Origin of the sequence: Cryobacterium sp. TMT4-31 (genome assembly GCF_004403385.1) — a bacterium.
Taxonomy (GTDB): domain Bacteria; phylum Actinomycetota; class Actinomycetes; order Actinomycetales; family Microbacteriaceae; genus Cryobacterium; species Cryobacterium zongtaii.
In genome coordinates, this window is the sequence record NZ_SOGI01000053.1 from 1 (window position 1) to 56,366 (window position 56,366).

Below are 56,366 nucleotides of genomic sequence, written 5' to 3' on the forward strand. Positions count from 1 at the left end.
CCGACGACGAACCTCACGCGGAAACCCAACACGACCACCCATAACCAACACCTCAATCAATCAGGTGTTGCAACGACCCCCTGAACCCAAGGGGCGCACTTGTCCGTTTCGGCACCAGTTGCGGCGGGGCTCAGACGGCGCGGCGTCGGCGGATGACGATGTCGCTGAACAGCACCAGGGCCAGGGACAGCAGGATGATGGCCACGTACACGAACGGCACCGTGCCGAGCCCCACCCGGTCCAGCAGGAACGCTCCCACGAACGCGCCCAGGCCGATGCCGATGTTGAACGCCGTGGTGTACACGGCGCTGGCGGTGTCGCGGATGCGCACCGACGCGGTGTGCAGCAGCCGGGTCTGCAGCAGCGGCGGGAATGAGCCGAACGCCAGGCCCCAGACCAGGAACGCGATGATCGCCACGGGCAGCACCTCGGTGGACAGTGCCAGCACGCTCACGCTGACGGCGGTGACCGCCAGGCCGAGCACCAGGCCCAGCTGCGGGCGCTTGCTGAACACCACCCCGCTGATGAACAGGCCGATCGCCCCGGCGATGCCGTAGGCGAAGAGCAGGGGTGCCACGGCGTCGCTGCCCACGCCGAGGGTGTCGCTGAGGAACGGGGCGATGTAGGTGTAGAAGGTGTAGTGCCCGATCATGGTCAGCGCCGTGATCACGCAGACCAGCGCGACGGCGCCGATCGTGGCATCCCGCGGCAGCTTCGCGGGCAGCGTGACCGTGCCGGTGGCCGTCGTCACGGGCTGTGCCGGCTTGGCGTTGTAGTGGTCGACCTTGGGCAGGAACCTCCAGATCACCACGGCGCCCACGAGCATCAGCCCGGCGAGCACCACGAACGAGAGCCGCCAGCCGAGCAAGTGGCCGAGGAAGGTGCCCAGCGGCACCCCGAAGACGAACGCCAGTGTGCCGCCGGCGATGGTGATCGAAACCGCGCGGGCGATCTGGTCCCTGGGCACGAGGTGCGCGGAGTACGCGCCGACCACGCCCCAGAACAGGCCGTGCGCCAGCCCGCCGATCACCCGGGAGATCACCACGAAGGTGTAGTCGGGGGCGATCGCGGTGAGCACGTTGCTCAGCGCGAACACGACCAGGACCATCAGGATCAGCCCGTGCCTGGGCATCCGGCGGGTCAGCAACGCCAGCGGTGTGCTGGTGATCACGACGGTGAAGGCGAACCAGGACACGAGCAGCCCGACCTGGGACTGGCTCACGCCCAGCGAGCTGCTCATTTCCGGCAGCAGGCCGGTGGGCAGCATCTCCGAGGTGACCGAGAGGAACACAGCGGCGGAGAGGGCGATCAGGCCGATCCAGGGGAACGGTCCGGTGGGGGCTTTTTCGTTCGGACCGGGAACGCCGGTCGATGGCAGCGTGATGGGCGCGGTGAATGACATGGGTGCTGTGGCTCACAGACAGGATGCCGCTTGCCCGAGGCCAGCGGCTGTCACGGCTGGCTGCGCGGTTCTTCAAGCGGTGCGCGCCGACGTGCGCGCCCGGGGCCGGTGAGATTCCGCCGACCACGGACTAGCTTAGCCGAGTGAGCCCGCAAACGACAGGGTCGCCCGGCGCAACCGGCCGGCCGCTGATGCCGGTGTGCACCGGCAGTCCCGGTAATCTGGTTCGATGAACCCCAGTCTTCCGGCTCCCGTGCACCACCACCACCTGGTCGTCACCCTCGTCTGCCCCGACCAGCCCGGTATCGTGCACGCCGTCAGCGGCGCGATCGTTCAGGCCCGTGGCAACATCACCGAGAGCCAGCAGTTCTCCAGCGCCGACACCGGCCGGTTCTTCATCCGTCTGCAGGTGGAGTCCCCCGCGAACCGCGACGAACTGCAGGCCGCGCTCGCGCCGATCATCGAGCGGTACGCCATGGCATCCGTCATCGACGTTGTCGGGCGGCCGCTGCGCACCCTGGTGCTGGCCTCCACCGCCGGGCACTGCGTCAACGACCTGCTCTTCCGCCAGCGCGGTGGCCAGCTGGCCGTCGAGGTGCCGCTGGTGCTCAGCAACCACGGCACCCTGCGCGACCTGGTCGGGTTCTATGGCGTGCCGTTCGAATCGCTGCCGATCACGGATGCGGCCAGCAAGGCCGCGTTCGAGGCTCGCGTGGTCGACGCCGTCGAGGCGAACGACATCGAACTGGTGGTGCTGGCCCGGTATATGCAGATCCTCTCCCCCGAGCTGTGCGCGTATCTCGAGGGCCGCGCGATCAACATCCACCACTCGTTCCTGCCCGGCTTCAAGGGGGCCAACCCGTACAAGCAGGCCCACGCCCGCGGTGTGAAGCTCATCGGCGCCACGGCGCACTTCGTCACCAGCGACCTGGACGAGGGTCCGATCATCGAGCAGAACGTCGTGCGCGTGGATCACTCCCGCACCCCCGCCGAACTCGTCGCGATCGGTCAGGACGAGGAGAGCCGCACCCTCACCCAGGCGGTGAAGTGGTTCGCCGAGAACCGGGTGCTGCTCGACGGAGCACGCACCATCATCTTCAAGTAGCCCGGTCGGTAGGATTGGCGGGTGAACGACACCCGCCCCACCCCGACCATCGGCGCCAACGACATCCTGCGTTTTGTGCTTGAACTGTTCGCCTTCGTGAGCCTGGCGCTCTGGGGGTTCCTGGCCTGGCCGCTGCCGTGGCCGGGCATCCTGGTGGGCATCCTCGCGCCGGCCTTCGCGGTCCTGGTCTGGGCGCTGTTCCGCTCGCCCAAGGCCGTGTTCCGGCTCGACCCGTTCGGCAAGGCGATCGTGGAGATCTTCGTGTTCGGCGCCGCGGCGTTGGCCTGGTGGGACCTGGGCCAGCCGATTGTTGCCGGCGTCTTCGCGGTGGTGGCCACCGTCAGCGGTGTGCTCTCCGGCCGCAAGGAGCTCGGCGCCTGAGCGTTACTGCAGCAGACCGATGATGGCGCCCATCACGGTGAAGGACACCACGTTGTACGACCCGTTGATGGCGAACAGCACGAGGCTTCTCCGTTCGAACAGGTAGTTCACGCCGAAGGCTGCGGCCACGAATGTCGAGCCGGTGGCGAATCCGGCGAACGTGCCGAAGCCCGGCCCGTTCGAGCCGATGAACACGGCCAGGCTGATCGCCATGACGATCGCCAGGATCGCCGAACCGATGAAGACCCGCGCGGTGCCGTGCTTCAGCTGTTCGTCGGTGACGCCCGCAGCGCGCTGCCACGGGCGGGCGAACACCACCGAGTACCAGAGCCCGCCGATCACGAACGACGAGAGTGCGGCCAGCGCGACCGCCAGCCAGTTGAATGACACGTCCATGTCTACTCCCGGGATACCTGGTCCCGGCCACTCCGGGACACTGTCACGCTAACCATCAGGGCGCGGTGCGTCTTGTAGAAAATTCCGGCACCGTCGGCGACGGCACACCCTCCGGCTCATCCAGCGGCACGAAGGCGGCGTAGTCCACACCGAAGCGGGTGACGATGTCGAGGTACCGGCTGGGCGAGAAGCCCGTGAACGCCCGGAAGACCCTGATGAAATGGGGCTGGTCGTAGTACCCGGACGTGGCCACCAGATCGGCCCAGCTGGGCATCGGCCCCTGCAACGGCAGTGCCTGGATGAACTGGCGGAACCGGACGATGTCCGCGTAGGCCTTGGGGGTGACCCCGCACCAGGACTTGAAGTCGTCGATCAGGCGGTGGTGGCTGAGCCCGGCGGCCGCCGCGATCTCCGGCACCGGCGCATCCGGGTTCTGGTGGATGCCGGCCCAGGCCCGCAGCACCGCCGGCGGCGCCGAGCCTGGCCGTCGCCGGGCGCGCAGGTGGTCGATCAGCAGCGCCACCGCCACCGCCGGGTCGGGGGCCCGCCGCGCGGTCTGCCGCAGCGCGTCGGTGTCACCGAGCAACCCCTGGCTCTCCCGCACGGTGCCGGTCAGCTCGTCGGCGGGCAGATCGAGGAACCTGGCGGCGGCGAACGGCGCCAGCTCGGCGGCGACGTGCCGGATCGCCGACGGGCTCTGGGTCATCAGGAACCGTGGCTGCAGCCCGGACAGGAAGCCCGCCCCGAGCGTGCGCGCCGCGCCGGTCTCCAGGTCGAACACCCGATACGGGTCGGACAGGTTAAGGATCAGGTGCAGGGCGGGCTGCGGGAAGATGCGCTCGTAGCGTTGCTCCGCGGGCTGCTCGAGGTACCACAGCCGCAACACGTCCGGGGCCAGATCGGCCGGCACGGGCACCTCGAGGTAGGCCATGCCCCCACCGTAGGACCGACGGCTGCCGCTGGCTACTCGACCGGGCAGGGTCTGCAGGAGTTGTGCGGCTCAGCGGTCGACGGCGTCGGTGACCGGCGGCTCGGCGGCGGGGTGCGCGGGCAGGCCGGCGGGCATCCGCAGGGCGTAGAGGGAGGTGGCGACGAAGAGCAGCCCGCCGAGCAGGAACGCGGCCGGGTACGAGACGGTGTCGGCGAGCAGGCCCGCCACGAGGGGGCCGACGATGGCGCCGAAGTCGGAGAACATCGAGAAGATCGCCACCGGGCGGCCGCCCGCGGTGCCGGCCGCGTCGCCGACGGATGCCGCCGGCGCGGTGCCCATGAATGCCGCGGCGACGCCGTAGACACAGAGCAGCGCGGTGAGCAGCCAAATGTTCGGGGCGAATGGGATCGCCGTGATCGTCACGGCCGCCACCAGGAAAGCGCCGATGATGGCAGGTTTCCGTCCGACGGTGTCGACGAACCTGGACGCGGGCGCCAGAGCAAGGGTCTGCGCGACCGCGGCGACGGCGAACGCGATTCCGGTCCAGGCGCTCGGTCCCTTGAGTACCTCGACGACGAGCACCGGCACCAGGGCGCCGCGCACCCCGAACGACGACCAGCCCTGGGAGAAGTTGGCCAGGCAGGCGGCGCGGAACCGGGGGTCGCGGAGCACGCTGCGGAGCGGCATCATCGGTGTCGGAGCACCCGTCAAGCCGCCGCCGGCGCGCGTGGCCGGCTGCAGCAGAACCAGCCCGATCACCCCGGCCACGGCGAGGGTGCCGGCGTAGAAGAAGAACGGCGCGGTCAGCGAGATGGTGGCGAGCAGGCCGCCGAGCGCCGGCCCGGCCATTCCGCCGATGAGGAAGCCGCCCTGGTAGAAACCCACGGCGCGGCCGCGGATGCCCGGCGCGGTGGTGCGCAGCAGCAGGGTCATCGCCGCGACGGTGAACATCGCCGAGCCGATGCCGCCCACGCCCCGCAGCAGCAGCAGTTGCGGGTAGCTGCCGGCGATGCCGACCAGGCCGCTGGAGACCGCCACGATGCCGATGCCCACGGCGAGGATGGTGCGTTCGCCGGCCCAGTCGATGAGCTTGCCGCAGACCGGGCTGGCGACGAAGCGCATCAGGGCGAACGCCGACACCACCGCGCCGATCTCGAGGTTGCCCACGCCGAAGCTCTTCACGTACACCGGCAGTACCGGCACCACGACGCCGAAGCCCACCATGACGAAGAACGCGATCACACCGAGCACATAGACATCCCGGCCGAGGCGGGGTTCGTTAGCCGTTCGGCTGGTGGTGGGCCCGAACGGCAAACGGATGCGTCGCATCCCTCCAGATTAGGCGCTCGCGGGCCCCTGGAAGATCGCCAGAGTCAGCGGGTGGGCACCGGCTGTGTGGCCGCGGGAATTCGGGCGGCCACCCCGCGGGCGCGCACGTCGCGGCGCCCGCCGATGGCCCGCAGCGCGTTGAGGATGGTGGCCAGGTCCACCAGCTCCTGCAGCAACGCGCCCACGGTGGCGGGGATCAGCCCGAAGGCGGCGGCGATCATCAGGCCGATGCTGAGCGCGATGCCGAGCCAGATGCTCTGCAGGGCGATCCGCACGGTGTCCCGGCCGATTGCGACGGCCCGGGCGGCGCGGGACAGGTCGTCGAGCAGGATCACGGCATCCGCCGATTCGCTGGCCGCGGTGGACCCCTTGGCGCCCATCGCGATGCCCACGTCGGCCACGGCGAGCACGGGCGCGTCGTTGACGCCGTCGCCGACCATGATCACCGGCCGCTCCCGGATGGCCCGCACGGCGTCGACCTTGTCGGCCGGCAGGCAGTCCGCCCGCACCCTGGTGATGCCCACCAGCCGGGCAATGTGGTTCGCGGTCGGCCGGGTGTCGCCGGTGAGCATCACGGATTCGCGCACGCCCAGCCGCTCGAGCGCCGCGATGGTGGCGCGGGCGTTGTCGCGCACCTGGTCGCTGGCGACGATGCAGCCCGCGTACCGGCCGTCCACGGCCAGGTAGATGGCCAGTTCGCCGCCGGACAGGTCGGCCGGGTAGGCATCCGGGGCGTGCTCGGCCACAAACGACAGCTTTCCTACGACCACCTCCTGGTCGCCGAACCGGGCCGTGACGCCGTGCGCGGGCACCTCCACGGCCGACTCGGTGCGCTGCAGCGCGAGGCCGCGCGTTTCGGCGGCGGTGATGACGGATGCGGCGAGCACGTGCGACGAGTACTGCTCGGCCGACGCGGCCAGGCTGAGCAGCTCGTCCTCGCTGAACGGGTCCTCCGGGCAGACCCGGGCGATGGCCGGCGTGCCGTAGGTGAGGGTGCCGGTTTTGTCGAAGACCACAGTATTGGCGCGGGCGAGTTTCTCGAGCACTCCCCCGCCCTTGACGATGATGCCGTTCCGGGCCGCCCGGCTCATCCCGCCCATGAACGCCACCGGGGCGGCGAGCAGCAGCGGGCACGGGGTGGCGACCACGAGCACCTCGGCGAAACGCACCGGGTCACCGGAGACGAACCAGGCCAGGCCGGCGATCAGCAGCGCCCCCGCGGTGAACGGCACCGCGTACCTGTCGGCGAGGCGCACGACCGGGGCCTTGCTCGCGGCGGCCTCCGCCACCAGCGCCACGATCTGCTGGTACTGGCTGTCGGCGGCCAGGGCGGTGGCGCGCACTGTCGCTGCGGCCTGCCCGTTGATGGAACCGCTGAGCACAGGGTCGCCCGCGTGCCGCTCAACGGGCAGGCTCTCGCCGGTCAGCGAGGACTCGTCGAACGCGGCCGAGGCGGAGACCAGGTCGGCGTCCACGGGTACGATCTCGGCGGGCCGCACCAGCAGCAGGTCGCCGATCTGCACCAGGGTGGCCGGCACGTCGTCAACGTCGGAGGAGCCGCCCCGCAGCAGGTGCGCGATCTGCGGCACCCGGTCGAGCAGGGCGTTCAGCTCCCGCTGGGCCCGCCCCGCGGCGTAGTCCTCGAGCGCGGCGCCGCCGGAGAGCATCAGCACGATCAGCAGGGTGGCCACGTACTCGCCCACCAGGATGGTCGCGATGATGGCCATGATCGCCAGCAGGTCCACGCCGAACGAGCCCTGGCGCATCCGTTTGATCATGCCGACGCCCTGGATGCCGACAACGACCAGGCCGAGGGCGGAGAACAGCCACTGCACGGCGACCGTCAGCCCGGCGGCCCACAGCAGCAGTCCGAGCAGGCCGATGAGGATGGTTGCCGCCACAACCGGATACCGGCGGAATGCTCCCGTGAGCGTGGACATGGCTCCATTGTCACCTCGGATGCCCGTAGGCACCAGCAAGGAGAGCCTCCGCTTGTCGCCGTACCCGTCGGGCCAACTGTTCCCGGTGCGGACAATTGCGCCCGGCGTACCGGGCACAATTGTCCGTTTCGGCGACAGTTGGGCGCAGAAAAGGCCCCGCCGGATCGACGGGGCCTTTTCGGGTGCGGGCGGGCGGGTTAGGCCAGGCGGGTCTGCAGGTTCTCGGCGATCGCGGCCAGGAACTCCTCGGTGGTGAGGTAGCCCTGGTCCGGGCCGACCAACAGCGCGAGGTCCTTGGTCATCTTGCCGCTCTCGACGGTCTTCACGACCACATCCTCGAGGGTGTGCGCGAACTCGGCGAGCGCCGGGTTGCCGTCGAGCTTGGCGCGGTGCGACAAGCCGCGGGTCCAGGCGTAGATCGACGCGATCGGGTTGGTCGAGGTGGGCTTGCCCTGCTGGTGCTGGCGGTAGTGCCGGGTCACGGTGCCGTGCGCGGCCTCGGCCTCGACGACGCTGCCGTCGGGGGTGGAGAGCACGCTGGTCATCAGGCCGAGCGAGCCGAAGCCCTGCGCGACGGTGTCGGACTGCACGTCGCCGTCGTAGTTCTTGCAGGCCCAGACGTAACCGCCCTCCCACTTCATCGCCGATGCGACCATGTCGTCGATCAGGCGGTGCTCATAGGTGAGGCCGGCGGCCTCGAAGCGGTTCTTGAACTCGGTGTCGAAGATCTCCTGGAAGATGTCCTTGAACCGGCCGTCGTACGCCTTGAGGATGGTGTTCTTGGTCGACAGGTAGACCGGGTAGTTGCGCTCCAGGCCGTAGTTGAGCGAGGCGCGGGCGAAGTCGATGATCGACTTGTCGAGGTTGTACATGCCCATGGCCACACCGCTGCCCGGCGCCTGGAAGACCTCGAACTGCTGCGGGTCGCCGCCGTCCTTCGGGGTGAAGGTCATGGTGAGGGTGCCTTCGCCCTCGAAACGGAAGTTGGTGGCGCGGTACTGGTCGCCGAACGCGTGGCGGCCGATGATGATCGGCTTGTTCCAGCCCGGCACCAGGCGCGGGATGTTGGAGATGATGATCGGCTCACGGAAGATGGTGCCGCCGAGGATGTTGCGGATGGTGCCGTTGGGCGACGCCCACATCTTCTTCAGGCCGAATTCTTCGACCCGGGCCTCGTCCGGGGTGATGGTGGCGCACTTGACGCCGACGCCGTGCTTCTGGATGGCGTGAGCCGCGTCGACGGTGATCTGGTCGTCGGTCTCGTCACGCTTCTGGATCGAGAGGTCGTAGTACTCGAGGTCGATGTCGAGGTACGGGTGAATCAGGGAGTCCTTGATGGCCTGCCAGATGATGCGGGTCATCTCGTCCCCGTCAAGCTCGACGACAGTACCTGCAACCTTGATCTTCGACAATGGATTCTCCTCAGTGAGTCGGGGCGTGGTGGCCGTCAACAATCCTAGCCGAGGGCGGTAACTGTCTCGACATCGAGACAGTTGGCCGGCGTTTCGGTGACGGTCGCCGAGTCCCCCACAAACCCGACTACCTGCCGCCGTGGCCGGGCGATAGCCTTGGGTGTATGCCTGAACTCCGACTTGAAGAACTGTCCGCGCGCAACATCGTCGCGGCCAATAACCTGAGCCTCAAGCCCGGTCAGGAGCAATTCATCGCGCCGGTCTCGTATTCGGTCGCCGCATCCGTGATCAACCCGGCCACCGCCTGGCAGCGTGTCGTATTGCTCGACGGCGAGGTCGCCGGGTTCATCCACGGTAATTTCGACCCCGAATCCGCCCAGGAGGAATTCCGCGCCTGCATCTGGCGGATCAACGTCGACGCCGAGGCCCAGGGCATGGGTGTGGGCAAGTTCGCCGCCGATGCCCTCGCCGAAGAGGCCCGTCACCGCGGTTTCGACCGCATCACGGTGATCTGGGAGCCCGGCGAGGACGGCCCTGAGGCCTTCTTCCACCGCATCGGCTTCGTCGACATCGGCGAAACCGAGTTCGGTGAGGTCATCGGCGCGCTCACCCTCTAGCCGGTGCGCCTCAACCCGGCCAGCCCGTTCGTGGAGGCCGTGCTCGACGTCGTCGAGGCGATCCCACCCGGCCGGGTGATGACCTATGGCGACGTCGCCGCCGCCCTCGGCTCCCGCGCCGCCCGGGTGGTGGGCCAGACGATGGCGCAATTCGGGTCGGATGCGCCGTGGTGGCGGGTGATCCGCGCCGGTGGGCATCCGCCGATCGGCCACGAGAGCCGGGCGCTGGTGCACTACCGGGCCGAGCAGACACCGTTGCTGCCCGGTCCCGAGCCGGAGTCCGGCTACAGGGTGGACCTCAGCCGAGCGCGCTGGCGTCCCTGACAGGGCCGGCCGGCCCGGCAGTGTCAATGTGGGCGTCGGTGTCGGTGTCGGTGTCGGTGAGGCTCAGGCTGAGCTCGAGCAACCGGGTCCGCCACTCCTCGACCCGCCCGGGCTGGTCGATGCCCAGCACCGCCACCGGCGTCTCGCCACGGCGGTAGACGGCCAGCAGGTCGCCGGTGTCGACCCCGCCCGCCTCGATCGTCATCGACTCGCCACCGTGCACCCGGCCGGCGAACTGCACCAGGGCGCCGGCCTGCTCCGAGGTCAGCGTGGCGGGCGCCCCCGCCCCGCCCGGGTCGACCCCGAGCAGCGCGGCCATGGCGATCGACGGTCGGTTGCGGGTGTCGCTGAAGTGCGCGATGCGGCGGTGCGCCCCGGTTTCCGGGTCAAGCCAGGCCGCACAATCACCGACCGCGACGATCCCGGGCACGCCGGTGCCGCCGGCCGCGTCGGCGACCACCCCGCCGTGCAGGTCCCGGCCACCCGGGTCGAGTGCGGAGCCGCCGAGCCAGCCGACCAGCGGCACCGCGCCGATGTCCAGCAGCACCAGGTCGGCTCCGATCTCTTCCCCGCTGCTCAGCCGCACCCCGGACACCCAGCCGGGGCCGATCAGCTCGGTCACCCGCAGGTCGGTGCGCACGGTGATGCCCCGGCGCTCGTGCAGCCCGAACACGGCGCCGGCGACGGTGGCGCCGAAGGCCGTGTGGAGCGCATCCGTGCTACTGACGAGCACCGTCACCCGCAGACCCAGGTCACGGGCGGTCGACGCCACTTCGAGGCCGACGACCCCGGAGCCGACCACGACCAGGTGGGCGCCGGGCAGCAATTCTTCGCGGAGCGCCAGGGCGTCCTCCACGGTGCGCAGCGTGTGCACCCCGCGGGGCATGGTCGCCATGCGGCGGGCGGCGGAGCCGGTGGCGATCACCACGGCGTCGGAGTCGACGGTGCGGCCGTTGGCCAGCGTCACCCGGTGCGTGGCCGCGTCGAGCGCGACGGCCGCGACCCCCAGGCGCCAGTCGGCGTCGAGGTCGTCGTGAGGGGCCTCGAGCGCCAGTTCATCGATCGTGGTCTGCCCGGTGAGGAAGCCGCGGCCGAGCGGCGGCCGGTCGTAGGGCCGGTGGCGTTCGCTGCCGAGCACGGTGATGCGGCCGGTGTAGCCGTGGGCGCGGAGGGCGACGGCACTGGCGTGGCCCACCACCCCCGCACCCACGATGGTGACTGAGTCCATGCTGGGTGATCCCCCGATCAGACAGGCTGACACCTACGGATGACCGTGCGGCGCCGGCTCGGGAACGAGGCTGCTCGTTCACGGCGGTTGTGTTCTCTGGCACCAGATTCGCTGCCAGCCCAGGGAGTGTCAAGCGCGTCGGGCCGGTTCCCGGCAAGTGGTTCCCGACCCTCAACATCCCCGAAACACCCCCGACTCAAACCACCCGCGAACCGCGACCCAAGCACCGAAAGCCTCAAGTTTCGGGTACTTGGCTGACAGTTCGCGAGTGGTCAGACGAGGGACTCGCGCCAGGCGGCGTGCAGTCGGGAGAACCGGCCGGTTCCCGAGATGAGCATGTCGGGGGTGCCGTCCTCGACGATGACGCCGTTCTCCATCACCAGCACCCGGTCGGCGATCGCCACGGTCGACAGGCGGTGCGCGATGATCACCGCGGTGCGGTCGCTGAGCAGCGTCTGCAAAGCCTCCTGCACCAGCCGTTCGCTGGGGATGTCCAGCGAACTGGTGGCCTCGTCGAGGATCAGCACCGCCGGGTCGGCCAGGAACGCCCGCGCGAACGAGATCAGCTGACGCTGGCCGGCGGAAACCCTGCCGCCGCGCTTGTTCACGTCGGTGTCGTACCCGCCGGGCAGGCCCACGATGAAGTCGTGCGCGCCGACGGCCCGCGCGGCCGCCTCGATCTCCGACCGCGTCGCATCCGGTTTGCCGATCGCGATGTTGTCGGCGACGCTGCCACTGAACAGGTACGCCTCCTGGGTCACCATCACGATGGCCCGGCGCAGGTCCTTGGGGTGCAGGTCGCGCAGGTCGACGCCGTCCAACAGCACCCGGCCGTGCGACGGGTCATAGAACCTGGAGATCAGCTTCGCCAGGGTCGATTTGCCGGCGCCCGTCGAGCCGACCAGGGCGATGGTCTGCCCGGGTTCCAGGGTGAGGCTGAAGTGCGGCAGGATGACCCGGTCGGCCTGGTACTCGAACTGCACGTTGTCGAAGTGCACGGCACCCTTCGAGGTCCACAGGTCCACCGGCGTGACGGGGTCGGGCACACCGGGCTGCTCCTCGAGCACCCCGGAGATCTTCTCCAGCGCGGCTGCGGCCGACTGGTAGGAGTTGTAGAACATCGCCATCTCCTCCATCGGGTCGAAGAACCGGCGGGTGTACAGCAGCGCGGCGAGCAGCGCACCGATGGCCAGCTGCCCGTCGGCCACGCGGAAGCCGCCGACCAGCAGCACCGCAGCGACGGTGACGTTGCCGATCAGGATCAGCCCGGGATCGAACACGCCGAACAGTTGGATAACGCGGGCGTTGACCAGCCGGTACGACTCGACGAGCTTGCCGAAGACACCCTCGTTGCGCTTCTCGGTGCGGAACGCCTTGACCGCGCGGATGCCGGTCATGGTCTCGACGAACTGCACGATCAGGCTCGCGGACGCGGTGCGGGACTGGCGGAACAGGTGCTGCGAGCGCACCTGGAACCAGCGGGTCAGCGCGAGCAGTGGCACGAGTGCAACGAGCAGCACCAGCCCGCTGACCCCGTCGAGGGCGAAGAGGGCGATGCCGGTGAAGGCCATGTAGAGCAGGCCCTGCACGAGCTGGTTGATGCCGGAGTCCAGCAGCTCCCTGATCGCATCCAGGTCGCTGGTCTGCCGGGAAATGATGCGTCCGGAGGTGTACGACTCGTGGAATTCGAGGCTCAGCCGTTGGGTCTGCAGGAACACGCGCTTCCGCAGGTCGATGAGCACGGCCTGGCTGATCCGGGCGGAGAGCACGGTGTACCAGGCGATCAGTAGCGCCCCGGTGATGCCGGTGATCAGGTAGATCGCCCCGGTCGCCGCCAGCGGCACCCAGTCCTGTTCGAGCAGGGCGGGCAGGCCCTTGTCGATGCCGAACGCGATCAGGGCCGGGCCGGCGACCTGCGCGGCGGTGGACACGACGACGACGAGCATCGCCATGACCACCGACCAGCGCACCGGGAACAGCAGCGAGCCGAGCAGGCGCAACGACCGGCGCCGGATCTGCGCGCTTTCGGCCTTGGTGTAGTCGAGGCGCTCTTCGCCTTCGACACCGATGACACTCACAGTGCTTCTCCCGCTCGCTCGGACTCTCGTCGTTCTTCGTCCTCCAGGCTGGAGATGACGAACTTGTAGTGCGGGCTCGAGGCCAGCAGCTCGGAGTGCGTGCCGACGGCGGTGATCTTGCCCGCCTCGAGCAGCGCCACCCGGTCGGCGAGCATCACCGTGGACGGGCGATGCGCCACGATCAGGGCGGTCGTGGACGCGAGCACCCGGCGCAGGGCGGCCTCGACCAGCGACTCGGTGTTCACGTCCAGCGCGGAGAGCGGGTCGTCGAGCACCAGGACGGCGGGTGCCGCGGCCACGGCGCGGGCCAGCGCCACGCGCTGTCGCTGCCCGCCGGAAAGGCTCATGCCCTCTTCGCCGACGAGGGTGTCGACACCGTTGGGCAGGTCGTGCACAAACGCCGCCTGCGCGATCTGCAGCGCCTCGGCCAGGGCCGCGTCGGCCTCCGGGGTGCGCTCGGCGAACTCCGGGCGGCCCAGCAGCACGTTGTCACGCACGGATGCCGAGAACAGGGTGGCGTCCTCGAACGCCATGGCGATGTGCCGGCGCAGCTCGTCGCGGCGGAGGGCCCGCACATCGACCCCGTCGAGGGTCACCGAGCCATCCGTCACGTCGTACAGCCGGGTGGTGAGCGCCGTCAGGGTGGACTTGCCGGAGCCGGTGAGACCGACCAGCGCCATGGTCTCGCCGGGTTCGAGCACCAGGTTCACCCCGTCGAGCAGGTCGGGAAACCGTTCGGGTGAGTCCGCGTAGCGGAAGTGCACGTTCTCGAACGCGAGTCGGCCGCGCGGGCTGGTGATCGTGACCGGGCGGGGCGGGTCGGTGATGGTGTTTGGCGTGTCCAGGATGTCGAAGAACCTGTCGGTGGCGGTGCGGGTGTCAAAGGTCATCGACAGCAGGAAGCCGATCGACTCCACCGGGAAGCGCAGCACGGTGGCGGTGGCGAAGAACGCCACCAGCTCGCCGACGCTGAGCTGGCCCTGGCTGGTCAGCCAGACGCCGGAGACCAGGCAAAGCGCGAACGCGACGTCGGGCACCAGCAGCAGCCAGAGCCAGATCCCGGCGATGGCGCGGGCCTTCTCGATCTCGGTGCCGCGCAGCTCCTCCGCCTGGCTGGCGAAGCTCTTGAGCGCGAAGCTGCCACGGCCGAACGCCTTGAGCACCCGGATGCCGTGCACCGACTCCTCGACGGCGGTCGCCAGGTCGCCGGACTGGTCCTGGCTGCGCCTCGCGATCACGGAGTACTTCTCCTCGAACACGTAGCCGTAGATCCAGATCGGGATCGAGCAGACCAGGAAGATCACGCCGAGGATCCAGTTCATCGACAGGAGGATCACCACGCCGGCGATGATGGTGAGGAAGTTGACCACGAGCAGCACCAGACCGAACGAGATCCAACGGCGGATCATGTTGAGGTCGCTGACGGCGCGCGAGAGCAGCTGCCCGCTCGGCCAGCGGTCGTGGAAGGTCACGGGCAGGTCCTGCAGCCGGGCGTACAGGGCGTTGCGCATCCGGGATTCGATGTGGGTACCGGGAACGAGCACGAACCAGCGGCGCAGCGCGATCATGCCGGCCTCGAGCACGCCGAGGCCGAGCACGATGAGTACGGCGGGCCAGATCGGTGCAGTGTCTCCCTGGCTGAGGGCGCCGTCGACGAGTTGCTGCAGCACCTGCGGGATGGCCAGGGCCACCAGCGAGGCAAGCAGTGCCGCGAGCATGCCCAGGCCCAGCCTCGGCAGCGCGGGCTTGGCATAGGGATAGAGCCGCAGCAGGGTGCGGAAGGTGTTGGAGCGCGCAGCGGGCGTGGGCGCAGTGTGCGGCGGATGCTGTGGAGCAGTGGTGGTCATGAGAGAGGTTCCTGGCTGGGCCGGCTCCGGCGCTGAAGCGCCGGTGGGCTGGATGGTGCGGGGCTGGGTGGGTGCGGGACCCGCGACGAAGCCGTTGGTGCTGGCGGCGGTGCCGACGGTGCTCCTGGCGGCGTGCGGTGGTGCCCGGTGCCGGCGCGGAATGACCACGTCCGGAAGAGGAAGCGGGCGGTGACGCCCGCTGAAATGTGCGGCCCGCGCAGACGCGGGCGGTTGGGGTTCTCTGGCCGGGACCTTAGATTGAGGCGAGTCGGAGCGCCGGGACGAAGGCAGCGCCGGTCGCAATAGATGCGTACCTGGTGCGAGCTGTCTTGGTCATGTCGGCCTCCTGAGCGTTTCGTGTCATCGTCTTGTGCCCCCCTTGTTCAGGCAGCCTTTCAGGATAGGGCCACGGACGACTCCGGCGCAAGCAGAATTTTCGCTCAGCGAACGCGCACGCTCAGGCAGGTGACACAGCCCTCGAGCTTCTCGAACTCGGTGATGTCCACGGTCACGGCCCGATAGCCGAGCCCGGTGAGCAGCTCGGTGGTGCGCGGCGCGGCGGCCGACATCAGCAGGGTGTGCGCGTCGAGCACAACCACGGCGGTACCCTCCGCTTCGGGTACCGGCACGAACCTCTCGAACAGTCCCGGGTCGTCCACGAGCGGCGGGTAGCCGATGATGGTGCCGTCCGGCAGGGCGGTGATAGCGGTCTTGAGGTGCAGGGCTCGGGTCACCGGAACCGGGACCACGGTGTAGCCGAGGGGTTCGACGATGTCGGCAAGCTGCGCCGCACCCTCAGCGTTGGTGCGCAGGCTCTGCCCCACGTAAACGGTGGCGCCCACCTTGAGCACGTCACCGCCGTCAAGGGTGCCGGGCAGGTCGATCCGGCGCACCGTGAGTCCCAGGGCGCGCACGGCCGCCTCGGCACCGGCCGTCTCGCCGCGTCGGCTGGGCGCACCAGGGCTGGCGAGCACGGCGGTGTCGCCGAAGAGGATCACGGCATCCTCGATGAAGACGGAGTCCGGCTGGTCGGGTGCCGGATCCACCTCGGTGATGGCCCAGCCCTCCGACTGCAGCGCCGCCACGTAGCCGTCCCACTGCGCCCGGGCCAGCCCGAGGTCGATCGGCACACGATCGATGTGGGTGATCTCGCCCTCGGCGAGGATGTCGACGGGCCGGCGGACCAGCACGCGCCGAGCGGTGCCCGGCAGAGTCACATCGCCAGGGAGGGCCGAGTCGCCGGAGGTTGTCATGCGCTCAGCCTAATCGCAGACGAATTGTTCCCCGTGCGGACAACGCCACATCCGCCACTTGCCGCAAAGCAACCTCTCACACGCCCCGAAAGGGGAGGATGCGGCAAGTCGGCGAGCGAAGCTATTGGGCGGACAGGAACTCGAGGGTACGCGCGACGACGACCTCGGGTTGTTCCTCGGCGATGTAGTAGCCGGTGCCCGGAACGTGCTCGAGCGTGAAGTCGTCGGCGTCCCCTTCGTAGCCGCCGAGGATCTCCGGGTGCTCCCGGGTCGGGTCGTTGTTGCCGTAGAAGACGGTCCCGTAGAGCGACAGAGTCGGAGTGGTCAGACGTGTGCCGCGGTAGGCGCCGGTGCTGCTGCGTTTGGCCTCGCTCAGAATGAAGTGCCGGTACAGTGCCGATCCGGCATCCGCTCGCGCCGGGTCCTTTAGCCGGGACACAAAGGCGTCGATGTCTTCGGGTGCGAAGACCGACGGGTCGCTCGTGTCACCGGTCATCAGCCGGCGCGGCAGCCGTTGTCGTCCGGTGCGGAGGAGCCAGGGTCCCAGACCCGGTATTGCGATGGCGAACATCGACCAGATCCGCCAGACGTACAACAGCGCCCGGGGGTGGAATTCGGGGTACGGGTGCGGGGTGGCAAGTGCGACGAATCTCTCAACTCTCTCGGGATGAGCCAGGCACACCCGAAACCCGACGATGCCGCCCCAGTCGTAGCCGAGAATATTCACCTTGTCGAGGTGCAACGCGTCGAGCAGCGCAACGACATCCGCTACCAGCTGCTCGCTCGTGTATCCGTCGGGCGGGGCCTCGGTCCAGCCGGCACCGCGCAGGTCCGGGCAGATCACCCGGTAGTTCGCGGCGAGGGCCGGGATGACCTTGCGCCAGGCCCACCAGTGCTGCGGGAACCCGTGCAGCAGCACGAGCGGCGGGCCGCTACCGGCCTCGGCCACGTGCATCCGCAGCCCCGGAAGATCGAGGAACCGATGTCGGACCCCGGCCAACTCCGGCCACGAGCCCGTGCCATCGAGGCGGCTTGTTCCATGACTGAATTTGCCCGAGGGCTTCATCGCACTCATGCCGCCATTATACTACGGACATAGTGCCTCGTCCACTATGTCTATAGTGAAAGGATGACCCCGATTCGAGTGCGCGTCCTGGAAGCCGCGATCGACCTCCTCGCGACGGGCGGGTTGCGTGCGCTCACCCACGTTCGTATCGACGAACGCGCCGACCTGCCGAAGGGGTCCACCTCTAACTACTTCCGCACCCGGGCCGCCCTGCTGATCGGCGTCTCCGAGTGGATCGTGGAGCAGGAGCTTCGTCCAGTGCGAGTGGCGTTCTCGCCGCGTTCGCCGGCCGAGCTCATCGACGCGATGTGCACCCTGCTCGAGGTGACGACCCACGAGAACAGGGAGCTGACCACGGCGAGGCTCGTGCTGTTCATGGAAGCCAACCACAACGCCGAGCTTCGAGAGGCGCTGTCCCGGGGCCGGGCGGCCCTGGGCGAGGGCATCGTGTCCGCTCTCGCCGAGATGGGCGCCCGTGATCCGCAGGCCGCGACGGAGGCCATTGCCGCCTGTTTCGAGGGCCTCCTCCTGCACCGCATCGCCCGGCACGACAGCACCGATCCCCGGCCGATCTTCGAGACCGTCGTGATGGGCGCGCTCGCCTGACCCGCACCCTTGCCCGGCCTCGGTGCCGCCCCGCAACGCCGACGCGGCCGCTCCCGAGTTGCCGTAAAGTGCCCTTTCGTTCGGCGCGAAGGGGCCGGATGCCGCAAGTCGGCGAACGCCACCTCTGTCAGTTGCCACAAACCTCGCCTAAACGCGCCGCGACGAGGCAGGATGCCGCACGATGGCGGCCCGACGGAGGGCGCCAGACTAGCGCGGCGCGGGCAGGGTCTCGGGGGCGTCTTCCCAGTCCTGCACGGTGATGGACTCAGTGAAGTGCTGGGCGCGTTCCTTGCCACCCTCGTCGCCGGAGAACAGTCCCGGCGCCTCGATCACCGGGCGCGCGGGCTTGCGCGAGTGGCTCGACGGGCGCACCGGCGGGGTCTCCGGCTGCTGGCGCACCTCGACACGGTTCAGCGGCAGGGCATCGGGGTTCTCGGCGTTGACCCAGTCGATCAGGTTCTCCCGCACGAAGCAGCGCAGGTCGAACAGGGTGGGTGCGTCCTGCGCCGTCACGAGCACCCGCACGCGCACGAAGCCGCCCACGGCATCCGTCACCTGAAGAACGACAGCCCGGCCGTCCCACAGGTCGGTCTGGGCGACGACCCGGTTGAGCTCGTCGCGCATCGCGGCGGGGTTGACACGCCAGTCCAGGTCGAAGTCAATCTGGCCCAGCAGTTCGCTGTTGTGCCGGGTCCAGTTCTGGAACGGGGTGGTGGTGAAGTAGGTGGACGGCAGCACCATCCGCCGGTCGTCCCAGATGTGCACGACGATGTAAGTGAGGGTGATCTCCTCGATCTTGCCCCACTCGCCCTCGACGATCACGACGTCGTCGACCCGCAGCGCGTTGTTGAACGCCAGCTGCATACCGGCGAAGATGTTCGCCAGGGTGGACTGGGCGGCCAGGCCTGCCACGACACTGAGCAGGCCGGCGGAGGCGAACAGGCTCGCACCCACGGTCGCGGCGCCGGGAATGCTCAGCAACACCGTGCCGATGGCGCAGATGATGATGATCACAACGCCGATGCGGCGCAGCATCCGCAGCTGGGTGCGTACCCGGCGGGCCACCCGGTTGTCGCGCACGTCGATGCGGTACTTGTTGGCGGTGATTTCCTCGGCGTAATACAGCAGCGCGCACAGCAGCCAGGTGGCGCTGCCGATGAACAGGGCCCGGAAGACGAAGCCCACCGTGGCCTCCCAAGCTTCGGGCACATCGAGGTAGCCGGCGACAGCCAGCCACAGCGCGCCGATCAGCACGGTCATGCGGAACGGCACCCGGATCAGCTTCACGAGCACCCGCGCCCAGGATCTGCGCTTGCCGACCATGCGGAAGGAGAAGGCGGCGATCGCGGTGATCGCGAGGGCGAGAACGATCGCCGCGACAACGGCAACCGGGAAAGCGGGCAGGGACAGCCCGAAAACTTCGATCACAAGGGACCTTTCCGTGTCAGGTCTGAGGAGGACTGCAACGGCGGTGTCACGTGGACCTCCCATCATGTCAGCCCAGACTGAGAAGAGCCACACAACGACGAACGCCGGGGCGACATCCGAGAGATACGGATGCCGCGCCCGGCGTCAGGTCACTGCCTCACGGTCAGTGGAAGAAGTGGCGCTCCCCGGTGAAGTACATCGACACACCGGCGGCCGTCGCCGCGGCGATGACCTCCTCGTCGCGCACCGAACCGCCGGGCTGCACGACCGCGGTCACGCCGGCCTCCAGCAGCACCTCGAGACCGTCGGCGAACGGGAAGAACGCGTCGGACGCGGCCACGGCGCCTTCGGCCCGCTCCCCCGCCCGACTCACGGCCAGGTGGCACGAATCGACCCGGTTGACCTGGCCCATGCCCACACCCACGGATGCGCCGGCGTGCGCGAGCAGGATCGCGTTGGACTTCACCGCACGGCAGGCCTTCCAGGCGAACTCGAGGTCGGCGCGCGTGGCGTCGTCGACCTCGGGGCCCGACACCAGGCGCCACTCGGAGGTGTCCAGGGTGTCGAAGGTGTCGGTCTCCTGCACGAGCAGGCCGCCGGAGATCTGGCGCAGCTCCAGCGACGAACGACGGTAGTCGGCCGGCAGCTCGAGCAGACGGATGTTCTTTTTCGCGCTGAGCAGCTCGAACGCGGCCGGCTCGAAGCCGGGCGCAACGAGCACCTCGGTGAAAATCTGGCTGACCGTCTCGGCCATACCCAGCGTGACGACGCGGTTGGCCGCGATGACCCCGCCGAACGCGGAGACCGGGTCGCAGTCATGCGCACGGTGGTGCGCAGACGCGATGGCGTCGGGGGCCTTGGGGTTCGCCACGGCGATGCCGCACGGGTTGGCGTGCTTGATGATCGCCACGGCCGGTTCGCTGAAGTCGAACGCGGCGCGCACGGCGGCATCCGCGTCGACGTAGTTGTTGTAGGACATCTCCTTGCCGTGCAGCTGCACGGCCTGGGCGATGCCCTGGCCGCCCTCGCCGAGGTAGAGAGCTGCGGCCTGGTGCGAGTTCTCGCCGTATCGCAGCACGGCCCCGCGGCTGGCTTCGATCGCGAGGGTCTCCGGGAACAGCAGGTCGGTGGGGTCATCGCTGTCGGCGCCGACGATGGAGTCGAACGCCTCGAGGATCTCCTCGCCGAGCGACTCCGCGTCGTCCTGCCACTGGTCGTAGACGTTCTCGGTGAACCAGGCCGACACACTCAGGTCGTAGTTGGCGGTGTGTTCGAACGCGAGCGAGGCCAGCTTCTGCCGCAGCCGAAGGGTGCTGCCGCCGGCGCCGACGGCCGTGATGATCTCCGGGTAGTTCTCCGGGTCCACGACGATGGCCACGTTGGGGTGGTTCTTGGCGGAGGCACGCACCAGCGCCGGGCCGCCGATGTCGATCTGCTCGATCACGTCGGCGGGTTCCGCACCCGACTCGACGGTTTCGACGAACGGGTACAGGTTCACCACCACGAGCTGGAACGGGGCGATCGACAGGTCGGCGAGCTGGTTCTCGTGCGCCTCGAGGCGCAGGTCGGCGAGGATGCCGGCGTGCACGCTCGGGTGCAGGGTCTTCACCCGGCCGTCGAGCGACTCCGGGAACCCGGTGACGGCGGCGACATCCGTCACGTCGTGGCCGGCGTCACGGATGGTGGCGGCGGTGGAACCGGTGGAGACCATCTCGACCCCGGCGGCGGCCAGGGCGTTGGCCAGTTCGACCAGGCCGGTCTTGTCTGAAACCGAGATCAGCGCGCGCTGCACGGGAATGACGTCCCGGTCGCGGTAGAGGCTCCGGGCGTTGGTGTGACCGCTCATATGGGGGAATGCTCCTTGAGATCGACGTGTCCGTTGGCGATGTCGAGCACGGCCCGCACGAGCAGGCGGCGTTCGACGAGTTTGATGCGGTCGTGCAGCGAATCCTGGGTGTCGTCGGTCAACACCGGCACCCGTTCCTGGCTCACGATCGGTCCGTCGTCCACGCCGTTGTCGACAACAATGATGCTGGCGCCCGTCTGGGTCGCCCCGGCGGCGAGCGCGTCGCGCACCCCGTGGGCGCCGGGGAACTCGGGCAGGTAGGCGGGATGGGTGTTGATCAGGTGCGGCGACAGTGCGCCGACGACCCGCGGCGGCAGCAGCCGCATGAAGCCGCTGAGCACGGTGAGGTCGGGCTCCCAGTGCTGGATCTGCTCGAGCAGCGCGTCGCCCCACGCGTCACGGTCGGCGTAGGAGGCGAACGGCACCGTGAAGGTCGGGATGCCGAATTCCTCGCCGAGCGCGAGCCCCTCGGCGTCGCGGTCTGCACCGATGGCGATCACCCGGGCGGGGAACTCCGCATCGGCGGACGCCTCGAGAAGCGCGCGCAGGTTCGAGCCTCCGCCGGAGATCAATACGACCAGTGACAGCACCATCCGAGCCTACCGTTTCGTTGAGAGTTCCTCGGCACCGGAGTCCGTGCTCCGGGCCCGTCGGCCACCGACGAGCATACCGAGTGCGGCGGCGATGCCCACCTCCAGGGCGGTCAACGCCCCGACGAGCAGCGGGTTGGGACCGACTTCGGCGAGCCGCCCCGGTCCCATCGCCCCGGCCGACCACCAGGCGAGCAGGCCAAGCAGGATGCCGGCGACAACGCCCATCAGGGCACCGGTGCCGACCATCCGCGCCGTGCCGTGCAGGGCGTTGGCGCGCTTGTCGACGCTTTGCCGCACGAGCACCGCCACCACGAAGCCGATCAGCACCGGAACGAGCAGGCCCAGGAAACCGAACTCCAGGGTGCCGTTCGGCAGCGCGCCGAACAGCGGCAGGCCGGGCACGGAGCCGAGCGTCGTGCCGAGCGGGGAGACGCTGTTGCCGGTGCCGAGGGCGATCCCGGGGCCGACGAACCAGCTGGCCGCCCAGACGACGACGTTCGGGATGAAAGCGAGCTGCCCGATCGTGAGGGCGATGCCGCCCATCACCCCGGCCTGCAGAGTCTCGTAGAGCCCGATCACGGTGGCGAAATTGGCCAGCACCGACACGCACACGGCCACGGCGGAGACGACCATGATGCCGGCGACGACGGCGGTGCCACCGCGGAGCGCGGTGCCGAGCTGGCTGCGCAGTTCGGCGGGGATCCGGGCCAGCTGGTTGGCGACCGGTCGTCTCACCCGGTCCGGCAGCACCGTCCCGGCCGTGCGGTTCGCACCGGCCAGGCCGATCAGCACACCGGTGGCGAAGACCAGGGTGGGCAGCAGGATGCCCTGCACCGGCGCCGGTGTGACGACGGCGGTTCCGGCGGAGAAGGTGAGCAGCGCGGCGAGCATCCCATAACTGAGCACGGCCACACCTGCCGCGGTGAGACTGTACTCGGTGCCGGCGGCGCGGCGGCCGGTGCGCACACCCAACAGCACCGAGAGCAGGGCGAAACCGAGCAGCGCGATGCTCAGGGTGAACGGCAGTTCTGCGCCGGCCAGGCCCAGCGAGGCCGAGACGTCGACAGGCAGCTGCACCGCGAGGTCGACGCCGTTGCCGAGCAGCCAGACGTCCACGGCGGCACGCCAGAAGACGAACCAGTCGATGCCCAGACCGTAGTGGGTGCCCCACAGGATCGTGAGCGGCACCAGGGCGATGCCCACTCCGATGGCGACGACAATGAGCGCCTCGAGCGCGGCGAGCAGTGCAGTCGTTATACGGTTCATATCCGAGAGGGAGCTTATCCTGGCCCGGCTTCGGGTTCGTCGTACCCCGCCGGGCTCGGGCCGAATCCCCGGCGAATCCGCCTTAGATCCCGCCGTCCACCGACCGGATCACCGGCAGATCCTCGTCGGGCACCAGCACCGCGGTGTCCCGGTTGAGCGACTCGCCGCGGAAGAACGGCTTGGCGCCGGCGAAGAACGACCAGACGATCATCAGCAGCACCCCGAACAACAGCGACCCGACGCCGACCACGAAGACACCGCCGACGCCGAACAGCACCGTGTAGCCGTAGTCGGGATCGAGCATGTCCCACACCGAGAACCCGAACGCCGCGGTGAGCAGCAGCGACCCGAGCATCGGGAAGACGAAGCGCATCCAGGCGTTGCGCCAGCTGGTGAACAGGTCGTGCCGGAAGTACCAGACGCAGGCGTAGCCGGTGATGGCGTAGTAGAACGCGATCGCCAGGCCCAGGGAGAGGATGGTGTCGTTGAGGATGTTGGAGCTGACCAGGGTCATTCCCACGTAGAAGGCCACCGCGACGGTGCCCATGATCAGGGTGGAGAAGGACGGGGTGTGGAAGCGCGGGTGCACCTGGGCGAACCGGCTCGGCAGGGCCTTGTAGACGGCCATCGCGAGGGTTCCCCGGGCGGTGGGCAGGATGGTGGTCTGGGTCGACGAGATCGCCGAGATCATCACGGCGGCCACGAGCAGCCAGGCCCACGGCCCGAACACGGCGTCCTTGAGCGCAAAGAAGACGTCATCGGCGTTGCCCTCGTTGCCGAGGCCGAATCCCTCGGTGCCGAGGCCGGCGTAGGCCATGGCCGCGACGGCGACGCCCACGTAGGTGACCAGCAGGATGATCGTGGTCAGCACCGCCGCCTGGCCCGGGATCCGTTTGGGATCCTTGGTCTCCTCGTTCAGCGACAGGCAGGTGTCCCAGCCCCAGTAGATGAACAGGGCCAGCAGCACGCCCTCGACAAGGCCGGAGAACGAGGTGAGGGCGAACGGGTTGAACCACTCCGCCTGCGGGGTGGTCGAGCCGGCCGGGGCGGAGCCGTCGAACACCGCCCACAGGGTAAACACCGTGAAGAGGATCAGCGCCAGGTACTGGAAGCCCAGCAGCACGTTCTGCAGCTTTTCGCCGATCTCGATGCCCCGGTAGCTCACCCACACCATCAGAGCGATGAATACCACCCCGGTGAGGGTCACGAGAAGCGCGTTCTCGGCCAGGTCCGGCGCCACCAGCAGCCAGAAGTAGATTCCGCCGATCTGGGCGAGGTTGCCGAGCACCACGATGCCGGCCACCGCCACACCCCAGCCGCCCATCCAGCCCACCCACGGGCCGAACGCCTTGGTCGCCCAGGTGAACGTCGTGCCGCAGTCGGGGATGTCCCGGTTCAGCTCCCGGTAGGCGAACGCCACCAGCAGCATCGGGATGAACGCGATGACGAACACCACGGGGGCCTGCGCACCCACGGCGAGCACCACAAAACCCAGCGTGGCGGCCAGGGAGTACACCGGGGCCGTGGAAGCGAGCCCGATGACCGTGGAGCCGAATAGGCCCAGCGTTCCGGCGGCCAGGCCCTTGCCCGAGGCGGGGGCGGGCTCGGGCCGGACCGGGGCCGTAGCGTCGTTGCGGGACATGGTCCTCCGATCGAAGGCCGCGGCATCCGCTTGTGCGGGTACACGCGTGCGTGCATAGTACTCGCCGCCCCGCGCGCGACAAAGGGCCCGCCGGATCGGCGGGCCCTTCGTCGTTCGGTGCGGTCTACAGCGCGGCGAGGACCTCGCGCAGCAGGGTCGCGGTCTCGCTCGGCGTCTTGCCGACCTTGACCCCGGCGGCCTCGAGGGCCTCCTTCTTTCCCTGCGCGGTTCCTGCCCCGTCGGAGACGATGGCGCCGGCGTGGCCCATGGTCTTGCCCTCCGGTGCGGTGAAGCCGGCCACATAGCCCACGACAGGCTTGGTGACGTGTGCCTTGATGTACTCGGCGGCCTTCTCCTCGGCGTCGCCGCCGATCTCGCCGATCATGACGATCGCGAGGGTCTCCGGGTCGGCCTCGAACGCGGCGAGCGCGTCGATGTGGGTGGTGCCGATGATCGGGTCGCCGCCGATGCCGATGGCGGTGGAGAAGCCCAGGTCGCGCAGCTCGTACATCATCTGGTAGGTCAGGGTGCCCGACTTGGAGACCAGGCCGACCGGTCCCTTGCCGGTGATGTTCGCCGGCGTGATGCCCACGAGCGCCTCACCGGGCGTGATGATGCCGGGGCAGTTCGGCCCGATGATGCGGGTCTTGTTGCCCTTCTCCTGGGCGTAGGCCCAGAACTCGGCGGAGTCCTGCACGGGCACGCCCTCGGTGATGATCACGAGCAGGCCGATTTCGGCGTCGATCGCTTCGAGAACAGCGTCCTTGGTGAAGGCCGGCGGCACGAACGCGATGGAGACATCCGCGCCGGTCTTCTCCATGGCTTCGGCAACCGTGCCGAAGACGGGCAGTTCGACGTCGCCGTGGGTGACGGTGGTGCCGGCCTTGCGGGCGTTGACGCCGCCGACGATCTGGGTACCGGCCTTGAGCATCAGGGCGGTGTGCTTGGTGCCCTCGCCGCCGGTGATGCCCTGAACGATGACCTTGGAGTCCTTGTTGAGGAAGATTGACATTCTGTTCCCTTACTTCGCGGCGTTGGCGAGTTCGGCGGCCTTGGCGGCGCCCTCGTCCATGGTGGCGGCCAGGGTGACCAGCGGGTGGTTGGCCTCGTTGAGGATGCGGCGGCCTTCTTCGACGTTGTTGCCGTCGAGGCGCACCACGAGGGGCTTGTTCGCGGCGTCGCCGAGGGTGGCGAGCGCGCCGACGATGCCGTGGGCCACGGCGTCGCAGGCGGTGATGCCGCCGAAGACGTTGACGAAGACGCTCTTGACCTGCGGGTCGCCGAGAATCACGTCGAGGCCGGCGGCCATGACGGCAGCGGATGCTCCGCCGCCGATGTCGAGGAAGTTGGCCGGCTTGACGCCGCCGTGCTCCTCGCCGGCGTAGGCGACCACGTCGAGGGTGGACATGACCAGCCCGGCGCCGTTGCCGATGATGCCGACCTCGCCGTCGAGCTTCACGTAGTTGAGGTCGTTCTGCTTGGCCTTGGCCTCGAGCGGGTCGGCGGCGGCCTTGTCCTCGAGCGCGGCGTGGCCCGGGTGGCGGAAGCCGGCGTTCTCGTCGATGGTGACCTTGCCGTCCAGGGCGATGATGTCGCCCTCTTCGGTGAGCACCAGCGGGTTGACCTCGACGAGGGTGGCGTCTTCGCCGGCGAACACGCTGTACAGCTGCACGAAGACCGGGGCGACCTTGTCAACCAGCTCGGCCGGGAACTTCGCCTGGACGGCGATCTCCTTGGCCTTGGCCAGGTCGATGCCGGCGGTGGGGTCGATGGCCACGTAGGCGAGAGCCTCGGGCTTCTCCACCGCGAGGACCTCGATCTCCACGCCGCCCTCGTAGCTGGCGAGCGAGAGGTAGGAGCGGTTGGAACGGTCCAGCAGCACGGAGAAGTAGAACTCCTGCTTGATGCGGGCTCCCCCGGCGACCATCACCCGGTGCACGGTGTGCCCCTTGATGTCCAGGCCCAGAATGGCGCGCCCGGCGGCTTCGGCTTCATCCGGGGTCTTGGCGACCTTCACGCCGCCGGCCTTGCCGCGGCCGCCGACCTTGACCTGCGCCTTGACGACGACGACACCGCCGAGCTTCTCGGCTGCGGCGCGCACCTCCTCGGGCGTGTCTGCGATGATGCCCGGCAGAACCGGGACTCCATACTGCTCAAACAGGTCTCTGGCCTGGTATTCGTAAAGATCCACGCTGCTCTTCCAATCCGCGTCATAGCGTTCCGTGCATGGGGTAGGTGTGGTCTGGCTCCCGGCGCGAAACTAGCTCGACGTCGAGAGATACTGACCATCTCAAACTCTACCTTCTCAGATGAGCGGCCGTGCCCGCTGGTCGAGCGCCGGTATTCTGGGCCCATGCCGAATCGCAATGCCAGCCTCGCCATCGTTTCGCTTGCGGCAGGTCTGGATGCGGCCGTGCTGCTGCTCTTCGTGGTGATCGGTCGGGCCAGCCACGGTGAGGGCCTCTGGGGCGTGCTGGTCACCTGGTGGCCGTTCCTGGCCGGTCTGGTCGTTGCCTGGCTGGTTCTTACGGCCCGGCGCACACCGCTGCGGATCGTCTGGACCGGGGTGGGCGTGTGGCTGATCACCGTAGTCGTGGCGATGCTGCTACGAGTCGTCAGCGGTCAGGGCGTGCAGCTCAGCTTTGTGATTGTGACCTTCCTCGTCCTCGGGGTGTTCCTGCTCGGTTGGCGCGCCATCGCGCTGTTAGTGCAACGCCAGCGCCGCCGCGGCGCATCCGTAGAGGGCTCCCGCCTCGCTGGTTGAGCCTGCCCTCGCGGGTTGAGCTTGTCGAAACCCGGTGACGTGCCGGCGATACCCGGCCCGCTCGCGCGCCCCGACCCCGCCGATGCCCTGTGCCCGGCCGCCGGGCTGGGCCACAATATCTGCGAACGGTTCGCTCGCCCTGGCATCCCCGGGTGGCCCGACCCCGCAGGAGGATCACTCATGAGCACCCTGTCGATCGACCCGAAGACCCTGGCCGAGGAGGCCTACCTCTACCTGTACCCGCTGGTGCTGATGGAGGTCACCCGGCAGCAGAGCATCAACACGGCGCCGGGACGCATCTTCGGCCGGGGTCCCGAGAACACCTTCGTGCATACCCGCAGCTTCCCGGCGGCCGAGTTCCGCGACGTCGTGCGGCCCAACTTCGACACCCTCTATTCGATCGCCTGGCTCGAGCTCGGCGCGGGCCCTCTCGTGATCCACCTGCCCGACACAGCCGACCGCTACTACCTGTTGCCCCTGATCGACATGTGGACCGAGGTCTTCGCCAACCCGGGCAAGCGCACCACGGGGACCGCGGCGCTGGAGATCCTCGTGGTGCCGCCCGGCTGGTCGGGCGAGCCGCCGGACGGCCACGCCCTCATCCAGGCGCCCACCCCGCACGTCTGGGTCGTGGGCCGGTTCCAGACCAACGGTGTCGACGACTACCCGGTGGTGCGGGCGCTGCAAGACCAGCTGTCGCTCACCCTGCCGCCGGAATACGTGGAGTTTCCGCTCGACCCGACGGTGGACTCGACCACTCCGCCGTTGCGCACGGTGGCCCAGCTGAGCGGTGTGGAGTTCTTCCGCCGCGCCGCCTCGGCGTTGCGGACCGTGCCGGTGCACGGGACCGACTTCTCGGTCCTGGCCCGGATCCGGCACCTCGGCATCGTGCCGGGTCTGTCCTTCGACAGCGCGCGGCTGGATGCGGCGGACACCGCGTTGTTGGAGGACGGGGTGGCCGAGGCCAGGGCGACCATGCTGGCCACCCTGCCGCTGATGGGCCGGCGTGTGAACGGCTGGTTGCTCAACGTGGAGACCATGGGCAACTACGGCAACGACTACCTCAAGCGCGCCGTGGTCGCGCTGGTGGGCCTCGGCGCGAACCCGCCGGAGGACGCGGTCTACCCGATCCTCATGACGGATGCCGACGGCCGGCCCCTCGACGGAGGGAACCGCTATCGGCTGCATTTCGAGAGGCACGAGCTGCCGCCCGTCGACGCGTTCTGGTCCCTGACCATGTACGACGCGGACGGTTTCCCGGCCGCCAACCCGATCGACAGGTACGCGATCGGCGACACGGATGCACTGCACTACAACGCCGACGGGTCCCTCGACCTGGTCCTGCAGCACGAGCGGCCGGCGGATGACTTGATCGCCAACTGGCTGCCGGCGCCGCTGGGGCCGCTCGGGGTGACGATGCGCCTGTACGGCCCTCGCCGCGAGGTGCTCGACGGCGCCTGGGTGCCCCCGGCGGTCACCCGGCTGGAGGTAAGGAAAAAGTGACTTTACCAGGACGGGATCGGACGCAGCATCCCTTTTTTCGACCGATGTCCTGATAAACGGCCGTCAGCCGCACGAGGCCCCGCACGAGCAGTCGCCCAGGCGCGACGCTGCCGATCCGTCCCACCAGGGTCAGCGGTCGACGGACTCGTCATCGTCAGTGTCGTCGCCGAGGTCGACGAGCCGGTTGTCGGCGTCGTCGCCCCACTCGTCGGTGGTCTCCACGTCGGTCGGCGCGATGTCCTCGGCGTTGGGAAGCAGCTCTTCGTCCGCGGGGATCTCAAGGTCGTCGACGACGCGGTTATCGTCGAGCGCCTCGGGGTCGTGCGGCCACAGGCCGTCGGATTCCTGGGTCATGATCGAACCTCCTTCGGACGCGAGCCGACGCTGAACGGTGCGGGTATCGGGTGACCGGGACGGCTGCAGTGCGCGGGTCCCGGTGCAGGACACCGTACCGTCGTCGGTGGTCGGCGACAAGGCGTCGGTGGCCCACACGGCACGGGTCAGAGTGGGGTGCCGGCGCGCCGGGCCAGGCCCGCGCGGGTGGCGACCACGATCACCAGGGCGACGGCGCCGCCCAGAACCGTTTCCACGACCCTGTCGACCAGAAGGTCCGACACCGGCACCGGGCTGCCCAGGTGCGACACCGTCAGCGCCAGCGGTGTGATGAACAGCAGCGCGGCACCGTAGTGTTTGCCCACCAGGATCTCGGCGCCGAACTGGCCGATCGCGATCACCAGGATCAACACCCAGACGGGCGGGCCCGGCAACAGCACCAACCCCGTCACCAGGACCCCGAGCGCGGTGCCGAAAATACGGTGGAACGCGCGGGAGGTGGAGTGCCTGGCGCCGGGCGGCGGCAAGACTGCCACCACGCTCACCACCGCCCAGTACGGATGACCGATGCCCACGAGAATGGCCAGGCCGCCGGCGACCAGGCTGCCCACCACCATCTGCCCGATCGACAGCCAGACCCGGCCGTCACGGTACGCGGTCGGGTTAAGGCGGGGCTGCCTCGGCAGCTGCTTGAACAGCGGGGCCGACCGCTCCGGCGCGGCCCTGCGCAGCAGAGCGCCCGACATCGTCACCAGCCAAGCGAAGGCGGCACCGGCCACGCCCACGAGCAGCCGGGTCAGCACCTGGTCGGGCTCGGTGGGCACCTGGGCGCACACCGTGTAGGCGAACACGAAGAACAGCGGCGTGCCGGGGAACAGTCCCATCGTGTTGACCAGCAGCACTCCGAGAACCAACACCACGATCAGGCCCAGCGTCAGCAGGCCGAGCGGCGCCCCGAGCCCCGCCAACAGCAACCCGAAACCGATGCTGCAGACCATCCCCACGGCCGCCACGCTCACCGACCTGGCCCGCAGCCGGTACGGTTCGCTGCGTCCGAACAGGGCCGTCATGCCGCCGAACGAGGCGTACACGGCCCAGTCGATGCGCCCGGCAAGCACCAGCACGATGAGCGGAATCACCATAGCCAGCGTCGCCCGGGTGGCGACCTCCAGGTCGAGGGCGCGCAGGGACCGCGCCCACTGCCTCAGTGTCTCGGGCCGGGAGCGGGCATCCGCTGAATCGTCGTGGTGTGGCGCCGTCACTCGATCTTCTCGATCGGGGCGATCTTGATCAAGAGCTTCTTCGCCCCGCTGGTGTCGAACTGCACGTGCGCGATGCGTTTGGTGCCTTCGCCGGTGACCTGGTTGACCTTGCCGTCACCGAAGTCGACGTGACGGATGCGGTCTCCCGCGTTCAGGCTGAGGTCACCGTTGTCGCGCACCTGCGCGGTGACCCGGTTGGCCCACTCGGTCTTCGGCTTGGGTGCCGGCGGCAGCTGGCCCGGGGTGCCGCTGCGGCTGCCGAAGCCGCCGCCGTCGCGGCGCGCGTTGAGCGCCCGGGGCTGGGTGCCGCCGCGGGAATTGGCCATGCCGGGCGACTGTTTCCAGTCGATCAGCGTGGCCGGGATCTCCTGCAGGTAGCGGCTGGGCATGGCCACGTTGACCTCGCCGAACTGGGCGCGGGTCATCGCCAGCGACAGGTAGAGCCGCTGCCGGGCCCGGGTGATGCCCACGTAGAAGAGACGCCGTTCCTCGGCGGGCCCGCCGGGTTCACCGGCCGACATCTGGTGCGGCAGCAGCCCCTCCTCGACGCCGGTGAGGAACACGGCCTCGTATTCGAGGCCCTTGGCGGTGTGCAGCGTCATCAGCGACACGGTGCCGGAGGCGTCGTCGAGGTCGTCGGCGGCCGCGACGAGGGACACCTGGGTGAGGAAGTCGACCAGGCCGGCGTCGGGGTTCTCCCGGTTGAAGTCCTTGGTCTGGGCGACGAGCTCCTCGATGTTCTCCGCCCGCACCTCGTCCTGCGCGTCGCGGCTGGCGCGCAGCACCGCGAGCAGACCGCTGCCGTCGAGCAGGAAGGTGAGCAGGTCGCTGACGTTGGCGGCTCCGGCCGGGTTCTCCGGGTCCATCATGAGGGCGGCCGAATCGAGCAGGGTTGCCAGCTGCAGAATCGCGCCGGTCACCTTGGGCCCCAGGCCCAGCCCGCCGGAGTCGCGCATGGCCTGGCGGAAGGAGATGCCGTTGGTCTCGGCGAAGCTGGCCAGCTGGGTTTCGGTGGCCGGGCCGATGCCGCGCTTGGGGGTGTTCAGGATGCGGCGGAGCGCCAGTTCGTCCAGCGGGTTGGCGACGGCGACGAGGTAGGCCAGCGCATCCTTGATCTCGGCGCGTTCGTAGAACTTGGTGCCGCCGACGACGCGGTACGGCACCGCGGCGCGTACCAGGATTTCTTCCAGCGCACGGGTCTGCGCGTTGGTGCGGTAGAACACCGCCATGTCGCGGTAGGCCATACCAGCGCGGTGCAGCACCTCGATCTCGTCGGCCACGAATTGGGCCTCGTCGTGCCCGTTGTACGCGGTGTAGCCCACGATCTTCTCGCCGTCGCCGCCGGCGCTCCAGAGCCGCTTCTCGCGGCGGTCGAAGTTGTTGCCGATCACGGCGTTCGCGGCCGAGAGGATGTTCTGGGTGGAGCGGTAGTTCTGCTCGAGCAGGATCACCTTGGTGCCGGGGAAGTCCCGTTCGAACTCGGTGATGTTGCGGCTGGAGGCGCCGCGGAACGCGTAGATGGACTGGTCGGAGTCGCCGACGACGGTCAGCGACGCACCGGGGATCTGGCCGGAGGCATCCTGCAGGTTCTTGACGTGCAGGCCCGCATCCTCCATGTCGTCGGCCAGTTCTGCGTCGACAGGGCGGGTGAGCTCACGCACCAGCGCGTACTGGGCGTGGTTGGTGTCCTGGTATTCGTCGACCAGGATGTGGCGGAACCGGCGCCGGTACAGTGCCGCGACCTTGGGGAAGGCCCGGAACAGGAACACGGTCTCGCCGATCAGGTCGTCGAAGTCGAGGGCGCTGGCCGCGCGCAGCCGCCGCGTGTACTGGCGGAAGATCTCGACGAACATGACCTCCTGCGGGTCGCTCATGTTCGCGTTGCGGGCGTAGGAATCGACATCCGCCAGCTCGTTCTTGAGCTTGGAGATCTTGGACGCCACGTTGCCGGGTGTGAAGCCGAGGGTGTCGGCGTCGAGCTGTTTGATGATGCGTTTGATGGTGACCTTGGAGTCGGCCGAGTCGTAGATGCTGAAGTTCGCCGACAGTCCCGCGCTCTCGGCCTCGCGGCGCAGGATGCGCACGCACGAGGAGTGGAAGGTGCTGATCCACATGCCGTCGGATGCCTGACCGAGCAGGGCCTTCACTCGTTCGCGCATCTCGGCGGCGGCCTTGTTGGTGAACGTGATCGCCAGGATCTGGCTGGGCCACGCCTCGCGGGTCTCGATCAGGCCGGCGACCCGGCGGGTGAGCACGCTGGTCTTGCCCGAGCCGGCGCCGGCGACGATCAGCAGGGCCGGGCCGCGGTACTTGACGGCCTCGAGCTGCTGCGGGTTGAGGCCGTCGAAGAGCGGGCTCTGCTGCTCGGAACCGGCGTCGGGGCCCGCTCGTCCGTCGAGGATGATCGGGGTCGCGGACGCCCTGGTCGCGGGGGCGTTGGGCAGGTCTGGAGACAAAGTCATGGCCAGCCAATTCTAGGCGCAGCCGCCGACATCCGCCCCGCGGCGGGTAGGGGTCAGGCGGGTGAGAGCGGATGCGGCAGCCCGGCGGACAGCCCGTCGCGCACGTGTACCGCCAGGTCGGGCTGGTCGGCGAAGACCCCGTCGATGCCGGTGTCCATGATGGTGCGGAACTCGGCCTGCCAGTTGCCGAAGTCCGCCTTGCGGGTGCCGACCCTGAAGCTGGGGGCCAGGAACCGGTTCTCCGGTCGCAGCGTCCAGGTGTAGATCGCCAGGCCGGCGGCGTGGGCGGCGTCCACCAGGTCTGAGGCGCCGTCGATGTTGCCGTCGGCGCCGGTGTGCAGGATGAGGGATTTGGGCACGCTGATGCCGTCGAGCTGGTGGCCGAGCTGGTACAGCGCCAGGTCGGTGAGGTAATCCGCGTAGGTGGTGGCCCGGTCGCCGAACCTGGCAACGAGATCGGCGGGTGCTCCGCTGGCCTCGAGCAGGAACACCCGACGGCCGAAGACGCCGCGCGCCTGCACCTGGGCCAGCACCGTGCGTTCGAAGCTCTCGATGGTGAGCCGGCCCTCCCCGGTGTTCCAGCCGGCTTCGTCGACCTCGGCGGCGAACAGTTCGTCCAGCGGCAGCCCGATGGACTCGAAGTAGCTGGCGTGCTTGATCTCGGCGACAACGCCGAGCTCCCGATCCAACGGCGCCTCCACCCGATCGACCAGACGGAACACGTCGCGCAGCCGCAGGATCGGGAAGAGTCCGTCGAAGCTGGCGCTCAGGCCGCGCAGGGCGGGCAGCCGCTCGCGGGCGCGCAGGGTGCGCAGCTCCGCCCAGGTGAAGTCCTCGGTGAACCAGCCGGTCATGGCGACACCGTCGATCACCTTCTCCGTGCGGCGGCCGGCGAATTCGGGGTGGGAGGCCACATCCGTCGTGCCGGAGATCTCGTTCTCGTGCCGCACTACCAGCACGCCGTCCTTGGTGGCGACGATGTCGGGCTCGACGGCGTCGGCGCCCAGGGCGAACGCGAGCCTGTAGGCGGCTTCGGTGTGCTCCGGGCGGTAGCCGCTGGCACCGCGGTGAGCGATCACGAGGGGTGGCATGTCCCAAGGTTAGCCGCGGCCTGCCAGAATCTTGTGTTGTGACCACCTGGATCGACCCGACACCCCGCGTTCGCTGGGGTGACCCCCGATGGCGGTATGCGGTGGGCCTCCTGATGATCCTGCTCGGCGCGGCCCTGACCAACATGGTCAGCACCTACAGCCTGTGGTTCGTGGTGGTCGGGCCCTGCGCGCAGCTGCTCGGCTGGCTGATCCTGCCCGGTGCCCTCTGGCGCCGGCTGGTCGTGATCCTGCCGTGCCTGCTGGCCGCGCTCGTGCTCATCGCCGGCCCGGATTTCGCGGGAGCATTCGCGGTGTTGCTGGCCGGATGGCTGTTCGCCCGGCACCGGCCGGGGCGCAGCTATCTGGCCCTGATCCCGGTGATCGTCCTGAGCTTCGTGCTCAAGGGCGCCCTGAACGAGTACAGCCAGCACTGGATCGGGCTGCTGAGTGGTTCTCTGGCCAGTGTGGCCTGCGCCTGGTTGGGCTGGGCGCTGGCGCTCTGGCGTCAACGCGAGATGGCCGCCGGGCCCGCCGCAGCCACCGTTCACGACCCGGTCAAGGCTGAGTAGACTCTCAGCAAACTACGGGTTGATCCGGTAGATTTGTGGCACAGACTCGCGCGTCGGACACCGGCGCGCACCCCTCACCAGCTGATTGTTAGGCAGGAAACCATGGCTACCTCCAACCCCGCATTTAGAAACGCCGCGTTCGGCGCTCCCGGCGCCGTTGCCACGTCCAAGGTGCTCTCCGACAACGACCTGCAGGCGCTCTACAACTCGCCCTCCGCCGGTTCGCAGGACACCGACCGGATGACCTACGAGGACACCATCGGGAAGACCGTCCTGGCCTTCGCGATCCTGCTGGCCGCCGCGGCGACAGCGTGGGTGCTCACCCCGGTGATGCCGTTCCTGTTCATCGTCGGTGCAATCGGCGGGCTCGTGCTCGGCCTGGTCAACGCCTTCAAGAAGGAGCCGTCGCCGCCCCTGATCCTCGCCTACGCCGCGCTTGAGGGACTGTTCGTCGGTGGCATCTCCCGCTTCTTCGAGGAGATGTCCGGTGGTGGCGTCGTCGTGCAGGCCGTCATCGCCACCCTCGTGGTCGTCGGTGTCACCCTGGCGCTGTTCTCCAGCGGCAAGATCCGCGCCTCGAAGCGGGCCACCAAGGTGTTCCTCATCGCGATGGTCGGCTACGCGGTCTTCTCCCTGGTCAACTTCGGCATGATGATGTTCGGCGCCGTCGACGGTGCGTTCGGCATGCGCAGCGGCACCATCGCGATCGCCGGTTTCGAGATCAAGCTGGGACTGCTCATCGGGGTGCTGGCCGTGCTGATGGCGGCGTACTCCCTCGTGCTCGACTTCGACTTCATCCAGAAGGGCGTCAATAACCGCGCTCCCCGCAAGTACGGCTGGAGTGGCGCGTTCGGCATCATGGTCACGGTCGTCTGGCTCTACATCGAGCTGCTGCGCATCTTCATGATCGCCCGCGAGTAGCGCTCCCCCGCACACCCCGAAAGGGCCGGCCCACCTCGGGCCGGCCCTTTCGTCGTCTCGCAGGCGCCAGCGCCCAGTTTGGGCTAAGCGGGCAAGGCGCCGTTATGCGGGTGGCGCGCCACCCGCAGAGCGGCGCCTGACCCGCATACCGCGCCCGTGGCCCCCTAACGACGGAAGCACCCTCGCGCAAGGCGAGGGTGCCTCCGGCACAACTACGGGAGCGGCGGAACGCCTACTCCCATTCGATGGTCCCCGGCGGCTTCGACGTGACGTCGAGAACCACGCGGTTGACCCCGTCGACCTCGTTGGTGATGCGGTTGGAGATCTTCGCGAGCAGGTCGTACGGTAGGCGGGTCCAGTCGGCCGTCATGGCGTCCTCGGATGACACCGGGCGCAGCACGATCGGGTGGCCGTAGGTGCGGCCGTCGCCCTGCACGCCCACCGAGCGCACGTCGGCGAGCAGCACCACGGGGCACTGCCAGATCTCCCGGTCAAGGCCCGCGGCGGTCAGTTCGGCGCGCACGATCGCATCCGCCTGGCGCAGCAGGTCCAGACGCTCCTGGGTTACCTCGCCGACGATGCGGATGCCCAGGCCGGGTCCGGGGAACGGCTGGCGTTGCACGATCTCGGCGGGCAGGCCCAGCTCGGCGCCGATGGCCCGCACCTCGTCCTTGAACAGGGCGCGCAACGGCTCGACCAGCTCGAACTGCAGGTCCTCTGGCAGGCCGCCCACGTTGTGGTGACTTTTGATGTTGGCGGTGCCGCTGCCGCCGCCGGACTCGACGACGTCGGGGTACAGGGTGCCCTGCACGAGGAAGCGGATCGGGTCGCCGTCGATCTCCGCGGCCTCCTTGATGAGCTCGGCCTGAGCCTGCTCGAAGGTGCGGATGAACTCGCGGCCGATGATCTTGCGCTTGGTCTCCGGGTCGCTGACGCCGGCCAGCGCGTTGACGAACTGCTCGCGCACATCCACCGTGACCAGGCGGATGCCGGTGGCCTTGACGTAGTCTTCTTCGACCTGGCGGCGCTCATCCTCGCGCAGCAGGCCGTGGTCCACGAACACACAAACCAGCTGGTCGCCGATGGCCTTGTGCACCAGGGCGGCGGCGACGGCGGAATCGACCCCGCCGGAGAGACCGCAGATGACCTTGCCCGTGCCCACCTGGGCCTGAATCAGCGCGACCTGCTCCGCGATGACGTTGCCGCTGTTCCAGTCGGCGGGGATGCCGGCGGCGCGGTGCAGGAAGTTCTCCAGCACGTGCTGGCCGTGCGCGGAGTGCTTGACCTCGGGGTGCCACTGCACGCCGTAGAGCTGGCGTTCGTCATTGGCGAACGCGGCCACAGGGGTCGACACCGTGGAGGCGAGTACCGTGAAGCCGTCGGGGGCCTTGGACACCGAGTCGCCGTGGCTCATCCACACGGTCTGCTCGGCGGGCTGGTCGGCGAGCAGCGCGTTGGTGCTGTCGGAGACGACCACCGGGGTGGAACCATATTCGCGCTGGCCGGTGTGCGAGACCTCGCCGCCGAGGGCGGTGGCCATCACCTGGAAGCCGTAGCAGATGCCCAGCACCGGGATGCCGAGGTCGAAGATCGCCGGGTCGAAGGTGGGGGCACCCTCGGCGTAGACGCTGGACGGTCCGCCGGAGAGCACGATGCCGATCGGGTTCTTCTCGGCGACCTCCGCGGCGGTGATCGAGTGCGCCACGATCTCCGAGTACACGGATGCCTCGCGCACGCGCCGGGCGATCAACTGCGCGTACTGCGCGCCGAAGTCCACCACGAGCACCGGGCGGCTGATGCCGGAGGTGGCAACTGAAGCGGCGCCTTCCTCGGCTCCGATCAGGTTCTCCAGGCCCTCAGCGCCCTCGGCGCCGTCGGCGCCCACGACGTCCATCGGGTTCACGGCGCTCATGCGCGGACCCCGCTTTCGACGGCGGCGACGGGGTTCGCGGCGAGATATGCCTTGACCCGCTGGCCGACCTTAGCCTCGAGGAAGAAGGACAGGAATGGGATGATGCCTCCGAGTGCGATGAGTAGGAAGGTGGGGAAAGGCCAGCGCATGATGCTCCAGATGCGGAAATCGGCGAACAGATACAGAACGTAGAACCAGCCGTGCACCATCAGCAGTCCGGTGCTCAGATTGACGGCCGTCACGGTGCCATCCGGCACCAGGGCCAGGAAACCGTTCGGGCCGCCGGCTTCAAGCTCGGTGCCGAAGAGGTACTTGGCGATCACCTCGGCGCAGAGCAGTAGCAGCAGAACACCGGTGATGATCGACGAGACCTGGTACAGCCGAAGCGCACCGGGGATTCTGGGCAGGTCGGCGGGCTTGGGTTCAAGTGGCATGGGCTAATTCTACGGGGCGTTGGCGTGCGACCGGTCGGTGCCAGCGGCCGGGCCGGCTGCCTCGTCCGGCGTACCGGCGGCGTCCTCGGCCGCAGCGGCAGCGGCGACCTCGGCCTCCTCGGTTTCGCGCTCCCAGGCATCCCGCACCAGGCGGTACCAGAGGAACACGGCGAAGCCGGCGAAGACGACCCACTCGAGGGCGTAGAAGATGTTCAGCCAGTTCAACGGAACCTCGACTTCGGGCTCCGGGGAGTCGATGACCGTCAGACCGTCGGGGGCGACGGTGTCGACGATGTAGCCCTGGTAGACGGACTGGTCGGACCAGTTGGCCCAGAGGTTGATCAGCGCCGCGGTGGACACCGTGGTCATCGTGTGCGGGTCGGCGTCTTCGTCGGGCAGCGCGGGCGCCTCAGACGAGAGGAACCGGCCGGTGAGCGGCTGGAGGGACAGGATCGACATCTGTGTGGCGAGCCGTTCGCGGACCGCGGCCGCCTGGTCGGCGTCTGCGGTCCAGCCGCGGGCCACCGCGATGCTGGCACCCTCATCGGTGACGAAGTGGCTGACTACCCAGAAACCGGATTCGCCGCCGTTGTGTCGGCCGCTGATGATCTGCTCGTCACCGGCCACGAACGAGCCGATCGTCTCGATCATCTGGCCCTCAGCGACCTTCGCGGGCGGCCCATCCGGTGACACCGTGTCTTTGAGTGGTTGCACGGTCTCGGTGGTGCGCTCGATGACCTCGCCGGACGAGATGGCGCGGGCCAGCTGCCACTGGCCGAGGGCAGCGAAGGCGCCGGCGATGGCCAACGCCAGCAGCAGCGCGGCGATCCACCGGGGACGCACCATCATGCGCATCATGAGTAATCACCCGTCTGGTCGTCCTGGCCGGCCTGGTCGGTTTTTTTCTTCGGGGTCGGGTACGTGTCGGAGATGAAGTCCACCATCGGGTCGCCGGATTTCTGGTCATGGGTGACCGCCTCAACCAGAGCGATCTCTTCGGCGCGCATGGCGTCTCGCTCCGGGGTGCGGGTGGGCGGATGCGCCGCTCGGGAGCGCCGGCTGAGGGCAGCGCCGATCTTCTCCGAGTTGGCGGTGAACAGGGGGCCGAGGATCGCCATGGTCAGCACGTAGAGGCCCGCGAAGGGCTGCAGCCGCGGGTCAAGGCCGGCGCTGACCGACAGGGTTGCCAGGATCAGGGTGAACTCGCCGCGGTTGACGAAGATCGCGGCGGTGTTCAGTCCTTCGCGCAGCCCCATCTGGTGCATCCGGGCCAACAGCGCGCCCGAGGCCAGGCTGAGCGCGAAGGTCATCACGATGGCGATTCCCACCAGGACGATGACCGAGCCGAATTCGGCCACGTTCAGCGCCAGGCCGAAGTTGAGGAAGAAGAACGCCCCGAAGACGTCGCGCAGCGGCACCGCCACCCGTTCGATGCGGCCCCGGTAGGTGCTCGCGCCCAGGACCACGCCAATAAGGAATGCGCCGATGGCGTCGGTGACGCCGATGATCTCGCCGATGCCGGCGAAGAGCACGGCCAGGCCGAAGAACAGGATGGTGAAGAGTTCGTCGTCCTTGGTGCGCATCAGTCTGGACACGACCCGGCCGCCCCACCGGGCGACGGAGAACATCACCACGAGGAACAGGAACGCGATGCCCAGTTGCAGCACGATCGGCCAGATCTCGGTCTTGCCGCTGAGCACCACGGACACGATGGCCAGGTACACGGCGATGAAGATGTCACCGACGACGGTCACCCCGAGGATCATCGGGGTTTCCTTGTTGGCCAGCCGGCGCAGTTCGATGAGCAGTTTGGTGATGATCGCACTGGACGAGGTGCCGGTCATGCCCGCGATGACCAGGGCTTCCCTGGCGCCCCAGCCTGTCATCAGGCCGAACGCGAACCCGGCGCCCATGTTGATCAGGATCCAGGAGCCGCCGGAGATCAGCAGTTTTCCGGCGTCGCCGAAGAAGGCCTCCTGGTCGAACTCGAGCCCCAGGCTGAACAGGAGCAGGATGAGCCCGAAGACCGCGATCAGTTCGATGTCGGCCGAATTGAAGTCCAGCGGGAACCATCCGGTGTACGGGCTGGCCAGCAGGCCCACGATCATGTAGATCGGGATCGACGGCAGGCCGATCAGTTTGCCCAACCGGCCGAGCACGTAGGCCACCACGAGCAGGATGCCCAGGGTGAGGAGATCTTCACCGAGGTGCATCGGCTACCCTCCTGGCGGCGCGTCGACGGGCTTGGACGTGATCGCACCGGTGCGGAAGAAGGCGAAGGCCTTCGCCACCTTCTCGGGAGAGCCGGCCACGACGAGGGTGTCGCCGGGGAAGACCTTGAAGTCGGGCGCGGGCGCGGGGTTGGCGGATTCGCCGCGCACCACGGCCACCACCGTGAGCCCGGCGATGCCGCGCTCGGCGGGGTTGCCCAGCGGCTGGCCGGCGATGTGGTCTTCGTAGTCCACGGTGAACCAGTCGATGCTGAGCCCGGGGATCTGGTCGAGCGCGGTGAGCGACTCGGTGATCTGGGTGCCGCCGAGCAGTTCGGCGAGGGTGTGCGCCTCGTCCTCGCTCAGGCGCAGCGACACCTTGCTGGCGTCGGGGCCACCCTCGTCGTCGGCGAAGGTGATCAGATCGCTGTGACCGGAGCGGTGCGCGATGACACCGACCTTGCCGCCGTCGTCGGTGATGAAGGTGTGCAGTACACCCACACCGGGGAGCTTGACCCGTCGAACGTCAACCATGGTGCGACTCCTGAAGGCTTGAGGGCGGTCTAGTCATTCTACCGGAGCGTGTTCGCCGGTCGGGCGGGCCGCGGCACCGGCGCATCCGCTCGGCTCGCCCCGCCCCGTGATTGCCCCGGGACGGGTTCGGTGCGCCTCCTACGGGTGACGGCGCCCGCTATAGCGGGCGCGATCGGCCACACGAGGTGCAGTGACGGGCGGGTCGGGCGGGCGGGTTGGGCGGGCGGTCTGCGATCCACAGCCTGGGGACGGGCCGAGGAAGTGCACAGATACGTCCCGCCGCCGCCGGGCCCGACGATGCGCCAGCCTCGGGGCATGACCACCACATCATCAGGCAGCCTGGACGTCCTCGCCGCGTTGTCCGGCCACAGCGGGCTCATCCTGGCGAGCGACGCGGCGCGAGTCGGCCTCCACCACGAGCTCCGCCGAGAATACGAACGTCACACCGTCATCCGCCTCCGCCGCGGGGTTTACACACGCGCTGCCGAGTGGGATGCCCTGGGCGCGGATGCGCGTTACCTCCGTCGGATCCACGCACATGCCGCCACGGCGGAGGCACCGGCTGTGTACTCGCACGTCTCGGCGGCGGCGCTATGGGGATTGCCGATTGTTGGTGCCTGGCCGGCGGATATTCACCTTGCCACCACGACGGCGGCGGGCGGACGGTCCCGGCGCGGCGTGATCCGTCATCCGCAGGAGCACAGCCTCGACGTCGTGGAGCACGAGGGGCTTCGGGTGACCTCGGTCGCGGCGACCGCGGTGGCACTCGCCAGGGTGCTCAGGTTCGGCCAGGCGGTGGCGGTCGTGGACAAAGCCATCTACCAATCACGCGACGGTCACGCCCTGGCGACCCGAGCAGACCTCGACCGCGCGTTCGACCAGCTCGGGCGGGTTACCGGTCGCGCGGCCGCTGGGCGGGTCCTGGAGTTCGCTTCACCGCTCTCCGGGTCGGCCGGAGAATCGATCAGCCGGGCCGGAATCTTCTTGCTGGGTTTTCTCCTGCCCGAGTTACAGGTGCCACACTGGGATCACGCGGGCCTGATCGGGTTCACCGACTTCTTCTGGCGCTCCGTCGGCAGGGTCGGCGAATTCGATGGGCACGGTAAGTACCTGCGCGACGAGTTCACCGGCGGACGCTCCACTGCCGATATCGTCATGGCCGAAAAGATACGGGAAGACCGACTGCGCGCACTGGGGTTGGGCGTGTTCCGGTGGGACTGGTCGGTTGCCACATCCCTCCCTGCTCTGGGAGATCTCCTCACCCGCAACGGCATCCCCCGGGCTCGCTGAGAGCGCGACCTCACCCGCTGCGACCCGCGCCGCTCACTGCACCTCGTACGGGCGACCGCGCCCGCTATAGCGGGCGCGGTCGCCGACAGAAGGCGCAGTGACCCCGCGGGCTCAGCTCGTCACGATGTCCGGCGCCTCCAACCGCACCCGGTCGGCGGATTCGTCGTCGGGCTGGGTCTGCGAGGCCCGTTCGGCGGCGACCCGCTTGAGGTAGATCGACACCTCCCGCTCCTCACGCTCGGTGTCCCAGCCGAGCACCTCGGCCAACAGCCGGGCCGCGACGGGTGCCGCGGACACCCCGCGGTCCCAGGCCTCGATGGAGATGCGGGTGCGTCGGGCGAGCACGTCCTCGAGGTGCAGCGCGCCCATGTGGGTCGCGGCGTACACAACCTCGGCCTGGATGTAGTCGTCGGCGCCGGGCAACGGGTCGGCCAGCTCCGGCTTCTCCTTGATCAGGTCGAGCAACTCGTCGGTGAGGGTGCCGTAGCGGTTGAGCAGGTGCTCGATGCGCACGGTGTGCAGGTTGAACGCATGGGCGATCTTGCCGCGCTTGTTCCACGCCGCCCGGTAGCCCTCGGCGCCGAGCAACGGGATCTCCTTGGTCGTGGACGGCGGAACCAGCCCGTCGAGGGCATCCACCGCGGCGTCGATCGCGTCCTTGGCCATCACCCTGTAGGTGGTCCACTTGCCGCCGGCGATCACTACCAGGCCGGGCACCGAGTGCCCGACGAGGTGCTCGCGGGAGAGCTTGGAGGTCTGCTCGGACTCCCCCGCCAGCAGCGGGCGGAGGCCGGCGTAGACACCCTCCACGTCTTCCCGGGTCAGCGGCACCTGCAGCACGGCGTTGACGTGTTCGAGCAGGTAGTCGATGTCCGCGGCCGTGGCGGCCGGATGCGCCTTGTCCAGGTGCCAGTCGGTGTCGGTGGTGCCGATCAGCCAGTGCCGGCCCCACGGGATCACGAAGAGCACGCTCTTCTCGGTGCGCAGCAGCAGGCCCATCGACGACTGGAACCTGTCCCGCGGCACGACGAGGTGGATGCCCTTGGACGCGCGCACCTTGAAGGTGCCGCGTTCGCCGACCATCCGCTGGGTGTCGTCAGTCCAGACGCCGGTGGCGTTGACGACCTGCTTGGCCCGCACCTCGAAGCGCTCCCCTGTCTGCAGGTCGTGCGCCTGCACGCCGACGACCCGTTCGCCCACCTTGAGGAAACCCTCCACCCGCACCCGGCTGGCCACGTGGGCGCCGTAGGCCGATGCCGTGCGCGCCAGCGACGCCACGTAGAGTGCGTCGTCGACCTGAGCGTCGTAGTAGGTGATGCCGCCGACGAGGGCGTCGTGGCTGAGGCTGGGCACCAGCTTCGCCACCTGGCTGCGGCTGAGGTGCCGGTGGTGCGGCACGCCGGGCCGACCGCCGATATAGGAGAGCACGTCGTAGAGCAGCATCCCGGCGCCCACATAGCCGCGTTCGACGACCCGCTTCTGCAGCGGGTAGAGAAAGCGCACCGGCTTGACCAGGTGCGGGGCGATGCGCTTGAGCAGCAGACCGCGTTCGGTGAGGGCCTCCCGCACCAGCCGAAAGTCGAGCTGTTCCAGGTAGCGGATGCCGCCGTGCACGAGCTTCGACGAGCGGCTGGAGGTACCCGACGCCCAGTCTCTGGCCTCGAGCATGCCCACGCTCAGCCCGCGGGTGACGGCATCCAGCGCGCTGCCGGTGCCGACGATGCCGCCGCCGACCACGAGAATGTCGAGTTCCTTGGATTTGAGGCGTTCGATCGCCGCCGCGCGTTCCTCAGGTCCGAGCTTCGTGGACCTGGTAACCGAGTTATCGTGCGTCATCTGCAAACTCCCATCGCCATCGGTGGTGCTTGCTTCGACGCTAGTTCACTCAGTACGGCGCGACAACTACCTCAACCCGTTGAAATTCCTTGATTCCGCTGTAGCCGGTGGTCGCCATCGAGCGGCGCAGGGCGCCGACCAGGTTAGCGGTGCCGTCGGCGACCGGTGCCGGTCCGTAGAGGATCGCCTCGAGCGGGGCGACGGTGCCGACCTCCACGCGCTTGCCTCGGGGCAGCTGCGAGTGGTGGGCTTCGGCACCCCAGTGGAAACCGCCGCCGGGGGCGTCGGTGGCGCGGGCCAGGGCGGTACCGAGCATCACGGCATCCGCACCGCAGGCTATGGCCTTGACGATGTCGCCGGAGGTGCTCAGCCCGCCGTCGGCGATCACGTGCACGTAGCGGCCGCCGGATTCGTCCATGTAGTCGCGGCGAGCGCCGGCGACGTCGGCCACGGCGGTGGCCATGGGGGCGTGGATACCGAGGCTGGTGCGGGTGGTGGACGCCGCGCCGCCGCCGAAGCCGACGAGCACGCCGGCCGCGCCGGTGCGCATCAGGTGCAGCGCCGCGGTGTAGGTGGCGGCGCCGCCGACGATGACGGGAACGTCGAGGTCGTAGATGAACTTCTTGAGGTTCAGCGGCTCCTGGTTGCGCGAGACGTGCTCGGCACTGACCGTGGTGCCGCGGATGACGAAGAGGTCGACGCCGGCGGCGACGACGGTCTCGTAGAGCTCCTGGGTGCGCTGCGGCGACAGGGCGGCCGCGACGGTGACGCCGGCGGCGCGGATCTCAGCGAGACGCTCGGTGACCAGGGCCGGCTTGATCGGCTCGGCGTAGATTTCCTGCATGCGCGCCGTGGTCTTGTCGGCGGGCAGCTCACGGATCTCGGCCAGCAGCGGCTCCGGGTTCTCGTACCGGGTCCAGAGGCCCTCGAGGTCCAGGACACCGAGGCCGCCCAGCTGGCCCATCATGATCGCCGTCGTCGGGGAGACGACGGAGTCCATCGGGGCGGCAAGGAACGGGATGTCGAACTGGTAGGCGTCGATGGACCAGCCGACCGACACATCCTCGGGGTCACGGGTGCGCCGACTGGGCACCACCGCGATGTCGTCGAAGGCGTATACGCGGCGTGCGCGCTTGGACCGGCCGATTTCGATTTCCATACTCACCCGCTCAGTTTAGTCGCAGCCCGCACTCAGCCCCGCCCCCGACCCTTCTGTTGCCAAAACGGACATGTGCGCCCGGCGTACCGGGCGCACATGTCCGTTAGGGCAACAGTTGCGGGAAGTTAGCGGCGGTAGTTGGGCGCCTCGACCACGATCTGCACGTCGTGCGGGTGGCTCTCCTTCAGGCCCGCGGCGGTGATGCGCACGAACTTGCCCTTCTGCTTGAGCTCGTCGATGGTGCGCGCGCCCACGTAGAACATCGACTGGCGCAGCCCGCCGATGAGCTGGTACGCCACGTTCGACACCGGGCCACGGTAGGGCACCTGGCCCTCGATGCCCTCGGGGATGAGCTTGTCGTCGCTGGGCACATCCGACTGGAAGTAACGGTCCTTCGAGTAGGAGGTCTTGTTGCCCCGGGTCTGCAGCGCGCCCAGCGATCCCATGCCGCGGTAGGTCTTGAACTGCTTGCCGTTGACGAAGACGAGCTCGCCGGGGCTTTCGTCGCAGCCGGCCAGCAGGGAGCCGAGCATCACGGTGTCGGCGCCGGCGACGAGCGCCTTGGCGATGTCACCGGAGTACTGCAGTCCGCCGTCGGCGATGACCGGCACGCCGGTCTCCCGTGCGGCCAGGGAAGCCTGGTAGACCGCGGTGATCTGCGGCACGCCCACGCCGGCGACGATGCGGGTGGTGCAGATCGAGCCGGGGCCCACGCCCACCTTGATGGCATCCGCGCCCGCGTCGATGAGCGCCTGCGCGCCGGAGCGGGTGGCGACGTTGCCGCCGATGACGTCGACGTCGGAGAAGGCCGAGTCGGACTTCAGCTTGCGGATGATCTCGAGCACGCCGGCGCTGTCGCCGTTGGCGGTGTCGACCACGAGAACGTCAACGCCCGCCTCGAGCAGGGCGGATGCCCGGCGCCAGGCGTCACCGAAGAAGCCGATGGCCGCGCCGACGCGCAGGCGCCCGGCGTCGTCCTTGGTGGCGTTGGGGTATTCCTCGCTCTTGTCGAAGTCCTTGACGGTGATCAGGCCGGTCAACCGGCCGGCGTCGTCGACGAGCGGCAGCTTCTCGATCTTGTGGGTGGCGAAGATGGCCACGGCGTCCATGGGGGCCATGCCCACCTTGCCGGTGATCAGCGGCGACGTGGTCATGACCTCGCGCACCCGGGTGGTGTGCTTGGCCACGGCGGAGACGAAGCGCATGTCGCGGTTGGTGATGATCCCCACGAGCACACCGTCGTTGTCGACGACCGGCAGGCCGCTGATGCGGAACTGCCCGCAGAGGGCATCCACCTCGGCCACGGTGGCGTCGGGCGAAGTCGTTACCGGATTGGTAATCATGCCGGATTCGCTGCGCTTGACCAGGTCCACCTGCTCGGCCTGGTCGGCGATCGACAGGTTGCGGTGCAAGATGCCCAGGCCGCCTTCACGAGCCATGGCGATGGCCATGCGGGTCTCGGTGACGGTGTCCATCGCGCTGGACAACAGCGGCGTCGCGACGCTGATTCTGCGGGTTAGCCGGGACTTTGTCTCGGCCTCGCTCGGAATGACGTCGGTGTGACCCGGCAGGAGAAGGACGTCGTCGTAGGTGAGTCCGGTGAAACCGAACGGATCTGGCTGATCCATGAAACCCCTTTTGCATTCGCGGATATGGAAAAAAGTCCGGAAATCCCTGGGATGCAACCGGTACTCAATGTTAAGCGACGATGCGCTTGGCGCATTCCGCGATCCAAAATCGATTGCCCTGAATTCGGCGTACGAAACATATGCGACATAATCGGCACGTACTGTCAGCAAGGTCGCTGGCAGGCAAGTCCGTGCCAGTTCGAATACGCACCGACGGTGCCGCCATGGAGGTGCAGTGAGCAATACACACGCTGTCCGCAGATTCACGCCCAGGATGATGGTGCTGCTTTTCGGCCTACTCCTGACCGCCCTGACGTTTTCAACGTTCGCGGCGAGCGCGGCTCATGCCGACGAGATCAACACTGACCAGTACGAATATGTGCTCTCGGGAAATGTGCAATTCGGTGGCGAACCCATCGAAGACGTGCTCATCTCCGTTGAAGGCTCCGGCTACGAGGCCGAGGTCGTCACGGATGCCGAGGGCAAGTGGCGCATCGGCGTTCCGGAGAAGGAGACCTACACGGTCACCCTCGACGAGGACACTCTCCCTAAAGGTGTGGTCGTCGCCAAGGGCGGTGCCGAGATCGAAGCCGAGTTCGGCCTCACCCAGGTGAAGTCGGTGAACTTCTTCCTCGGCGAGGGCGAACGCACGACGGTCAGCTTCTTCGACCAGTTCGTGAACCGCTTCGTCAACGGCCTGAACTTCGGCCTGCTGCTGGCCTTGGCCGCGATTGGCATGTCGCTGATCTTCGGCACCACGGGCCTGAGCAACTTCGCGCACGCGGAGATGATCACCTTCGGTGCGTTGGCCACCCTCACCCTCAGCACGACGCTCGGGCTGCCGATCTGGCTGGCGATCCTGTTGGCGATCGCCCTCAGCGGGCTGTTGGGCTTCGGGCTCGACGCCACCATCTGGAAACCCCTGCGGAAGAAGGGCGTCGGGTTGATCCCGCTGATGATCGTCAGCATCGGCCTCTCGCTGGCGCTGCGGTACACCTTCCAGCTGTTCTACGGCGGCGGCACCAGCCAGCTGCCCGGCTCTGGCATGACCGACCTCAAGTTCGGCCCGATCTCGCTGTCGCCGATCGACCTCGCCAGCATGGGTATCAGCATCGTCGTGCTTCTCGCGGTCTCCTACTTCCTGCTGCGCACCCGGATCGGCAAGGCCACCAGGGCCGTTTCCGACAACCCCAGCCTCGCCTCCGCCAGCGGCATCGACGTGGATGGTGTCATCCGCATCGTCTGGATCGTCGGCGGGTCGCTCGCCGGCCTCTCCGGGGTGCTCTGGGCCTACTTCCGGCCGGGGGTCAGTTGGGACATGGGCTTCCAGATCCTTCTGCTGGTTTTCGCTGCCACCACCCTCGGCGGTCTCGGCACGGCGTTCGGCGCCCTCGTGGGATCGATCATCGTGGGCCTGTTCGTCGAGCTGTCGACGCTGTGGATTCCGTCCGACCTGAAATACGTCGGTGCACTTGTCGTTTTGATCCTGGTGCTGCTGCTTCGGCCGCAAGGCATCTTGGGTCGCAAAGAGAGAATTGGCTAGGGGCTGACGATGATCGACTGGGGAGCAATCTTTAGCAACGCGGCCGTCGAGCTGATCAGCCCGACCACCGCCGCCTACGCCCTCGCGGCGTTGGGACTGGCAATTCACTTCGGCTACACCGGCCTGCTCAACTTCGGCCAGGCCGGCTTCATGGCCCTCGGCGCCTATGGGTACGCCATCTCGACCCTGAGCTTCGGCTTCCCGGTCTGGGCGGCGGTGCTCGTCGGGATCGGCGCATCCGTGATCTTCGCGTTGGTTCTGGGTATCCCGACCCTGCGGTTGCGGGCGGACTACCTGGCCATCGTCACCATCGCGGCCGCGGAGATCGTGCGCCTACTGTTCACGACCAATACCTTCGAACCGATCACCGGTTCGGCCAACGGGCTCAGCGGGTACAAGGGCGGATTCGCTGCCCTCAACCCGATCCCCGACGGCACCTACGGGTTCGGTCCGTTCGAGTACAACGCCTACGACTGGTGGCTGCGCATCGTGGCCTGGACCATCGTGATCCTCGCCTGCCTGTTCACCTGGCAGATCATGCGCAGCCCGTGGGGCCGCGTGATCAAGGGCATCCGCGAGGACGAAGACGCCGTTCGCGCCCTGGGCAAGAACGTGTACTTCTACAAGATGCAGTCGCTGATCCTCGGTGGCGTCTTCGGCACCATCGCCGGCATGATCTTCGTGCTGCCGCGTGCCGTGGTGCCGTCGAACTACCAGACCTCGCTGACGTTCTTCGTCTACGCCATCCTGCTGCTCGGTGGAGCGGCGACCATCCTCGGTCCGGTCATCGGCTCGATGGTCTTCTGGGTGCTGCTGTCGTTCTTCTCCGGGTTCATCGCCCGGGCCGTGGAGGCCGGCTGGATCCCGTTCCTGACGAGCATCCAGGCCGGACAGCTGCGTTTCATCCTGGTGGGCGTCGCGATCATGCTCATTGTGATCTACAGACCCCAGGGCATCTTCGGAAACAAGAAGGAGCTGGCTTTTGTCAAGTAACAGTGTTCCCACCGGCAAGCCCGTCAAGACAGTTGACATGCACATCGGGGAGGCCGTCCCCGGCTGCAAGAAGAAGGACCCGATCCTCGTGGTCGACGGCGTCAGCCGCACCTTCGGCGGCCTCAAGGCGGTGGATGTCGAGCACCTCGAGATTCCCCGCGGCGCCATCACCGCTCTGATCGGGCCGAACGGGGCCGGCAAGACCACCCTGTTCAACCTGCTCACCGGGTTCGACAAGCCGGACACCGGCTCGTGGACCTTCGAGGGCACCCCCATCGGCGGCATGGCCGCGTTCAAGGTCGCCAGGATGGGACAGGTGCGCACCTTCCAGCTCACCAAGGCCCTGGGCCTGCTGACGGTGATGGACAATATGCTGCTCGGCGCGAAGGCGCAGGTGGGCGAGAACCTGTTCCGCGCCGTCCTGCCGTTCCTCTGGCGTCAGCAGGAGGCCGACAACAAGGTCAAGGCGCTGGACCTGCTCACCCGGTTCAAGCTCGACACCAAGAAGGACGACTACGCGGCCAGCCTCTCCGGCGGGCAGCGCAAGCTCCTCGAAATGGCACGGGCGCTGATGAGCGACCCCACCCTGGTGATGCTCGACGAGCCCATGGCCGGCGTCAACCCGGCGTTGACCCAGTCGCTGCTCGACCACATCCTCAACCTCAAGGCCGAAGGCATGAGCGTGCTCTTCGTTGAGCACGACATGCACATGGTGCGGCACATCGCCGACTGGGTGATCGTGATGGCCGAGGGCAAGGTGGTCGCCGAGGGCGACCCGCACGAGGTGATGCGCAACCAAGCTGTCATCGACGCGTACCTGGGCCAGCACCACGACGAGGACCTCGGCGAGGATCCCGACGCCGAGAAGGAACATGTCGGAGCCATTAAGGAGCTGCTCGATGACGAACTCTAGCCCGCTGATCGACGCCACCCCGGCCCCGGTGCGGAAGGCGGTCGTCGAGGTCAAGAACGTGACGGCCGGGTACGTGCCCGGCGTCAACATCCTCAACGAATGCTCGCTCACCGCCTACGACGGCGAACTGATCGGCATCATCGGCCCGAACGGGGCCGGCAAGTCGACCCTGCTCAAGTCGATCTTCGGCCTGGTCAAGGTACGCGAGGGCGAGATCCGGTTGCGCGGTGACGACATCACGAACCTCAAGGCCAACAAGCTGGTCGCCAAGGGCGTGGGCTTCGTGCCGCAGACCAACAACGTCTTCCCGACGCTGACGATCCAGGAGAACCTGGAGATGGGCATGTACCAGAAGCCCAAGGGTCTGGCCGAGCGGCTCGAGTTCGTCACCGAGATCTTCCCGGAGCTGCGCAAGCGCCTCGGCCAGCGGGCCGGGTCGCTTTCCGGCGGCGAGCGCCAGATGGTGGCGATGTCGCGGGCGCTGATGATGGGCCCGCACGTGCTGCTGCTCGACGAGCCTTCGGCCGGTTTGTCCCCGGTGCGTCAGGACGAGGCGTTCCTGCGGGTGAAGGAGATCAACAAGGCCGGCGTGACCACGATCATGGTGGAGCAGAACGCCCGCCGCTGCCTGCAGATCTGCGACCGAGGCTACGTGCTCGATCAGGGTCGGGATGCCTACACCGGCACCGGGCGGGAGCTGCTGAACGACCCCAAGGTGATCGGCCTGTACCTGGGCACCCTGGGTCAGGACGACTAACCCTCCCGCACCATCCGCACCACCGACTTGCCCCGTTGCGGACGAGTTGCCCCGGTCTACCGGGGCAACTGGTCCGCAGCGGGGCATCTCGCGTTTCACCGGCGGCGCCAGGAGCCGTTCTGACGCCGTTGGCCGCCCCAGCCGCGCAGCTCCGCGCCTCCGCCGCCTAAAGACCCGCAGCGGGCCCGTGGCGGCCGCCATCTACTGGCCGGCCTCCGCTGCTGCCGCCCACGGCTGCCGCTCCCCCTGGCCGGCATCCGGCGCCCCGTCACTCGGCGGCGACCGGCCACCGGGCACGCGAAAGGGCCCCGGCCGAAGCCGGGGCCCTTCTGTGCGTGTCGCGGTACGTCTGCTGTGGTGTACCGCGAGTCAGCGGGGGTGACTAGTTGATGCGGCTGTACTTGTTGTCTGCACCGAATTCGAAGATGCCGATGGTTGCGTCGGTCGGGTCGCCGTTCTCGTCGAACGTGATCGTGCCGGAGTAACCGTCGTAGTCGATCTGCTTGCCCTCGGCGAGGAGCGCGGCGCCCGACGCGAAGTCGGTGACCTTCTCGCCCTCACCGGAGCCACCGGATACCTGCTGGAGGTACTTGGCGATCGACTCACCCGACACGTCGTTGGCTGCGTACGCAGCCAGGGCGATCAGGATGACGGCGTCGTAGGATTCAGCCGCGTAGCTGAAGTCGGTCAGGGCCGGGTCGATCTCGAGCAGACGGCCGGTGAAGTCACCGAGGGTCGCGGTGTCCAGGCCGGGCAGCGTGCCCTTCGAGCCCTCGATCAGGCCGGCAGCGAAGTCCTCGCTGTAGTCGGCCAGGTTGCCGTCGACGAAGTACAGCTTGTCGCCGGGGAAGCCGCTCGCCACGAGGTCCGGGGTGATGACCTTGGCCTGGTCGAACGTGATCAGAGCGATCGCGTCGGGGTTGGCCGCGGTGACTTCGGCGATCTGGGCCGAGAAGTTGGCGTCGCCCTCGTTGAAGCTCGCGCTGGCGACGACCTCTCCGCCGGCAGCCTCGAAGGCCGTGGTGGTGAACTCGGCCAGGCCGGTTCCGTAGGCGTCGTTGAGCACGATCAGGCCCAGGGTGCTGTTGCCGTCTTCGGCGATCAGGTTGCCCAGGACTTCACCCTGCAGGATGTCGGACGGAGCGGTGCGCCAGAAGAGCCCCTTGTCGTCGTAGTCCGTGAAGTCCGCCGAGGTGTTGGCCGGCGAGAACTGCACGACGCCGGCGCCGGTGATCTGGTCGATGACGGTCTTGGAGACACCCGAGGACGCCGCACCGACGATCGCCGAGACATCCTGCGAGAGCAGGTCGGTCACGGAGACGGTGGCGGTATCGGTCGTGGTGTCGCCCGAGTCGCGGAGGATGGCTTCGATGTCGATGCCCAGGCCGGCAGCTTTGATCTCCTCGACGGCGAGCTGAACACCGGCTTCTTCGGGCGGGCCGAGGAAGGCGAGCCCACCACTCTGGGGGAGGATCGTGCCGACCTTCAGGTCCAGGGCGCGGTCGCCGGCGGTGATCTCAGCGACAGTGCTTTCCGCCGCGGGTGCGTCCGAAGCGGCCGGCTCGGCTGCGTCGGTGCTGCATCCGGTGAGCAGAAGGGCGCTGACGCCGAAGATGGCGACGCCGGTGACGACGGCGCGGGCCGAGCGGGAGGCCGAGGCCTTCGCGAATACGCTCATGTTGCTCCTAGGGTAAGGGGAATCGAAGGTTAGAGCACGGCAAACGATCGTTGCCGTGCTGCAAAGGTATTCACCCGAACGACATCAAACAAGGCGGTCGTGTTACAGCCGTGTAACGCGACCAAATCGTTACGAACGGCCCCCTGATCAGGATGCTTGGCTCTGAGCCCCTAAATCGGGTCGATAACCGGCCGGCGCTGCGCCCGCCCCGCCCGCACCATATCGACGGTCAGCACGATCAGCGCGAGCCAGACCAACCCGAATCCGAGCCACCGTTCCGGCGGCATCGGCTCGTGCAGGATGACCACGCCGGCGATGAATTGCAGCACCGGTGCGAGGTACTGCACGAGTCCCATCGTGGTCAACGGCAGGCGCCGGGACGCGGCCGCGAAGAAGAGCAGCGGCACCGCGGTGAGCACACCGGTGCCGATCAGCGCGATGGTGTGCACCGTCGAGACGGTGCCGAAGGTGAGGCCGGAGATCAGCGAGACCACGACCAGTTGGATGATCGCGATCGGCGTGAGCCAGAGAGTTTCCAGGGTCAGCCCGGAGAGCGCGTCGATGTGACCGCCGACCCGCTTCTTGATCAGGCCGTAGAAGCCGAAGGAGAACGCCAGGATCAGGGAGATCCAGGGCACGGTGCCGTAGCCGACGCTGAGCACGATCACGGCGATGAAGCTGATCACCACGGCAGCCCACTGGGCCCTGCGCAGCTTCTCGTGCAGCACCAGGACGCCCAGCAGCACCGTGATGATCGGGTTGATGAAATAGCCCAGCGCCGTTTCGACGACGCGGCCGCTCAGGGTGCCGAGGATGAAGGTCTGCCAGTTGATGAAGATCAACACCCCGGCCAGCCCCATCGTCCACACGATGCGCGGCGAACGCAGTGCGGCCACGAGCGGCCGCCAGGCCCGGGTGGCCAGGATCAGGACCGCGCAGAACACCAGCGAGAACAGCACCCGCCAGGCCACGATCTCGAACGCTCCGGTCGGGGCCAGGAAAAGGAAATACAACGGCAGGAATCCCCACATGCCGTAGGCGCAGATCGCGAAGATGAGGCCCGTGCTCGCGGAACTGCGGACCGGGCGCATCCCGCTCCGGGCCGCATCCACCGGCTCGGTCGGCTCGGCGGCCCCGGTGGGATCTGTCGGATTCTCGTGCACGTTGCTACCCCTCTGGACGCGAAAAATCCCGGATGGCCGAGGCCATCCGGGATTCAACGATATGCGGTGTGACTAGCGAACGACGACCGCGAGAACGTCGCGAGCCGACAGAACGAGGAGGTCCTCGCCACCGAACTTGACTTCGGTTCCACCGTACTTGGAGTAGATCACCTTGTCGCCGACGGCGACGTCGAGCGGGATGCGGTTGCCGTTGTCGTCGATGCGGCCGGGGCCGACGGCGACAACTTCGCCTTCCTGGGGCTTCTCTTTGGCGGTGTCCGGGATCACAAGTCCGGAAGCGGTGGTCTGTTCTGCATCCACCTGCTTGATGACGATGCGATCTTCGAGCGGCTTGATGGAGACCGACACGGTTGACCTCTTTCTTAGCTAAGACGTAGTTAGCAGACTCACAGCGAGAGTGCTAAGTCGAGTTTAGGGCGCAACTGGCACTCACGCAACGTGAGTGCCAGAGTGCTCGGGGTGCGGCCCGGTTTGGCTTGATAGGTTTGCGGGATGGAACGCGCCGAGCTCGTTGAGCTGCTCTCACCCGAAGGCCTGCGCCTGCTGGACTCCCTGCCCGTCTACGAGGCCGGTGCCGACGTCGTGCGCACGGTCAGTGCCCTACGCAAGGCCGGGCACTCCCCCGCCCTGGTCAACGCGGTGCTCTACCAGTCCCGGCTGCGGGCGAAGGCGACGGGCAAGTTCGGCGACTTTGCCAGCCGGATGCTGTTCACCGAGGCCGGCCTGGAGCAGGCCACCCGGTTGCGGGTCGCCGCCCTGCACGCCGGCCGGTTCGTGGAGGCCGGCCTCACCCGGGTCGCCGACGTGGGCTGCGGCATCGGCGGCGACGCCATGGCGATGGCCGCGATGGAGCTGACGGTGACCGCGATCGACGTCGACGAGGTCACCGCCACGGTCGCCAGCTTCAACCTGGCCCCCTTTCCGACCTCCTCAGTGCGCTGCGCCGACGCGGCCGACATCGACCCCACCGAGTTCGACGCGCTCTGGTTCGACCCGGCCCGCCGCACGGCCGGGCACGGCAACACCAGCCGGCTCACCCGGTCAGAGGACTACTCCCCCAACCTCGATGACGTCTACGCCCTGAGCAAACGGATGCCCGTCGGCGTCAAGCTCGGTCCCGGCCACGACCGCGACCAGATCCCCGAGACCGCGGAGGCCCAGTGGGTGTCGGTGGACGGCAAGCTGGTGGAGATGGGGCTGTGGTTCGGTGCGCTCGCGCGGCCGGGCATCCGCCGGTCGGCGCTACTGCTCAGCAAGGACGGAGTCGCGGAGCTGACCGCGCCTGCCGACAGCGAGGATGTGGCTGTCGGCGAGCTCGGCGACTACGTGTACGAACCCGACGGCGCCATCATCCGCGCCCGGCTGATCGGTGACCTCGCCCGATCGATGGATGCGTCGATGCTCAGCGAGGGCTTGGCCTACCTGACCAGCCCGACGCTGACCCGCACCCCGTTCGCCACGGCGTTCCGGGTGCTCGAGGTGCTGCCCACCGACGAGAAGAAGCTGCGGCTGGCGCTGGCTGAACGGAAGATCGGCACCCTGGAGATCAAGAAGCGCGGCGTGGATGTGGATCCGGCGACCCTGCGCACCCGGTTGAAGCTCAAGGGCCCGGAATCGGCAACCCTGGTGGTGACCCGCGCGGCCGGGCACAAGGTGGCGCTGCTGGTGGAACGGGTCTGACCGGCGTCAGCCGGCTCGCGGGTGCGGCTCAGCCGAAGTAGGCGGGCAGCATCCGGGTGATCACGACGAACCACAGCACCGCCATCAGGATGCCCAACAGACCGCTGAGCAGGCCGAGGAGCCAGAGGCCGCCGGAGCGGCGCTCCACGTACCTGGCCACCAGAGCGAGCACGACCGCGGCGATGCTCAGGGGCGCCCCCCAGATCACGAATATGCCGGCCAGCACCCCGAGCACCCCGCAGACCGCGGCAGCGACGCCGAGACCACGGCGGGCCGCATGGGTCTGGATCTCGGCGGTGGTGTACACGTACGGCACCCACTCGGTGGGCGCGGTGATGGTGGACTCGTAGGCGAGCTCGCCGGCGACCGGCGGCCGGGTCAGGTCGGGCGAACGCCCGGCGGGTGCCCGCAGCTCAGCGGCCCTGGCCTCGGCAGCCCGCGCCTGTGCGCGCGACAACGCCGGCGTCCCGGCGGGCGGAACTGACTGCTCCCGCTCCGCCCGGGTTTCGGGCTGCCCGGACTGCGACATGCGTGTGGACTCGATTCTCGACTACTCGCTGTGCGGTTAGTAGTTGTAATTGTTCATCGGCACGGTCGCGAACACCAGCGCCCAGAGCAGAATGCTGAGCAGCGCCAGGGCGATACCCACGAAGCCTGTGATGATCCCGGTCAGCCAGAAGCCCTTGCCGTTCGGTTCCTTGTTGCGGGCGATGAAACCCAGGACCACGCCGGCGGCCGGCAAGATGATGGCGAGGATGCCACCGAAAATCGGGAAGAACGCAACCGGGGACCCGAGGATGCCGATGACTCCGGCGATCATCGACAGGATGCTCAGGATCGGCTGCTTGGTGGCCGACGGCATCCCGGGCTGGCCGGCGTAGTAGCCGGCGGCGGGGCCACCAGAGGGCGGCGGGGTGCCGTAACCGGAGCGCGGCGGGGTGTAGCCCGGCGGCGGCGAACCGTAGGGCGGCGGCGGCGTGCCCTCGCTCGGGGCGGGCGGGCCGTAGGCGGGCGGCGGCG

Annotated in this window: 50 protein-coding genes; 15 read left to right on the forward strand and 35 right to left on the reverse strand. The window is 68.4% G+C overall.

The features are described from left to right. Positions 1 to 130 precede the first annotated feature (130 nt). Positions 131 to 1,402, reverse strand: coding sequence for an MFS transporter (locus E3T19_RS11925; RefSeq protein WP_103459198.1), 1,272 nt, complete (start codon positions 1,400 to 1,402; stop codon positions 131 to 133). Positions 1,403 to 1,631: 229 nt separating this feature from the next. Between E3T19_RS11925 and purU the strand changes: the two genes are divergently transcribed. After that, complete coding sequence (gene purU, locus E3T19_RS11930) at positions 1,632 to 2,507, forward strand: formyltetrahydrofolate deformylase (protein ID WP_088457102.1); 876 nt, start codon at positions 1,632 to 1,634, stop codon at positions 2,505 to 2,507. 21 nt (positions 2,508 to 2,528) lie between these two features. Then, on the forward strand, positions 2,529 to 2,888 hold the full coding sequence (locus E3T19_RS11935) for a YrdB family protein (protein WP_088457103.1): 360 nt from the start codon (positions 2,529 to 2,531) through the stop codon (positions 2,886 to 2,888). Positions 2,889 to 2,891: 3 nt separating this feature from the next. On the opposite strand, the gene E3T19_RS11940 is transcribed toward E3T19_RS11935, so the two are convergent. The 5 genes from E3T19_RS11940 to E3T19_RS11960 all read right to left on the reverse strand — a co-directional run bounded on the left by E3T19_RS11940 (position 2,892) and on the right by E3T19_RS11960 (position 8,896). Next, positions 2,892 to 3,284 (reverse strand): DUF1761 domain-containing protein, encoded by a 393-nt coding sequence (locus tag E3T19_RS11940; protein ID WP_134408908.1) that lies wholly within the window; start codon positions 3,282 to 3,284, stop codon positions 2,892 to 2,894. Between the two features lie 55 nt (positions 3,285 to 3,339). Continuing rightward, complete coding sequence (locus E3T19_RS11945; protein ID WP_134408909.1) at positions 3,340 to 4,215, reverse strand: AraC family transcriptional regulator; 876 nt, start codon at positions 4,213 to 4,215, stop codon at positions 3,340 to 3,342. A 69-nt stretch (positions 4,216 to 4,284) separates the two neighbouring features. Beyond that, the gene (locus tag E3T19_RS11950) at positions 4,285 to 5,544 is read right to left on the reverse strand and encodes an MFS transporter (protein WP_134408910.1); all 1,260 of its coding nucleotides are present in this window, start codon (positions 5,542 to 5,544) and stop codon (positions 4,285 to 4,287) included. A 44-nt stretch (positions 5,545 to 5,588) separates the two neighbouring features. After that, the gene (locus tag E3T19_RS11955; protein WP_134408911.1) at positions 5,589 to 7,484 is read right to left on the reverse strand and encodes a heavy metal translocating P-type ATPase; all 1,896 of its coding nucleotides are present in this window, start codon (positions 7,482 to 7,484) and stop codon (positions 5,589 to 5,591) included. 197 nt (positions 7,485 to 7,681) lie between these two features. Next, the gene (locus tag E3T19_RS11960; RefSeq protein WP_088457108.1) at positions 7,682 to 8,896 is read right to left on the reverse strand and encodes an NADP-dependent isocitrate dehydrogenase; all 1,215 of its coding nucleotides are present in this window, start codon (positions 8,894 to 8,896) and stop codon (positions 7,682 to 7,684) included. A 164-nt stretch (positions 8,897 to 9,060) separates the two neighbouring features. On the opposite strand from E3T19_RS11960, the gene E3T19_RS11965 reads away from it, so the two are divergent. Then, a complete protein-coding gene (locus E3T19_RS11965) occupies positions 9,061 to 9,513 on the forward strand; it encodes a GNAT family N-acetyltransferase (protein WP_088457109.1) in 453 nt (150 codons plus the stop codon). A 3-nt stretch (positions 9,514 to 9,516) separates the two neighbouring features. Then, the gene (locus E3T19_RS11970) at positions 9,517 to 9,837 is read left to right on the forward strand and encodes an MGMT family protein (RefSeq protein ID WP_134408912.1); all 321 of its coding nucleotides are present in this window, start codon (positions 9,517 to 9,519) and stop codon (positions 9,835 to 9,837) included. Here E3T19_RS11970 and E3T19_RS11975 read toward each other — a convergent pair. The 5 genes from E3T19_RS11975 to E3T19_RS11995 all read right to left on the reverse strand — a co-directional run bounded on the left by E3T19_RS11975 (position 9,812) and on the right by E3T19_RS11995 (position 17,318). Beyond that, complete coding sequence (locus E3T19_RS11975) at positions 9,812 to 11,065, reverse strand: NAD(P)/FAD-dependent oxidoreductase (protein ID WP_174776220.1); 1,254 nt, start codon at positions 11,063 to 11,065, stop codon at positions 9,812 to 9,814. The genes E3T19_RS11970 and E3T19_RS11975 overlap by 26 nt on opposite strands. A gap of 272 nt (positions 11,066 to 11,337) precedes the next feature. After that, positions 11,338 to 13,143, reverse strand: a complete 1,806-nt coding sequence (locus tag E3T19_RS11980) for an ABC transporter ATP-binding protein (RefSeq protein WP_088457111.1) — start codon at positions 13,141 to 13,143, stop codon at positions 11,338 to 11,340. Further along, positions 13,140 to 14,990 (reverse strand): ABC transporter ATP-binding protein, encoded by a 1,851-nt coding sequence (locus tag E3T19_RS11985; RefSeq protein WP_088458105.1) that lies wholly within the window; start codon positions 14,988 to 14,990, stop codon positions 13,140 to 13,142. Before E3T19_RS11985 ends, E3T19_RS11980 begins: the two co-directional genes overlap by 4 nt. 440 nt (positions 14,991 to 15,430) lie before the next feature. After that, positions 15,431 to 16,243, reverse strand: a complete 813-nt coding sequence (ddaH, locus tag E3T19_RS11990; protein ID WP_134408913.1) for a dimethylargininase — start codon at positions 16,241 to 16,243, stop codon at positions 15,431 to 15,433. Between the two features lie 121 nt (positions 16,244 to 16,364). After that, positions 16,365 to 17,318 (reverse strand): alpha/beta fold hydrolase, encoded by a 954-nt coding sequence (locus E3T19_RS11995; protein WP_198418790.1) that lies wholly within the window; start codon positions 17,316 to 17,318, stop codon positions 16,365 to 16,367. A 54-nt stretch (positions 17,319 to 17,372) separates the two neighbouring features. Between E3T19_RS11995 and E3T19_RS12000 the strand changes: the two genes are divergently transcribed. Beyond that, positions 17,373 to 17,915: a TetR/AcrR family transcriptional regulator gene (locus E3T19_RS12000; protein ID WP_088457114.1), complete on the forward strand. Its 543-nt coding sequence runs from the start codon at positions 17,373 to 17,375 to the stop codon at positions 17,913 to 17,915. Between the two features lie 207 nt (positions 17,916 to 18,122). Here E3T19_RS12000 and E3T19_RS12005 read toward each other — a convergent pair whose 3' ends face one another. From E3T19_RS12005 to sucC, 7 genes are all read right to left on the reverse strand, one after another. Then, positions 18,123 to 19,343: a mechanosensitive ion channel family protein gene (locus E3T19_RS12005; protein ID WP_241980198.1), complete on the reverse strand. Its 1,221-nt coding sequence runs from the start codon at positions 19,341 to 19,343 to the stop codon at positions 18,123 to 18,125. Positions 19,344 to 19,506: 163 nt separating this feature from the next. Then, positions 19,507 to 21,189, reverse strand: coding sequence for a bifunctional phosphoribosylaminoimidazolecarboxamide formyltransferase/IMP cyclohydrolase (gene purH / locus E3T19_RS12010; RefSeq protein ID WP_088457115.1), 1,683 nt, complete (start codon positions 21,187 to 21,189; stop codon positions 19,507 to 19,509). Next, the gene (purN, locus tag E3T19_RS12015; protein WP_134408927.1) at positions 21,186 to 21,779 is read right to left on the reverse strand and encodes a phosphoribosylglycinamide formyltransferase; all 594 of its coding nucleotides are present in this window, start codon (positions 21,777 to 21,779) and stop codon (positions 21,186 to 21,188) included. The genes purH and purN overlap by 4 nt, the downstream gene beginning before the upstream one ends. 9 nt (positions 21,780 to 21,788) lie before the next feature. Then, entirely contained in the window at positions 21,789 to 23,048 is a 1,260-nt protein-coding gene (locus E3T19_RS12020; protein ID WP_174776717.1) for a DUF6350 family protein, read from the reverse strand. A gap of 82 nt (positions 23,049 to 23,130) precedes the next feature. Beyond that, positions 23,131 to 24,690, reverse strand: coding sequence for an APC family permease (locus E3T19_RS12025; RefSeq protein ID WP_134408914.1), 1,560 nt, complete (start codon positions 24,688 to 24,690; stop codon positions 23,131 to 23,133). Between the two features lie 124 nt (positions 24,691 to 24,814). Continuing rightward, positions 24,815 to 25,702 carry a succinate--CoA ligase subunit alpha gene (sucD, locus tag E3T19_RS12030; RefSeq protein ID WP_088457117.1) on the reverse strand — a complete coding sequence of 296 codons (888 nt, stop codon included), beginning with the start codon at positions 25,700 to 25,702 and terminating at the stop codon, positions 24,815 to 24,817. 9 nt (positions 25,703 to 25,711) lie between these two features. Next, complete coding sequence (gene sucC / locus E3T19_RS12035) at positions 25,712 to 26,881, reverse strand: ADP-forming succinate--CoA ligase subunit beta (RefSeq protein ID WP_103432187.1); 1,170 nt, start codon at positions 26,879 to 26,881, stop codon at positions 25,712 to 25,714. A 162-nt stretch (positions 26,882 to 27,043) separates the two neighbouring features. On the opposite strand from sucC, the gene E3T19_RS12040 reads away from it, so the two are divergent. Then, a complete protein-coding gene (locus E3T19_RS12040; protein ID WP_134408915.1) occupies positions 27,044 to 27,454 on the forward strand; it encodes a DUF3054 domain-containing protein in 411 nt (136 codons plus the stop codon). A 180-nt stretch (positions 27,455 to 27,634) separates the two neighbouring features. Beyond that, a complete protein-coding gene (locus tag E3T19_RS12045) occupies positions 27,635 to 28,957 on the forward strand; it encodes a DUF1254 domain-containing protein (RefSeq protein WP_134408916.1) in 1,323 nt (440 codons plus the stop codon). A gap of 129 nt (positions 28,958 to 29,086) precedes the next feature. Here E3T19_RS12045 and E3T19_RS12050 read toward each other — a convergent pair whose 3' ends face one another. From E3T19_RS12050 to E3T19_RS12065, 4 genes are all read right to left on the reverse strand, one after another. Beyond that, entirely contained in the window at positions 29,087 to 29,311 is a 225-nt protein-coding gene (locus E3T19_RS12050) for a hypothetical protein (RefSeq protein WP_133159732.1), read from the reverse strand. Between the two features lie 146 nt (positions 29,312 to 29,457). Next, complete coding sequence (locus tag E3T19_RS12055) at positions 29,458 to 30,552, reverse strand: FUSC family protein (protein ID WP_241980200.1); 1,095 nt, start codon at positions 30,550 to 30,552, stop codon at positions 29,458 to 29,460. Beyond that, entirely contained in the window at positions 30,549 to 33,014 is a 2,466-nt protein-coding gene (locus tag E3T19_RS12060; protein WP_088457122.1) for an ATP-dependent helicase, read from the reverse strand. The genes E3T19_RS12055 and E3T19_RS12060 overlap by 4 nt, the downstream gene beginning before the upstream one ends. Positions 33,015 to 33,067: 53 nt before the next feature. Further along, positions 33,068 to 34,105 (reverse strand): glycerophosphodiester phosphodiesterase family protein, encoded by a 1,038-nt coding sequence (locus tag E3T19_RS12065; protein ID WP_134408917.1) that lies wholly within the window; start codon positions 34,103 to 34,105, stop codon positions 33,068 to 33,070. Between the two features lie 38 nt (positions 34,106 to 34,143). Between E3T19_RS12065 and E3T19_RS12070 the strand changes: the two genes are divergently transcribed. Continuing rightward, positions 34,144 to 34,674: a hypothetical protein gene (locus E3T19_RS12070; protein ID WP_134408918.1), complete on the forward strand. Its 531-nt coding sequence runs from the start codon at positions 34,144 to 34,146 to the stop codon at positions 34,672 to 34,674. A gap of 102 nt (positions 34,675 to 34,776) precedes the next feature. After that, a complete protein-coding gene (locus E3T19_RS12075) occupies positions 34,777 to 35,595 on the forward strand; it encodes a Bax inhibitor-1/YccA family protein (RefSeq protein ID WP_103478919.1) in 819 nt (272 codons plus the stop codon). Between the two features lie 232 nt (positions 35,596 to 35,827). On the opposite strand, the gene guaA is transcribed toward E3T19_RS12075, so the two are convergent. Genes guaA through E3T19_RS12100 form a run of 5 tightly spaced genes read right to left on the reverse strand, consistent with a single transcriptional unit; the run spans position 35,828 to position 40,685 of the window. Beyond that, a complete protein-coding gene (gene guaA / locus E3T19_RS12080) occupies positions 35,828 to 37,507 on the reverse strand; it encodes a glutamine-hydrolyzing GMP synthase (RefSeq protein ID WP_255578532.1) in 1,680 nt (559 codons plus the stop codon). Further along, entirely contained in the window at positions 37,504 to 37,941 is a 438-nt protein-coding gene (locus tag E3T19_RS12085; RefSeq protein WP_134408919.1) for a DUF3817 domain-containing protein, read from the reverse strand. The genes guaA and E3T19_RS12085 overlap by 4 nt, the downstream gene beginning before the upstream one ends. Positions 37,942 to 37,950: 9 nt before the next feature. After that, complete coding sequence (locus tag E3T19_RS12090; protein WP_166788866.1) at positions 37,951 to 38,790, reverse strand: SURF1 family cytochrome oxidase biogenesis protein; 840 nt, start codon at positions 38,788 to 38,790, stop codon at positions 37,951 to 37,953. Between the two features lie 5 nt (positions 38,791 to 38,795). Beyond that, positions 38,796 to 40,154 carry a cation:proton antiporter gene (locus tag E3T19_RS12095; protein ID WP_088457128.1) on the reverse strand — a complete coding sequence of 453 codons (1,359 nt, stop codon included), beginning with the start codon at positions 40,152 to 40,154 and terminating at the stop codon, positions 38,796 to 38,798. Between the two features lie 3 nt (positions 40,155 to 40,157). Beyond that, positions 40,158 to 40,685: a cation:proton antiporter regulatory subunit gene (locus tag E3T19_RS12100; RefSeq protein ID WP_088457129.1), complete on the reverse strand. Its 528-nt coding sequence runs from the start codon at positions 40,683 to 40,685 to the stop codon at positions 40,158 to 40,160. Between the two features lie 315 nt (positions 40,686 to 41,000). Here E3T19_RS12100 and E3T19_RS12105 point away from each other — a divergent pair, with 315 nt between their 5' ends. Continuing rightward, positions 41,001 to 41,975, forward strand: a complete 975-nt coding sequence (locus E3T19_RS12105; protein WP_134408921.1) for a hypothetical protein — start codon at positions 41,001 to 41,003, stop codon at positions 41,973 to 41,975. Positions 41,976 to 42,086: 111 nt separating this feature from the next. On the opposite strand, the gene E3T19_RS12110 is transcribed toward E3T19_RS12105, so the two are convergent. The 3 genes from E3T19_RS12110 to guaB form a co-directional block, all read right to left on the reverse strand. Further along, a complete protein-coding gene (locus tag E3T19_RS12110; protein WP_088457131.1) occupies positions 42,087 to 43,811 on the reverse strand; it encodes a glycerol-3-phosphate dehydrogenase/oxidase in 1,725 nt (574 codons plus the stop codon). A gap of 49 nt (positions 43,812 to 43,860) precedes the next feature. Continuing rightward, positions 43,861 to 44,970 (reverse strand): GuaB3 family IMP dehydrogenase-related protein, encoded by a 1,110-nt coding sequence (locus tag E3T19_RS12115; RefSeq protein ID WP_088457132.1) that lies wholly within the window; start codon positions 44,968 to 44,970, stop codon positions 43,861 to 43,863. A 125-nt stretch (positions 44,971 to 45,095) separates the two neighbouring features. Further along, positions 45,096 to 46,598: an IMP dehydrogenase gene (gene guaB, locus E3T19_RS12120; RefSeq protein WP_134408922.1), complete on the reverse strand. Its 1,503-nt coding sequence runs from the start codon at positions 46,596 to 46,598 to the stop codon at positions 45,096 to 45,098. A gap of 277 nt (positions 46,599 to 46,875) precedes the next feature. Here guaB and E3T19_RS12125 point away from each other — a divergent pair, with 277 nt between their 5' ends. From E3T19_RS12125 to E3T19_RS12140, 4 genes are read left to right on the forward strand one after another with little or no spacing between them, the layout of a single operon-like run. Beyond that, a complete protein-coding gene (locus E3T19_RS12125) occupies positions 46,876 to 48,141 on the forward strand; it encodes a branched-chain amino acid ABC transporter permease (RefSeq protein ID WP_088457134.1) in 1,266 nt (421 codons plus the stop codon). A 12-nt stretch (positions 48,142 to 48,153) separates the two neighbouring features. Then, positions 48,154 to 49,134 (forward strand): branched-chain amino acid ABC transporter permease, encoded by a 981-nt coding sequence (locus E3T19_RS12130; protein WP_088458110.1) that lies wholly within the window; start codon positions 48,154 to 48,156, stop codon positions 49,132 to 49,134. A 37-nt stretch (positions 49,135 to 49,171) separates the two neighbouring features. Then, positions 49,172 to 50,047: an ABC transporter ATP-binding protein gene (locus tag E3T19_RS12135; protein ID WP_088457135.1), complete on the forward strand. Its 876-nt coding sequence runs from the start codon at positions 49,172 to 49,174 to the stop codon at positions 50,045 to 50,047. Continuing rightward, positions 50,034 to 50,804 (forward strand): ABC transporter ATP-binding protein, encoded by a 771-nt coding sequence (locus E3T19_RS12140; protein WP_088457136.1) that lies wholly within the window; start codon positions 50,034 to 50,036, stop codon positions 50,802 to 50,804. Before E3T19_RS12135 ends, E3T19_RS12140 begins: the two co-directional genes overlap by 14 nt. Before the next feature lie 382 nt (positions 50,805 to 51,186). On the opposite strand, the gene E3T19_RS12145 is transcribed toward E3T19_RS12140, so the two are convergent. The 3 genes from E3T19_RS12145 to groES form a co-directional block, all read right to left on the reverse strand. Next, the gene (locus E3T19_RS12145) at positions 51,187 to 52,482 is read right to left on the reverse strand and encodes an ABC transporter substrate-binding protein (protein WP_088457137.1); all 1,296 of its coding nucleotides are present in this window, start codon (positions 52,480 to 52,482) and stop codon (positions 51,187 to 51,189) included. Positions 52,483 to 52,652: 170 nt separating this feature from the next. Next, entirely contained in the window at positions 52,653 to 53,573 is a 921-nt protein-coding gene (gene rarD, locus E3T19_RS12150; RefSeq protein WP_088457138.1) for an EamA family transporter RarD, read from the reverse strand. A gap of 144 nt (positions 53,574 to 53,717) precedes the next feature. After that, positions 53,718 to 54,014, reverse strand: coding sequence for a co-chaperone GroES (groES, locus tag E3T19_RS12155; protein WP_066597535.1), 297 nt, complete (start codon positions 54,012 to 54,014; stop codon positions 53,718 to 53,720). Between the two features lie 144 nt (positions 54,015 to 54,158). Here groES and E3T19_RS12160 point away from each other — a divergent pair, with 144 nt between their 5' ends. Further along, a complete protein-coding gene (locus tag E3T19_RS12160) occupies positions 54,159 to 55,346 on the forward strand; it encodes an SAM-dependent methyltransferase (RefSeq protein ID WP_134408923.1) in 1,188 nt (395 codons plus the stop codon). 28 nt (positions 55,347 to 55,374) lie between these two features. Here E3T19_RS12160 and E3T19_RS12165 read toward each other — a convergent pair whose 3' ends face one another. Further along, complete coding sequence (locus E3T19_RS12165; RefSeq protein ID WP_088457140.1) at positions 55,375 to 55,875, reverse strand: hypothetical protein; 501 nt, start codon at positions 55,873 to 55,875, stop codon at positions 55,375 to 55,377. Between the two features lie 36 nt (positions 55,876 to 55,911). Beyond that, a partial coding sequence (locus E3T19_RS19040) for a DUF4190 domain-containing protein (protein WP_166788867.1) occupies positions 55,912 to 56,366 on the reverse strand: 455 nt, incomplete at its 5' end.

Excerpts from the sequence above, each read along its gene's own strand:
- E3T19_RS11925 (WP_103459198.1), bottom strand. The coding sequence starts at position 1,402 with ATGTCATTCACCGCGCCCATCACGCTGCCATCGACCGGCGTTCCCGGT.
- purU (WP_088457102.1), top strand. The coding sequence starts at position 1,632 with ATGAACCCCAGTCTTCCGGCTCCCGTGCACCACCACCACCTGGTCGTC.
- E3T19_RS11940 (WP_134408908.1), bottom strand. The coding sequence starts at position 3,284 with ATGGACGTGTCATTCAACTGGCTGGCGGTCGCGCTGGCCGCACTCTCG.
- E3T19_RS11945 (WP_134408909.1), bottom strand. The coding sequence starts at position 4,215 with ATGGCCTACCTCGAGGTGCCCGTGCCGGCCGATCTGGCCCCGGACGTG.
- E3T19_RS11950 (WP_134408910.1), bottom strand. The coding sequence starts at position 5,544 with ATGCGACGCATCCGTTTGCCGTTCGGGCCCACCACCAGCCGAACGGCT.
- E3T19_RS11955 (WP_134408911.1), bottom strand. The coding sequence starts at position 7,484 with ATGTCCACGCTCACGGGAGCATTCCGCCGGTATCCGGTTGTGGCGGCA.
- E3T19_RS11965 (WP_088457109.1), top strand. The coding sequence starts at position 9,061 with ATGCCTGAACTCCGACTTGAAGAACTGTCCGCGCGCAACATCGTCGCG.
- E3T19_RS11975 (WP_174776220.1), bottom strand. The coding sequence starts at position 11,065 with ATGGACTCAGTCACCATCGTGGGTGCGGGGGTGGTGGGCCACGCCAGT.
- E3T19_RS11985 (WP_088458105.1), bottom strand. The coding sequence starts at position 14,990 with ATGACCACCACTGCTCCACAGCATCCGCCGCACACTGCGCCCACGCCC.
- ddaH (WP_134408913.1), bottom strand. The coding sequence starts at position 16,243 with ATGACAACCTCCGGCGACTCGGCCCTCCCTGGCGATGTGACTCTGCCG.
- E3T19_RS11995 (WP_198418790.1), bottom strand. The coding sequence starts at position 17,318 with ATGAGTGCGATGAAGCCCTCGGGCAAATTCAGTCATGGAACAAGCCGC.
- E3T19_RS12000 (WP_088457114.1), top strand. The coding sequence starts at position 17,373 with ATGACCCCGATTCGAGTGCGCGTCCTGGAAGCCGCGATCGACCTCCTC.
- purH (WP_088457115.1), bottom strand. The coding sequence starts at position 21,189 with ATGAGCGGTCACACCAACGCCCGGAGCCTCTACCGCGACCGGGACGTC.
- E3T19_RS12020 (WP_174776717.1), bottom strand. The coding sequence starts at position 23,048 with ATGAACCGTATAACGACTGCACTGCTCGCCGCGCTCGAGGCGCTCATT.
- E3T19_RS12025 (WP_134408914.1), bottom strand. The coding sequence starts at position 24,690 with ATGTCCCGCAACGACGCTACGGCCCCGGTCCGGCCCGAGCCCGCCCCC.
- sucD (WP_088457117.1), bottom strand. The coding sequence starts at position 25,702 with ATGTCAATCTTCCTCAACAAGGACTCCAAGGTCATCGTTCAGGGCATC.
- E3T19_RS12040 (WP_134408915.1), top strand. The coding sequence starts at position 27,044 with ATGCCGAATCGCAATGCCAGCCTCGCCATCGTTTCGCTTGCGGCAGGT.
- E3T19_RS12045 (WP_134408916.1), top strand. The coding sequence starts at position 27,635 with ATGAGCACCCTGTCGATCGACCCGAAGACCCTGGCCGAGGAGGCCTAC.
- E3T19_RS12050 (WP_133159732.1), bottom strand. The coding sequence starts at position 29,311 with ATGACCCAGGAATCCGACGGCCTGTGGCCGCACGACCCCGAGGCGCTC.
- E3T19_RS12060 (WP_088457122.1), bottom strand. The coding sequence starts at position 33,014 with ATGACTTTGTCTCCAGACCTGCCCAACGCCCCCGCGACCAGGGCGTCC.
- E3T19_RS12065 (WP_134408917.1), bottom strand. The coding sequence starts at position 34,105 with ATGCCACCCCTCGTGATCGCTCACCGCGGTGCCAGCGGCTACCGCCCG.
- E3T19_RS12075 (WP_103478919.1), top strand. The coding sequence starts at position 34,777 with ATGGCTACCTCCAACCCCGCATTTAGAAACGCCGCGTTCGGCGCTCCC.
- guaA (WP_255578532.1), bottom strand. The coding sequence starts at position 37,507 with ATGAGCGCCGTGAACCCGATGGACGTCGTGGGCGCCGACGGCGCCGAG.
- E3T19_RS12085 (WP_134408919.1), bottom strand. The coding sequence starts at position 37,941 with ATGCCACTTGAACCCAAGCCCGCCGACCTGCCCAGAATCCCCGGTGCG.
- E3T19_RS12090 (WP_166788866.1), bottom strand. The coding sequence starts at position 38,790 with ATGATGGTGCGTCCCCGGTGGATCGCCGCGCTGCTGCTGGCGTTGGCC.
- E3T19_RS12095 (WP_088457128.1), bottom strand. The coding sequence starts at position 40,154 with ATGCACCTCGGTGAAGATCTCCTCACCCTGGGCATCCTGCTCGTGGTG.
- E3T19_RS12100 (WP_088457129.1), bottom strand. The coding sequence starts at position 40,685 with ATGGTTGACGTTCGACGGGTCAAGCTCCCCGGTGTGGGTGTACTGCAC.
- E3T19_RS12105 (WP_134408921.1), top strand. The coding sequence starts at position 41,001 with ATGACCACCACATCATCAGGCAGCCTGGACGTCCTCGCCGCGTTGTCC.
- E3T19_RS12110 (WP_088457131.1), bottom strand. The coding sequence starts at position 43,811 with ATGACGCACGATAACTCGGTTACCAGGTCCACGAAGCTCGGACCTGAG.
- E3T19_RS12115 (WP_088457132.1), bottom strand. The coding sequence starts at position 44,970 with ATGGAAATCGAAATCGGCCGGTCCAAGCGCGCACGCCGCGTATACGCC.
- guaB (WP_134408922.1), bottom strand. The coding sequence starts at position 46,598 with ATGGATCAGCCAGATCCGTTCGGTTTCACCGGACTCACCTACGACGAC.
- E3T19_RS12125 (WP_088457134.1), top strand. The coding sequence starts at position 46,876 with ATGGTGCTGCTTTTCGGCCTACTCCTGACCGCCCTGACGTTTTCAACG.
- E3T19_RS12135 (WP_088457135.1), top strand. The coding sequence starts at position 49,172 with ATGCACATCGGGGAGGCCGTCCCCGGCTGCAAGAAGAAGGACCCGATC.
- E3T19_RS12140 (WP_088457136.1), top strand. The coding sequence starts at position 50,034 with ATGACGAACTCTAGCCCGCTGATCGACGCCACCCCGGCCCCGGTGCGG.
- E3T19_RS12145 (WP_088457137.1), bottom strand. The coding sequence starts at position 52,482 with ATGAGCGTATTCGCGAAGGCCTCGGCCTCCCGCTCGGCCCGCGCCGTC.
- rarD (WP_088457138.1), bottom strand. The coding sequence starts at position 53,573 with ATGCGCCCGGTCCGCAGTTCCGCGAGCACGGGCCTCATCTTCGCGATC.
- E3T19_RS12160 (WP_134408923.1), top strand. The coding sequence starts at position 54,159 with ATGGAACGCGCCGAGCTCGTTGAGCTGCTCTCACCCGAAGGCCTGCGC.
- E3T19_RS12165 (WP_088457140.1), bottom strand. The coding sequence starts at position 55,875 with ATGTCGCAGTCCGGGCAGCCCGAAACCCGGGCGGAGCGGGAGCAGTCA.